The sequence below is a fragment of the Microcoleus sp. N3A4 genome (assembly GCF_036701805.1).
In the GTDB taxonomy this organism is placed as follows: domain Bacteria; phylum Cyanobacteriota; class Cyanobacteriia; order Cyanobacteriales; family Microcoleaceae; genus Microcoleus.
The window spans coordinates 57,672-111,571 of record NZ_JAUBRJ010000022.1; the positions used below are offsets into that span (position 1 = coordinate 57,672).

Here is a 53,900-nt window from a genome sequence, read left to right on the forward strand (position 1 = left end):
TCTTGGCAAATATTGATGTTTTTAACAGTTATATTATCGCTTACGACAGATGATGAAAAATTAGTATAAAATTTAGCCCTTTCTAGTATTGCTCTAATATTTACTTTAGTAACGTCTTCGTCGAAGACCTTTGATAGTATCTTCCATAATTCAGAAGCAGCAACCCTAACATAACCTTCACTACAATCCCGGTCTTGCGCTACTTTTGTTGCATATTTTCGACCTTGGAGCACTTCTTTTAAAATAGCTTCTTGCAGGTCGTCTAAGTGCTTCCCTGTTGTGGAAAAAACTTTTTCATCAGCAAATCTTAAGACTTCCTTAAGCTCCATAGATCGCGTCTGGGGTAATTTTTAGTTATTATAACTTATTTTTTATAACTTTTTAGATAACATTACATAACATTTTCTAACGCGAGTGGGTGGGCGATGGGGAAATGGGGTCGTTGTATGATTTTTGGAGTAGAGGTTGGTTGCACTGAGGGCGATCGTGCTACATCCGGGCTTGTCGATATTTCTGGTATTTGCGGGGTGTCTGGGGTCAGTCCCGACATCTCTGACTTGCTCAACCTCATGAACATACCATATTAAGCGTTACAAAACTCAACCAAATGGAAACTGTCCCTGTAAAAATCTCAGATATTCGAGTCCCAAATAGAAGCGAACTCATTGAAGGAAAAATAAGGTCAATAGAAAATTCTCCTGATTCTATCTCTAGTCTGCTTCACGACGAAACAGATCCTATAACTCTCCATAAAGGTACACCACCTTACGAAGTTTATAGTGGAAGACACAGAGTTTATGTAGCCAACCAAAAGGGGATTAAGATAACTCCGGCGGTTTTCAATTGATCGGATATCACGCTTTTATCAGGAAAATGTTAGAGGCTTAATGAAACGTGATCGCTAGCATTGATAGCAAAGATTAAATGTTAGACGATAACTTCACCAAACCTGTTAGTCAGAGTTCAGTTAATACTGAGATTGAGTTTAAAATTATAAAAATCAAGGGAGTAGTTATGGCTAAAAAGCACATGGGTGAAGTTAAAAATCCAACAGGTTCCTCTTACGATTATTATTGGGACGAGGATACTGGTGAAGTCTATGTTGGTCCTAACTCTGCGGGTAAAGCCTCATCCGCTGAGGAAGCTTGGCGTAAAGCGAATTTCTACGCAACTACGCTTCAGAAATGGAAGGATTGATTGAGAAAAGTTGCGATCGTCCACATTTACAGGAAAAGTTAAAGGTTGGGCGATCGCTCCCTCGAATCTACTACACGGTAGTGGAAAGGATGGGAGAAGGTGTAGAGGGCGATGCTTCATCTCAGTATCATTAGTAATTAAAATCGGAGTATAAACATGATCAATATAATGGAAGCATATGGTATAAATCAATCCGTAATAGCGACAACAGAAGGCAAACAATATCAACAAGCTGGATACTATGATAAGGCTCTCAAACAATATAATTTTGCTTTAGGTATGTTTAGCTCTAATCTTGCTACATACGAGGATTCTGAAGTTTTGCTGGAAGATGAAATTACTCTACTTTTTTTGCTTTTTGACTTAGTAGAACAAATTAAGATTTGTTATGTTGAACTCAAGGAAATTCATAAACACTTCATATTTCTAGAAAATTCAATCGAAATAATAAAAACTCTTGGCAAATACGAAGATAAATTAAAGGTTGATGAATTTATTGCCTATAAAAATATAAGTAAATTAATAGAATTATCTGATGAAGACGCTTCGGTACTAGCTGAATTTAGAGCCGAATTTAAAAATACATCTCAATTCATTGATAATTCAGACGATCTAATATTCAGAGAACTGTGTTCAGAATTTGATAAATGTTGCTCCTATAGAAAATGTCTTTTGCCGTCCAGAGGTGTTAGTATTAGTAGTTCTAGTTCTAGTAGCTCTTGCTTCATCGCCACAGCAGCTTACTCCAATTCCACACACCCAGACATCGACACCTTCCGCAATTTTCGCGACAAAAAACTTTTAACCAATCCTGTTGGTCTAAGGTTAGTCAGCCTATACTACAATATCAGCCCTAGCATCGCTAACTATGTGAAGAGGCAACCAGTCATCAAAAGCTTTTTAAGACAACAGCTAGAGCGTTTAGCTGAGTGGATGCGTAGCCGAGAAGTTAAAAGTTAGTACAGTTTTAAAAAGAACTATTTAACAAGCAGTGGGGAAAAGCGAGCGCCCTTATTTCCCCAAAGTACGATGGCCCTTATTTTCCTATCAGCCGATCGTACTCTGCGTGAGTACCAATCCAAAACCACAAAATACCTGTTTTAATTTCAATACCCAACGCCCGATAAGCTTGTCCGGCCCTTACAGACCAATAATTACCAACCTTCTTAAAATGCAGAGAAGGATGAGACGGATCTGCCTTCAGCAACTCATAACACTGATCTGCTGTAGCTTGTACATTTGATGGCAAAGCATTGTAACAATCCCAAAATTTTCGAGTAGTGTAGTGCATTAAATCTCTCGATAGTTACCACTCTCAAAATCTGCGATCGCCTCGGCTGCTAAAGCATCAAGTTTCCCCTCAGCAATATCTTTATCTAACTGAAGATCCCATCTTTGGTAATCCAAATTTAGAAACCACTCTAACAACTCTCCAATCTTGTTGGGCGGAAGTTGGAGAATCGCATTTTCTATCTGTTCAATAGTCAACATAAGCTATCTTAACTTACACTAAATTTCGTTGATTTTTTTGCTTGTTATTTATTATATCTCAATTCGGGATTCGGGGAAAAGCGATCGCCCTTATCTTCCCAAAGTGCGATCGCCCTTCAGTTAATCATAAATTTCTCTCCGGTGTCCAATCTGGTTAATAGTAATCACCTTTAAATCATCATCAAAAGAATAAATTACCCGATAATCACCCACTCTTAACTTAAAGAAACCTGCCAGATTAGCCGACAACGGCATAGGAGTAATTTGTTCAAAATTTTCAGCCAACCAATTGATTTTATTACCTATACGCTCCTGGACAGCCTGAGTCAATCTTTCTTGGTTAACCAGAGCTTCTGCTGTCAACTCAACGGAATAGCTCATTACGATTTTAGGCCGAGTTTTTGATAAACTTCCCCAGGTTCGACGCTACTTTCTCCTGCTTGTTTGCGCTTCATTGACTCTAACAATTTCTGCTTGACTTCTTCCTTAACTTCTAAACCTGCATCAGGATCGCCCAAATATTCTTCTAAACACTGTTCCACGGTATGCCGAATCAAGTCTCGCAGTTGCTCAACTGTCATATCTTTGACTTGCATCTTAATCTCCTAGTTTGTGGGATTATCAATAAATTATAGCAACTTTAGTACAGTTGTCCCTGTAACTGAGCTATCCATTCCATGAATCTCGTTCCTGATTCACATACTCTTGAGCATCAATTCTATTCCACATTTCCTCACCCAACCCTTCTAATTCTAAAATGCTTCGCTTAGGTTGAGCCTGAACCCGGTGACGAACATATACTAATAATTCAGAGATAAGTCGCAGTTGCTCATCTGGTGCAAGTCTTAGAACCTGAGTCAGTACCGTGCTGTAAGTAGACATAGACTCTGCATTAAGATTTTTTGGCTGATTGTCATTATAGCAATTTAGGAGCGAAGGAAGTACGATCACCCTTTTCTTCCCAACGTGCGATCGCCCCTCTTTCTTAAGCCTCAAACGGGTTAATCAGTGTGAGTTCAGGAATCCACCGAAAATCCCCTATATTTCTTGTTACTAAAGTTCTGTCATATACCAAAGCTGTTGCCGCAATAATAGCATCCCCAAGTGTCATTCTCCTGATCTGCCGCAACAGCACTGCGCGATCGAGTACAGTGTTAGAAATCGGTAGAACCTCCACCACGCCAAAAAAAATCTTCTAAGTACAATCTATACTCTTCAGTTAGCCGATGATAACCCAGCACTTCAACGTAACTTACTGCCGATACAACTATGTCATGTTCGCCAATAAACTGCCTAATCTGCGCGTGTTCTGGTTGAGAAGCGTAGATAATAATATTACTGTCAAGCAGCATTATTCATTCCTACCTGGAAGTGGACGATCTTGACGCAACTCTCGCTGCCATTCCACCGGATCGCTAATATCAGCAAAGACATTATTTGCTGCAATTTTTTCCAATATTTCAACTATTCTCTGACGGCGAAGCTCAGCACTTAAAGTCGATCGCTCTTCTTGTAAAGTAACGTAAACTTTGATAGGTACATCGCCCTGTCTTGGAACCTCATTAGCCCATTCTAAAAGGTTTCCCTTCAATATAGCCTCAAATATTCGCTGCATAGCTAATATCAACCCTTCTCTATTTTTATTATTATAGCTCTTTGATGACTGGCGAGCCCTTATTTTCCCTGCATTGCGATCGCCCTTATTTCCTAAAGTGCGATCGCCCTTATTTGTAAACATCTCCCCTAGAATTAATCGCAGTCACAACATATACTTGGTTTTCCCTGTCTTCTACAAAAAGTATCCGATATTTACCCACTCGCAGCCTTAATTCAGGACGACCTTTAAGTTGCTTAATGTCAAGCCCTCTATCGTCACTTACTAAAGTATCTAAAGCCTTGACAATTCGTACTTGGTCATCCGGTTGCATTCGCGATAAATAGCGTTCTGCTGCTTTCAGGAGAATGTAGTCAGTCAATTTTTTTCTCCAAATAGCTTCAATTTGAGTTCTTGGGAGGATATCCCCCGATCGCGACCAGCTTGGTAATCTTGCCAAGCAGCCTCGCTCTCTGCTATTTCTTCTGCTGAAATTACTTCATCATCTTCGGCAACTTCTTCCCGTAACTGAATCATCTTTTTCAAGTCTTCTAATAACCGCAGTTGGTCTGCAAGCGTGAGGCTTTTAACTTGATTCAGTACCTTGCTATAAGTAAACATAGACTTGGTTGTAAGAGTTTTTGCTTGCTCTCTATTATATCTCAATTTAAAATTTTGGGAAAAGCGATCGCCCTTTTCTTCCTAAAGTACGATCGCCCTTATCTTTCCCAAAGTACGATCGCCCTTTTCTTTGCAACACCAAACTAATTAACACCCTATAAGCTGTTGTGCACTTAAATTGCATATTTCGATCCCATATCAAAACTCGTCAAATCCTCTCCCCCTCTCCCCCTCTCCCCTTCTCCCCCTCTAATACCATAAACAATCTAGGTGAATAACAGCTTAGCCTTTCTCAGGTAGATGAGGTATGAGTATTAATTGGTAATGGAAGTTGATGGCGGTGCTTACCTCATTTAACTACATAAGCACAATTAAGAGGGCTAGAGCATCGACTACGTACCTCACTTACTTGAGAAACGCTATATATAAGCGGTTTTCTAAACCGATATCCATCAGGTTCTACAACCACAAATGCCCCTTTTAGTTCTACTTCAGAGTAATTTTATATAACTCCTGCTAGTTCCTTGTGAACTTCATTCACCATTTTAGGTAAGACTCGAAGGTAAATCACACCTGTTCCGATCGCCCTCACAAAAACAAGATTTCCGTAATCTCTGTCTCGCGTAACCAGGATGCGATTTTTTGCTTGCGCTACTCTCAGTATTTCTTCATCACTTGCTTGCGCTAGACCCATTTGAGCGACAACAATTACATCATGTCCTGCATCAATCAAAAACTTTGTGGTGACAGCATACACATCTCGATCTATCAGAAATTTCAGAATTTAAGCTAATGCCAAATGCACATCTTCAGCCGCCACCAGTGCGATCGCATACCGCAAGCACGCGCGAATATCATCCACTTCCAGATCGGGATAGTAGTCTCGGATAATTTCTCCAAAAGAAAGCCCTTCATTTAGTAATTCGAGAACGCTCTGTACAGTAATGCGCGTACCCATTATGCAAGGCTTGCCGAAGTTAATTTGAGGGTTAACGGAGATTCTGTCCATTTTGACCGCAGAGCTATATGTCTCTTCTATTTTAAGTCATCAGCTAGGCGATCGCAATTTGTCTTTTTTCACGCTTCTGACCGATCGCCCTTATCTTCCCTGGATTGCGATCGCCCTTATCTTTCCCTGCATTGCGATTTAGTTTGGAAGGTTAAACTCTATGGAAGTCATATATTTTTGAATAATAGCGATCGCACTATTTGATTATTTACCAATCAGTTCTCAAAATATGCGTAGGCGACAGCAGAGGCGTTAGCCATCGCCTCTGCTGCTTAGGAACCAGTTAACTGCCTAATTCAAAATCGCTGCTTCGTGCCGAGTACAAATTTGATTTCGCCGGAGTCGCTAACTCCCATATCTAAGCGAATTAATCCAAAGGACGATCGCACCCTCACACCCACCCCAACACCCGCCCCAGTCCCCGGTTTGTCCCTGACTACCGCCGGTTTTCCCAAAACGCTGTCTCCCGTTCCCAAATCCGACGCAAAATCAACAAATATTACGCCGCCAACATCCTGACCCACAGGAAACCGATATTCGCCGGAAGCTAAAAAATAACTCCGGCCGCTGCCAATATCCCCGCTATCGTAACCCCGCACGGAATTGCGACCGCCGAGGCGAAAAGCTTCCGTTGGTGGCAAATCCCCGATTACCGTCCCGCCTTGCAAGTTAAAAGCCAACATTTCTGGTAAGGCTTCGGACTCGCTGATGCCCAGCAAAGTTAGCGGTACATACTGTATATAATTTGCCAACAGGCGGTTGCTCACAATGTTACCTCGTCCCAGAGGTATCGACTGCTCGGTGCTGAGGCTGAGAATCGAGCCGCTGGTTGGGTTGAAGGGATTGTCGCGCCGATCGAGCATCGCGCCAAAAGAAACTGTGTATAACTCGTCAACGCCGCTGCCGCTGAATGTGAGAGGATTGCCGAGTTCGTCGCGGCGGGCGATATTTAAGTTGCGATCGCGCGTGCTGATATTTGTATAATTTAATCCCAAAGTCGATTGCCAGTCGCCCAAAGGTCTGGTAAACCTGAGATTTCCCCCCATCCGAATTTCCCGAACCCGATCCCCGTTGGGCAAATCAATATCTTTGTTGAAAATTTCCGATATTCTGCGATCGCCAAAAGCTCTCACACTGTATCCCAAACGGTCTTCGGCGGCAACGTAAGGGCTGACAAACTGGACATCGTACTGGATACCTCGGAGGCTGGGCTCAAGTTCCACCGCCAGCCGCTGCGGGGTTGTTCCGAAAGTTCGATCGGTATATGAAAGCGGAACAGCAACGCCAACATCATCACTAAGACTGGCACTCACGCTAAAAGAGCGAGCCGATCGCTCTTGAACGTTGTAGATTACATTAACATCCGTGCCAACTTCTTCAGTAGAAACCGTAACCTTGTCAAACAATCCCAATTGCTGCAACTGCTGCAAATCCGATCGTACAACGGACGGGCTGTAGTTATCCCCCGCCTTGAGCTTGAGCTCGCCTCGGATAAAATCTTCCGAAATTCTGCCCTCAACCGGATTCCCTTTTTTATCAACAGCTTCGCCTCTGGAATTGACAAAGCGAATTTTCACCTCAGCAACGTAAAGGCCCTCAGCATTCCCCGCTTGAGTGATTTGTAGAGTACCGCCTAGCTGTCGGGCGTTGCTGTTTACTGGTTCCGGGATTTCGGCGTTGGCCGCGATCGTCGCCGGAGTTTTTAACAGAGATGTAAAATCTTTCTGGTGGCTGGACTTGAGTGATATCAATTCCGGTTGCACCGTCAGGTGATTGTTGACTGTTGACTGTTGGCTGTTGACTGTAGAAGGAGGGGTGGAAAAACTGAATGGTTGAGTGTTAACTGTTGACTCGATTTTATTATTTTGATGCAACCGGAAACGATATGAGGGCGATTCCCTAGGGGATAGCTGCGCCGCGGGTACTTCTACAGCAACTGCGAGCTCATCGGATGCCGGCAAATCCTGCAAAGTTGGACTCACCTGAGAGGTTGCACCATTCTCAATCAGCTTTTTATGAACAGGCATCTTGCCTGTTCCACAAAACAATTCATCTCTTGTGGGACGGGCATCTTGCCCTTTATGAACAGGCAAGATGCCTGTTCCACAAAACAATTCATCTGTTGTGGAACGGGCATCTTGCCCTTTATGAACAGGCAAGATGCCTGTTCCACAAAACAATTCATCTCTTGTGGGACGGGCATCTTGCCCGTTCTTGAGAATGGTGCCAGATGTGAGACTCACTTCATCCTCCTCCCTCTGTGCCCTTGTGGGACAGGCGTCTCGCCTGTCAATTTCTGCGGTTCCCTCTCTAAACTCCGCCTCAGTCGGTGCTGCACTCGGATCGATCGCCCGCGCCGCCAATTCACCGCCAGCCACCGCAGCCAAAGTCAAAAATGCAATAATCGGAATTCGCATAAAAATAAAATTAAAGCACACCCAACGCATATTACCCAAAACCGGGCCTCCTGCCTAATTAGCCGAAAAGAAACCCGGTATTTTTGAAGATACCGGGTTTCTGGATGCTGACATTTAGGAAAGTTTGATCGACCGCGGGCGATCGTAAAATTTGTTTAAAGAGCTTGTCGAGAAACACGTTTCTCAAAATGAGCCTGAGTCTGCTGCAACAGTTGTTCGCGACTATCCTTAGCGGTGGTAATGGTAGGGAGCAAGTTTCGAGCTTGTAAAGTCATGTGAAGCTGTAGGTGTGCTACGTACTCACTGACATCTTCGCGAAGAGAGCAAGCCGGGTACTGTTTTAAAGTAGAGTTCAAAGTGTTCTCCTGCTTTGAGTTTGCAGTATTTTCAAATAATAATAGAGACTATCACGCTATATTTCTCATTCTTTACTCCGTAATGAAGTTTAACCTTTGGACTGCTTTTTTGTTACAATTGTTTACAAATGTATCTTACCTATCAGGAGTCGATCCCCATGCAGTCTCAAGCACTTGTAGGACACAAGCACACATTAAGTACATTTGTCAATAGCACCACCCAAACAGCCGCGTACCTCGACATCGGGTGCGGCCTACCCTTATTGATGCTGCACGGTTTCTTCGGAGAAAAGACTTGCTGGCTGCCATTAATTGAGTTATTGCAATCTCAGTTTCGGTGCATCAGTTTAGATATGTTGGGTTTTGGAGAATCTAGCAAACCAGAAATCCGCTACGACGTAGCTGTAGAAGTTGCTTTTGTGCGGCAAGTTGTAGAACAACTAAATATCGAACCCTGCTGCATTATCGGACATTCTTTTGGCGGTTGGGTAGCATCTGCATATTCCCTAAAATATCCTAATTCAGTCAGCAGTTTAGTATTAGCAGCACCTGCGGGAATTCGGGACGATAGTTTTTGCGGTCAATACGATGCTTTGCGGCCGCTGCTGTGGGAAACAACCGCCGTTGATTGGGCCTTGCAGTTAGCCAAACCTTTTGCTAGTTTAGCGGGAAAAAGTGAGAAATTGCAGCAAATTTCCGGGTGGCGGCGGGAGTTAATGTCTCAACCAGTAGCAAGGTCATTTTTAATGAGCCGGATGCGGCCGGAAGACGCAGTTGATACAGTAGAAAAAGAAATTCACAAATTGCAAATTCCTACCTTAGTCATCGCCGCAGATAGCGACGAAACAATTCCTCTATGGCACTGTGAAACCTATGCCAACGAGATACCGGGTGCCGAGTTAGCAATTATTCCCAATGCCGCTCACGGGTTGCCGCAAACTCAAGCTCAAATCATGGCGAAGTTGATAGGTAAATTTTTGGATAATTAAGAAAAACTGTGCATCGAGCCGAATCCTAAAAATTGTGATATAGCAACTGCACCCGACGGTTATGACGTTCTTAATTGTACAAACCCATGCGGTCGATTCCTTCTTGCTTCTTCCTTCTGCTATGAGCCACCACTTGAAAATAATTGTATTTTACAATACTACTTTAATAGAAAATACAGCATATATTACTTACTGTATTCTACAAAAAATTTTATGGCGCTCAAATCTTGTGTCAGCACGAGCTACAGACATTTAGTTGAGTCGGGGATATTACCAATGGCGGCAATGAGCAACTACTTTAATCTGGAAGAAATTAGGAAAGCCAGAAAAATTAGTGCTGCGGTAATTAACATCAGCGGCCGCCAGCGAATGCTTTCCCAACGAACGGCTTTTTTTTGCATGAGGTTAGTTTGCTCTCAGAATGGGGTAGAAAGAGCAAAACTGCGGGGGAATTTGTTAGAGGCGATCGAGCTTATGGAAAAATCGCACCGCGACTTAATTAATACTGACAGTAGCATTAACTTAGTGAGTCGCCCTTCATCCACCGTTGAGGCAATGTATTTTGAGGCGCCGCTGTATCTAGACAAACAAATCCGCGAATATATCGATCGAATTAAAGCATTGGTGCAAGTTCCAGATGCCGAACTCAGGCTGGAAAATCCCCATCTGCTGTACATTGTCGAAGCTGCGGGCGGCGAATTGCTAGAAGCTTTCGATGCAGTGGTGAGTCAATACCAGCAAGAAAGCGAAATCGAACAAGTTGAAATCGACCTCAAACAGGTTGAACTTTATCAAGAAAGTTGTGCTGCTACCGCGAAAGCGGAAGCTCAAGCGGCCCAGCTCGATCGCGCACTTTGCGAACTCAAACAAACTCAAGCTCAACTCCTCCACAGCGAAAAAATGTCTTCGCTGGGATCGCTAATGGCTAGTATCGTCCACGAAATTAATAACCCAGTTAGTTTTATTTACGGCAACTTGAGCCATGCCGAAATTTATACTCAAGATTTGCTACACCTGCTGCGTCTCTATGGAGAATACTGTCCCAATCCCAGTCCCGAAATTAAAGCTCAAATCGAAGAGATGGATCTTGATTTTCTAGTTGAAGACTTGCCTAAAGTTATGTCTTCCATGCAAATTGGTTCCAGTCGCATTCGCGAAATTGTAAAATCTATGGGCAACTTTTCGCGAACGGATAACAGTAATATGACGCTGTGCGATTTGCAAGACAGCATTGACAGCACCGTGTTAATTTTGCGAAACCGTCTCAATTCTCAAATAGGTCGTCGCGAAATTCAAGTAGTTAAAAATTATGGAAAATTGCCTGCTGTAGAGTGTTATGGCGGACAGCTAAATCAAGTATTTATGAATCTAATTAGCAACGCGATCGATGCTTTGGACGAGGCCGCAGAAAATGAGCCCAATACTGCGCTAAAAATTTCTATCAGCACAGAATTAGCTGGGCCAGAGCGCGTGAGAGTGCGGATTGCTGACACGGGACTGGGAATGACAGCAAAGATAAAAGAACGAATGTTCGAGCAGTTTTTCACCACCAAGGAAATCGGTAAAGGTACCGGTTTAGGATTGTCTATTGTCTACAAAATCTTAGTAGACAATCACCGAGGAACGCTCAGGTGCGAGTCTGAACCGTCCAAGGGAACTGAGTTTATCATTGAACTGCCGGTGCAGCAAACTTAAGCAATTTACAAACATCCAAATTTATTTGTGTTAATTGTGGCATGGGCGTCCCGCCTGTGTTAATTGTGGTTAAAATTTACACATATCCTACTCTAATTCGAGCTTCAAGGTTGGCAACAGCTTTTCTAAATTTTTGAGAGATTTCTGTTGCCAAGGAACATCATTTGAACCCAATACCAAAAGTTGAATCGTTTTCTTTTTCCGCACGCTAATGACAAACTTAGACAGCATATTGATACCAGAACTGTTAACAAATTCCAATTTTTTTAGGTTCAAGGTAATAGCAGGCGGTTCGGGATTGGCGACCTCATCTAACAACTCAATTATTGGTGCATACTCTGCCGGCCCGCCCAGGCTGAGTTCGCCTTGGAAAGTGACTGTCACCGATTCGCGATCGTACTGAATGCAGTAATCTTCACCTTTAATTTCTTGAATGCCCATAGTTCTTTGGTTTCCTGACTAAAATACTGCGATGCAAAAGAGAGTAAATATTGAAATGGTTGAAACTAGACCGTAATTTGAACCACAGTCGTAACAGCGATCGTATCACTGTCTGGCCTTGGCTCGAATTTCCAACCTATCTTAGCTGAATAGTCATTAATCATCGTCAGCAATCCCAATCCCGAGGTGTCGCTTTCAGATTCAGCATTCTTTTCAAGCTGCTGCAAATAAAGTTCATTGGGATCGGAAGCCAAAATTTCTTTAATAAACTCCTTCAACTTATTTGCGCCTTCTGGATTGACACTATTACTGGCAAAAATTACGGCCGTCACTTCTGTTTCACCAATAAAGTGGATGCCAAATTTGACTTTGTAATTGGTATCATCCTTATTAAATTTTATCGCATTTTCTAACAGTTCGTTGGCGACGTAGCTCACAGCTCCCTTGCTTTGTTTAACCCGTTTCTCGCTGCTAGCATCCTCTGCATCCACCGGTAGAAAGCTGGACAAATAATCGGCTACAAAATGAGCTGACAGCCGGTTGTTGCGCCAACGCTGCTGGATGGGGCGAGAACTCGGCGTAAAAGTAAGTTCTAGGGAGTCGTGTTCCGGTGGAAATTGGTCGATAAATTCTCCACAAATTTGTGTCACAGTTTGTAAGCTTCCAGATGTCATTATTTTTATCCCTCCAATTGATGTGTTAATGTCACTTTTCGGTAAATTTCCACACGCCATTCCAGTTAGCGCGAATACTATTTTCTAACAGTTCTTGGATGCGTTATAGGTAAAGTTGGCTGGGTTTGTCATCGGGATTTAGAGGCACTATCTGTTCAAAGCAAACTTTGGCATTAGCAAAATTTCCCTGACAATATTGTTCGAGTCCTTCCTTAAAAATAGGCACAGTTTGAATTTTGAACGATCGCACTGGTTCTACTTCAACATCTGGTAGTCCTGCATAGCAAGGAAAATCCAGGGTTTTAATTGATAGATCGACTGGCGTTATACTCATGAATAAAATACCAAATAGCCCCAATATGATTGGAGAGTTTTTTGGAGAATGAAAGAGTTTTTCTTGCCCTACTAGATATGCTTTGTCTCATCGTATTATTAAATCTTTCTATGGAGTTTGTCAGACCAGTCTCCTTTCCTACTGCCTTGTGTCTTTTTTGAGGAAAAACTGTGACCTACGAAAAGACAAAAGTCTGTATAACTTACGGCACATTGACTCTGGAACAGGTGGCACAAGAATCCCATAATCCTCGATCGCCAGCTCGATCTCTTTTGCCAATATACACTCCTACAATTTATGAAAGTTGATACATCAATTGCGAGCTCTTTCCACTGCTTGTTATCCTTATTGCCTACAAATGAATGACCGCAGTTCATCACATTGAATTGTGAGCTTCCCTTTCTTTTTTGACAATCAAGCATCCAGGATACAAGCCCCCGGATTCATCCGTGGATAAATAAAAAACCTGTATCCGATAAAGGAGCCCCCGAATTTATTCGTGGGGTGAATGCTTCAATTCTTTAATCTAAAATCTAAAATCTCAAATCTCAAATCGATTGACTCATTGTCTTCCAGAATCTCGACGACATTTAAAATTTTGCTAATCGCTAGCGAGTGCGACCATTTTTCAACCTGGTATTCAGAGTTACACTTGGGACAGTTCATAAGCTGAAATATAAAGAATAAAATTCTAACACATTTTCATTGCTATGCAGGACTACCTGATAATCATGGCTTTAACTACCAAGCCGGGGCTGACAATTTCACCTGGTTGTTCGCCTACTAATTCATTGATTTTTTGGACGATACCTAGGTCATCAACTAGACCAGCTACTAAGCCCAAATGGTCTAAGTTTTCTACTGCCATCTCAGATGCTTTCTGCATGGGCTGCTGAATCCTGATTTGAACATTCATAGCGATCGCCAGTTTAGACTATTTTTGGTGATGATTGACTACTGCTCGCGATCGCAATTAACGCATTTTCCTCATGAATCATGTTACCGCTGGGTAATAAACTTGGTTTGGGATTTGGAGCGATGCCTACGGCAAGCAACGCTTACGCATTTTTAACAGAATCAGATTTAACTCATGCCCGAACCTGAATTTTCAAGAATGGACAACTAGGTGATGCTGAGCGACACCTAGTTTTGGGTATTTCTACTCACTATGCTCTCGACTGACTCACTTTGACCCGCTCAACCCGTGTACGATGCCCTTTGGGGGTGCGGAATGTGGGTTAGAACGGCGGAATGTCAACCGTCAAGCGGTAATTGAAAAACTCAACGACTGGCCAGACTAACACCGGGCGCGATCGCGCGTCGGATGTTCATCGCCGGCCCCGGGCCTGGCAATCGAGCTTTCAGCAGTTCTGGGCAATCCATCGCCCGTCCCCGATCGAACCGGCCTTACCTGTTGCGCCCGAGGGTACTGTCCAACCGTCCAATTAAAATTTGGATGCCTGAAAACAGTCTGCAGTGATTTTCCCCCGTCGGCTCGATATTGGGCTGCGATACTGTGCAAAGAGCGATCGAGACCTTCAAAACCTCGATTGAGCTGATAGACCGGTTTCCACAAAGTACATCCCTAGCTAAGATTAACAGATGGAGGCTCGGGCTTGCGGTGAAACACCGCAGTAATTGGCTGGTCAAAGGTCTGCAGGAGGTACAAAAAATGCCGCGCTGGGGGGAAAAGTGCAAGTCTAACTCAAATGGTACAGTAATTGCGTCACCGCACTCAAAGCCTCTGCGGTCTGTCAGCCACCCCCGAAGATCGGTCAAGGTCTTTATGCCGGTTCGCGAGCCGTATCCTTGGCTGACTGTTAAAATGGCTGTCACCTCTGGGGAAAAATACAGGTGAAGAGGTTGGTTGTCTATTGTATGGTGGTGCGGGCAGTTTTCACATACCAAATAAAACAGGCAGAGGATCGACAATAACACATAAATTTGGCAAATCAATTCACAATCAGGACGGTTATTCCTATGTATTATGAGATATCCAGACGGCAATTTCAAGTGCCGGATTCATGTTTTATCTGCTGCAGAGAGGTGAGGGAGCGAGGGTATTTGCGGCGAAACGAGTTTATGTGAATATCATTAAATAATAAAATTGGGGTGCACGACAGACAACTGTGGCTTAGAAGAATTCCGAATAGAAAGCTCAGACACTAAAAATCAAGGTTAATTTTTGCTTCGGCTTGCCTCACAACAACTTCAAATTCACGAATTATTGTGACTTCAGCAACAGAAACCGGCGAATTCTTCCTTTCATCAGACTTATTAAATCGAACAGCCCCGGGGCACAGGAGAACGGTGCATGAATTCCCAAGAAAATCCTAAGTTAAAAATTCTGATCGTCGATGACGAACCGGATAACCTCGATTTGCTTTACCGCACCTTCCATCGAGACTACAAAGTGCTCAGAGCTGAATCTGGCCCCGCCGCCCTCGAAATTTTGGCAAAACAGGGAGAAGTTGCCGTGATTATCTCCGACCAGCGAATGCCAAAAATGAGCGGTACGGAGTTTCTCAGCCTGACGGCGGCTCAATACCCCGACGTGATCCGAATTATTTTAACTGGCTATACAGATGTTGAAGATTTAGTAGAAGCTATTAACGCTGGCAAAGTATTCAAATACGTTACCAAGCCTTGGGATGCTGAAGAACTCAAAACTCTTGTCAGTCAAGCTGTTGATACTCACAATATCCTGAAAGCGCGCACCAATGAACTGCGCCGGGCTCTCTCGCAAGAATCGCTGCTTTATGCCGTTACAAATACTATCCGATCGGCTCCCAATTACCAGCAAATGCTGCAAAGAATTGTCGAAACCGTCGGGCAGATGTTTGAGGTGAGTTGGTGTCTGCTGCGGCCGTTCCAAGACGGTCAGGTGGCCGATGAGTGGTTCGTTTACCAGAAGGAGGATGCTGAAGCCAGACCCGGAGATGATGCAGCAGCCGAACTGTCCCCGGATTTGCTGCGGGATTTGGTTTGGGAAACTCGGGATGTGGAGGTGATTCAAGATGCCCAAACTGACGATCGAGTTTTAAACTGGAACAATCGGCAGCGACAGCAAGCTTATCAAGCTGCGAATATTCGATCGAGCTTGATCGTACCCCTGTTTTATAAAATGGAACTGATGGCTGTCTTGGCGCTGCACCAGTTCGATCTACCGCGCCAGTGGCAAGACCACGAGGTACAGTTGGTAATTACGGTAGCCGACCAAGCGGCTTTGGCGCTTTCTCAAGCCCGGGCTTACGAAAAGGTGCGGGCGCTGGCAAAGCGCGAGGCATTAGTCAATACTATTACTACGGCAATTCGATCGAGCCTCGACCCCCAAAATATTTTTGCAGCCATTACTCAACAGCTCGGCCAAGCTTTGCAAGTTGACGGCTGCGCCCTATCTCTGTGGACAGAAGATGATGAGTACGTCCAGTGCGTGGGGCTCTACGACACCGCTAGGGATACCGTGGCTGTAGAACAAGGTTTTAACCATCCAGAGGTAGTTGGGAACCCTCCAAGCCCTGATATAGCTTCTGCTATTGCTGCTGGGAACGCTCGCGGCTGGGTTTTTGCCCATCCTTCCCTACCGCAGTCTTTGGTACCGATTCGCGGCAATCCGGTGTTGCTGCAAGTAATGGTATCAAAAGAGCCGGTGGCGATCGAAGACCTCCACGAACACCCCGAGTTAAATGTTACAGAACTGCAAGTTCGATCGCCCGCCCGCGCCCTATTAGTCGTTCCCTTGCTCTCAGAAGGCAAAATCATCGGCAGCATTTCCCTGCGCCAAAATCGGATCGTCCGCCGCTGGAACCTCTCAGACATTGACCTAGCTCAAATAGTGGCAACTCAAGCTGCTCTGGCGGTGCAGCAGTCGCGCCTGTACCAGACTACCAGACAGCAGGCAGAACGGCTTCTAGAAGCCGATCGGCTCAAAACCGAGTTTTTCCAAAATATCTCCCACGAATTCCGCACCCCTCTAACACTAACTATCGGCCCTCTAGAATCAGCTTGCGGCCGCAAAGAAGACTTGCCCTACGAACAAGCCGTAATCGCTTTGCGAAATTCCCGCCGCCTCCTGCGCTTGGTAAATCAACTGCTGGACTTGCAGCGGCTCGATGCCGGACGGATGCAGCCTAGTTTTCGCCCCTGCGATTTGGTCGGTTTCTGTTACTCCACCGCAGAGTCGTTCCGCGCCTACTGCGAAAAAAAAGGACTCCACTTAATTACCCAACTGCAAGAATGTCCTTTACTTTATTTGGATATTGAAAGATTTGACAAAGTTATTTACAACCTGCTATCAAATGCTGTCAAATTCACCCCAGAAGGGGGAAATATCACCCTGACAGTTGCATCGGCCGGCGCTCACTGCTTGTTGCAAGTAAAAGACACCGGCATCGGCATTCGCACCGAACAAATTCCCTATTTGTTCGAGCGCTTTCACCAAGCCGAAGGTTCTGCCAGCCGTTCCTACGAAGGCAGCGGTTTAGGTTTGGCACTTGTCAAAGAATTAGTCGAACTCCACGGCGGTCAAATTTCCGTCGAGTCAGTTTACGGCGAAGGTACTACTTTTAGCGTTTGGCTGCACTTCGGTTCGACTCACTTGCCCCCAGAACAGGTACTAGAAATACCTGCAGAGTTTCACTCATCCAAAGCTTCGGTGGAACTGGCAGATGTTGAGTCTGATTTGTCGGAAAATGAGGCAGAAAATCATAACTTTGAGGCGCTAGGAGCGGTAAGTTCAGAAACAGCAGCGGCGACGGTTTTGGTAGTTGACGACAATCCAGATTTGCGCTTTTATGTGTCGGGAATTTTGCGAAATTCCGGCTTTGCAGTTTTGCTGGCCCGCAACGGAGAAGAAGGATTTGCCGTGGCAAAAAACCGCCGTCCAGATTTAATTGTAACGGATTTGATGATGCCTTTGCTCTCGGGTTTGGATTTGATTCGGATGATTAGAGAGGATGAGGAATTGCAGGGAACTCCGGCAATTTTGCTGACTGCTAAAGCCGATGAAGATACTCGAATTGAAGGAGTAGAACGGGGTGCTGACGCTTATTTGTCCAAGCCTTTTAACGATCGCGAATTGTTGGCGGAAGTGCGGAATTTGATCGCCCTCAAACAAAACGAGCGCCGAGTGCAGCAGTTGAACAGTTATTTAACTGAGTCGGTGCTGCGCCGATTTTTGCCGCCGTCGATGGTGAAGGCCGCAGCGGCTGGAGATTTGGCCCTAGATTTGCGCCCGGAACCGCGATTGATTACTATTTTGTTTAGCGATATTGTCGGTTTTACGGAAATGGCAAATACGCTGCGCTCGCGTCGGGTGGCTGAACTGTTGAATGAATATTTGGCGGCAATGACTAAGGCTATTTTTGACAGCGGCGGTACGGTTGACAAGTTTGTCGGAGATGCGGTAATGGCTTTCTTTGGCGCCCCGGAGGAACTAACGCCTAACGAGCAAGTACGCCGCGCTATAGCTGCTGCAAGGCAAATGCTGCAAGCTCTGAAGGAGCTTAACAAGGGCTGGTTGGAGCAGGGAATTGTGGGAGAAAATGGGGTGCATCCGGTGCGGTTTCGCTGCGGAATTCACCAGGGTACTGCGGTGGTGGGGATGTTTGGTGGCCCCGACCGATCGGATTATACTGCGATCGGGCCGAGCGTAAATATTGCCGCCCGCTTGCAAGAGGTGGCGCAACCAAACACCGTGCTAATTTCGGCTGCGGTTGCAGATTATGTTGAGGAAGGTCGAATTATTAAATATAAGCCGCTGAAACTAAAGGGAATTGATGAAACGGTATTGACTTTTTTACTTAATTGTGATTAGTTGTTGGTTGTTTGTGATTGGTTATTTGTGGTTGGTGATTGGTTAAATGGAGTCAGAGCGATCGCTTATATTTATTGTTTAATACGAGTGATTGTTGAGTGCGAGCTTCTAGCTCGCGAGCTAGAAGCTCGCACTCAAATGATAACTGATTAACCGGACATGATATTATTGGTTACTTGCTACCAATGCTTTTCGACCCAATCCTCCATACTTCGACTACGCGCTACTACTTCCAATTCCCAATTCCCAATACTTCGGCTACGCGATCCTACTTCCAATTCCCAATTCCCAATATTTTTAAAGTGACAAAAACTACTCAAAAAAAATCCTCTAACTATCCCTTTGACGGTTTATCTTTGGACGATCGCAATCCCGACTTCATTAAACTTTTGCTGCCAGTCTGGGAATGGCTGTACCGCTACTATTTTCGCGTACAAAGCGACGGCTGGCACCACGTCCCCGCGAGCGGAAAAATGCTCGTTGTCGGTTCTCACAACGGGGGAATTGCGACTCCAGATATGTTTATGTTCCTATACGAATGGTTCCGCAGGTACGGTACGGAACGCTTGGCATACGGATTGATGCACCCGACGGTTTGGAAGGTTTCTCCTGATGTTGCTAGCATGGCGGTTCAGTGCGGCGCCCTGAAGGCGCATCCGAAAATGGCGATCGCAGCTTTGCGAAAAAATGCCCCGGTTCTCGTCTATCCGGGCGGCGCAGAAGATACTTTCCGCCCCTATCACTTGCGAAATAAAATCTACTTTGCCGGACGCAAGGGATTTATTAAATTAGCCTTGCGAGAAGAAGTGCCAATTGTACCAATTATATCGCACGGTGCCCACGATACTCTGATAGTTTTGGCGGATTTTTACGAACAAGTTAAGCAATTGCACGAATGGGGGATGCCGTGGTTGTTGGGCATCGATCCGGTGGTATTTCCGGTGTATTTGGGATTGCCTTGGGGATTGGCTATTGGGCCTTTGCCACATTTGCCTTTTCCCGTGCAAATTCGGACTCGCGTCTGCGAACCGATTGTATTTGAGAGGTACGGTAAGGAGGCGGCGGGCGATCGCGATTATGTCGATGCTTGTTTCGATTTAGTTACCGCCCAAATGCAAGAACAATTAGATTGTTTGGTTGGAAATTGAGAATTGCACAAATCTATATAGATGCAGAAACCGATTTTTTTTACGACAATTATAGCGTGAAGTACAAGAGATATGGGTAAAAAACCAGGTTTATTGAGTTTTTTGGGGCAAGTCCTGACTGCAAACAATTTTTGAAATAAATCTAATAATAATTTATTTCAAAAATCGACAATTGGGGTACAAAATCGGATTTTACCCATCTTATTACCTCAAATATCTGAAAACCTCAGTCGCCCAAGTTATGTTTTTTATCATGCAGTTTCGAGCAGACATAATATGGGAGCATCTCAGTTTTGCATTTATAGTGCGAGCTTAAGAGCTCGCGATTTGTAGAATACGCGAGCTCTTAAGCTCGCACTATAATAAAAAAAATGCTTTTTGCAAAACTGAGATGCTCCCCATAATATTAGGTTAAATAAACGCAGATGAATTTATATTCATCTGCGTTTATCTCCCTTTATCGGCGGTGAGCAAATAGAATTGGCAAAAATAACCTGATTCTGTATAAACTCTTTATATTAATTCTGCCTTCTGCCTTCTGGTGACTAATTGCCCGATCGCCTTAACCGCAATACTGGGATGAAAAAGTACAGCCGGCGACTCAATCATGTGCAGAACTTCCAAAAATGCTTGACAAACTTTAGCATCTGAGACCAGCACTTGTAACACCAGATCCATGTAATCAATTGTCAGCCGCGTAGCAAGGTTTAGTTTTGCACCCGTACTTCCCCGATAGCGGGAATCCTGACTGATGGCAAACGTCCAAGGAATAGTGTGTAATTTTGCTAGGTTTTGTTGAAATTGTCGCGCCAAGCCTGTTAAATCGCCTTCTGGATACCGCTCTCTTTGCTTTTGCAGGCATCCATCTAGCATCTGAGCATCCAGTGCAGCAACGGTCATTCCCTGACCGTAAACCGGGTTGAAAGCGCAAACTGCATGACCGATAATTATTAAGTTTTCAGGGTAACGACGGAGGCGATCGTAGTGGCGCAAACGGTTTTCCGTACCTCGATAACTATAAATAGGTGTGATGGCTTCTGCGTCTTTAATCGCATCATAAATTGTCGGGGTTGGCAGAGTGCGGGCAAATTCTAGAAAACCTGCTTCCTCGGCGGGGGGATAATCGCGATCGCCCCCGCCGAGAGTCACCAGCCAGCGATTGCCTTCGATCGGGAAAATTGCACCGCCGCGAGTGCGAAATGGGGGTGCTGTTGACACAAATACTGGCGCTGTGTCTGACAATTTACCGCTGCATTTATAGATGCGGGTGGCATAGCCGACAAAAGCATTGATTACGGTTTCTTGCGGAGGTTCATAGCCCAAACTTTTCAACCATTGAGGTGTTTTGGAAACTTTGCCACCAGCATCGACTACTAAATCTGCATTCAAATTTTGTTCGTGAATATTGGCTGGGTTTTGGCGATCGCGAAAACGCACCGACACGCCAGTAACCTCCGCGCGCGAGGCATTCGCCAGGAACCCAGTTACTGTGCCTCCTTGGAGGAAATGCACGTTCGTATTTTCAGCCAAGCGGCGGCGAATTTGCCAATCAAGTAAATCCCGACTGAACATAATTAAATCATTGAGATCCGGGCTAAATTGCGGGGCAAAACCCGCCGGACTAAACCACGCGATCGACCTCGGATCTAAACTAGGAGCACCAGCAGCTACCAGTTCGTTTTCCAAACCGGGAAAAAACTCTTCTAGGATGATTTTCCCCCGATTTAAAAGGATGTGAAGGTGACAAGATTGAGGAATTCCGGGGCGAGGTGCGGGTTTTTCTGGAAAAAAATCTCGTTCAACAATACTTACTCGGTCAAAGTGTTTTGCTAATACTCTAGAGGCAAACAGTCCTGCTAAACTGCCGCCAATAATAATTGCATGACTTTCTCGCTGCACTATCGAATTCCTTAAAAGCGAATTTCCTATGGCATTGGTTGATGAATTGCGAACAATTTGTCTGGGCTTCTGTGCCGACTGCTTCGTAAAACTTACCTAAACTTATCTAAAGCCATCTTTAGATACAATTCATGTTTACTTCCTACGCTGTTGGGTAGACGGCTAATCCCAAGATAAGTAGGCTATCCCCCTGGCTGCCGAGGGTTCCCAGTTTAAAATGTTCAGACTTGCATTCAAATCGCGATCTAAAGATATGCCACAAACAGGACAGTCGAAAGTCCGAATGCCTAGTGGCATATCTTTTTTAGTGCCACAATTCGAGCAAGTTTTAGTGCTGGGGAACCATTTGTCTACCAGCACTAAATGTGCCCCATACATTTTGCACTTATAATCGAGTTGGCGTTTGAATTCGTAAAACCCTAGATCCGATATTGCCCCGGCTAACTTGTGATTCGCCATCATTCCTTGAACGTTCAAGTTTTCAATCTTGATTAGCTTAAAAGTTTTGGCTAAATAAGTTGTTAACTTGTGAAGGAAATCTAAACGAATACGAGCTATCCGTGCGTGAAGTCTGCTGATTTTATGGTAGGTTTTGCGCTGACTTTGGGAGCCTCTTATCTGTTTTGAGGCTTTGCGTTGCAAGGTAGCAAGCTTGGTTTTCGCTTGTTTTAACGGCTTTGGTGCATCAAAGACCTGTTGGTTTGACAGGGTGGCCGCATATTTAATGCCCACATCGATTCCTACAGAGTTCTCAGGCTGTCGAACTGGCAAACGTTCTGCATCAATGCAGAAGGACACAAACCAGCGACTTCCTTCTTTTGAAATCGTAAAAGTTTGAGATACGAATCCGCATTCTAAGGGTTCATAAAGTCGAAAACTTCCCAAGGTAGGAATCTTGATTGTACTGCCAGCAGCCAATAAAACTTTGCCGTTAGACGAATCGACCGTAAAAGATTGACCGGATCGGCGACGAGCAAATTTCGGATGACCTGCTTTCCCCGAACGATACCTACTAAAAGCATCTTTCAAGTCAATCAAAGCGTTTTGATAAACTCGACTAGATAACTGGTTCATCCAACCAAATTTAGGCTGTTTCTTGACGTAGTTGGTGAGAACTTTTTTAACTTCGTTGAGCACTTTCGAGTCTGTGAATTGCCCCTCGCTATACATTTGAGTCCGCAAGGTTAACCCAAAGTTAAATACTACGCGCCGGAATCCTGCGTGTCTTGCCATCAAAGTCGCTTCGTTGTTATTCAGTTTGAGCGCTCGTTTGAGGGCAAACACAAAACTTCCTCTCAATCATTAACTATGGAGAATTTTAGCAAACTATTTGGCACTTAAGTATTGCTCTTAATATCGATCGACCACAGATTCTCCTCTGCGATTATTTTAATCAGACTTACATACCACAAATATTCCTAAATTGATAGCCGGCCGCAGACATATTTATACACTTCCAACTGTAGGGGGATGCTTTAGCTCGTCAATCAGGTGATGCTTGCCATTGGGGGCATGAGTCTAAAACTATATAATTAGTCAACTCGCGCCAACGATCGGGCGCACCCACCCTTTAACGAGGAATATACTATGTATCAAAATTTCCCAATAAATCCACAACTGTATAACATCGGGTTCTGGCTGGCCCAAGTGCCAGTAGAGCAGACTACTACAACAAGCAGAGTAGAGGACGCAGCACTCCTCTATTCGGGGCCGCAATTTTTTATCGCCCTAATCGCTGGAGTCGTACTCGCCTGCGCTTTCCAACTTTTGCTAACAAATTTATCAGTAGCCGCGGGCCTTTCCTACATGGGACAATCCCACGACGACGGCCACAACTCGGATAGCGGGGGCTCCCCAGTCCGCCACATCGGCCGAAAGGTAGGCACTTGGACGCTAATCACTGTCACCGTCGCCCTATTCTTCGCTTGCTTGCTTGCAGTTAAGCTCAGCTTGATTAGCAGTCCCGGTTTAGGTGCGATCGTCGGTTTAGTCGTGTGGGCTGCCTATTTCTCGCTACTCGTCTGGGTGAGCTCCACCACCGTCGGTTCCCTGATCGGTTCCGTCGTCAATACCGCGACATCAGGCGTTCAAGCCATTTTCGGCACCGCAGCGGCGGCACTCGGCGCGAAAGCAGCCAGCAACCAAGTCGTCGCTACAGCGAAAGCAGCAGCAGCAGCAATGGGCCAGGAACTCGGTAGCGCGATCGACCCTACAAGCTTGCGAGAAAACGTCGAAGACTACATCCAAAGCCTCAAACCGCCTGAATTAGACATCAAAGGGATGCGTAGCGAATTTGAAAAATTGCTCAACGATCCCCAACTCAAAGCAATTGCTGGTGAAAATTTGCCGAATCTCGATCGGCAAACTCTCGTAGATTTAGTAAGTTCGCGATCGGACTTGTCAAAACGCGACGTAAACCGGATTGTAGACCAACTCCAAGATGCTTGGAAACAAGTAGGAAAACAAGGGCAGCCATCAGACGGGATCGCCCAATTGGTAGACTATCTCAAATCTGCCAAATCGGGAGATTTGGTCTCAGATACGCTGACAAGTAGGGTAGAAAAAGTCCTCGGAAATCTGGGCGGTCAAAATCCCGGACAAAGCCCCACAATGATGTCCCAAGCAACGACAATGGCAGTCAATGCTTTAATGGGAGTAGTTTTGGGTCGCACGGATATTTCCGACTTGGATGTTGAAAAAGTAATGGGTCAGCTCAAAGTAGCTAAAGACAAAGTTAGCCAGCAAGCTGATAAAATTACCGCTCAAGTCAAAGGCGAACCCGAAACTTACAGCCCCATTCGCGCCGACGTAGAAAACTACTTGCTCAACACTTATTCGTGGCAGATGAACCCGCAAGCGATCGAGCGCGAATTTCGTGACGTACTCTACGATCCTACCGCAGATCCGGGAACTGTGCGCCGCGAATTAGAAAAACTCAAACAGTCTAATTTTGCCGAAATCTTAGCCAGTCGAGGCGTTTTTACCCAAGACAAAATTAAAGAAATTTCCCAGGAATTAGAAGCAATTAGACAGCGAGTTTTACAAACCGCGATCTTTGCCGAGGAGCAAGAAAAAGCTCGCGATTTGCAGTGGCGGGTGGAAACTTATTTGAAGCTGACGCCGAAAGAGGAACTGACAGCAGCAGGTATCGGGAGCGATTTCAAAAAAATCTTAGAGGATTCCGATGCAACTTACGAACAGTTGCGCGATCGGCTTTCTCCTTACACCCGCGACAGTTTCGTGCAAATTCTTAGAGGTCGCGAAAACTTCGGCTTCCAGGAAGTAGAACAGATTGTTAAAGAGTTGGAAAGGACGCGAGATGTAGTCTTAGCAGATGCCAAAGGTCTGCAAGAAGCAGCGCAAGTCCGACTAGACAACCAGTGGCAAAAATTGCAAGAATACTTGAATTCTACGGGCAAAGAAGAACTCAATCCCGAAGGCATCAAGCGCGATTTGAAAACGCTGCTGGACAACCCGGAAGCGGGAATGTGGGCGCTGAGAGCTAGAGCTTCTCGCTTCGATCGCGAAACTTTGGTAAAATTGCTATCTCAGCGGAAAGACCTCAGCGAAGACCAAGTAAATCAGCTTCTCGATAGCGCCGAACAAAATTGGCACAGTGCGCTGCAGGCGCCGCAAAAGTTGGCCGAAAAAGCTAAGGATCAGTACGACAATACCACCACCGCGCTTGCAGATTACCTTCGCAATACTGGCAAATCAGAACTCAATCCAGAAGGGATTAAGCGGGATTTGACCAAACTGCTGGAAAATCCAAAAGAAGGAGCTTTAGCGCTGCGGGGCCGCCTGTCTCAAGTCGATCGCGATACTTTGGTAAAACTGCTTTCTCAGAGAGAAGATTTGACCGAGGAACAAGTCAATCAAATTATCGACCAAGTGCAGGATACTCTCGGCTCGATCGTGAAAGCGCCGCGCCGTTTGGCAAAGCGGATGCAAAGCCAAGTGCAGGATTTTCAGAGTGTTTTAGAAGATTATTTACGCAATACGGGCAAGGATGAATTAAATCCCGAAGCCATCAAGCGCGACTTGCAACTGCTGCTGCACGACCCAAAAGTCGGCGCTTACAGTTTGGGCGAGCGGCTGTCGCACATCGATCGAGATACAGTTGTTTCTCTGTTGTCTCAGCGGCAGGATATTTCTGAAGCAGAAGCCAGTCGCATTGTCGATGGAGTTTTGTCGGTGCGCGACGAGTTCGCACTGCAAATTCAGAAAATACAGGAGCGCATTCAGTCGGTAATTGACGGGATTCTCGGCAAAGTTCGGGATTACCTCAATTCGCTCGATCGCCCTGAACTCAACTACGAAGGCATTACGCGGGACGTGCGGAAGTTATTTGACGATCCGCAAGCCGGATTTGACGCTTTGCGCGATCGGCTGGGTCACTTCAACCGCGATACTTTAGTAGCACTAATTAGTTCCCGCGAGGACATTTCCGAAGCAGATGCCAACCGCTTGATCGACCAAATTGAGAGAAGCCGCAACAGCGTCTTGCAAAGAGCAGAACGCTTGCAGCAAGAAGCGCAGCTTCGCCTCGAAAGCATCAAATTACAAGCCGAAAAACAAGCAGAAGAAACCCGGAAAGCAGCAGAAGTTGCTTCTTGGTGGCTGTTTTTCACCGCTCTTTCTTCAGCCGTCGCAGCAGCAGGCGCCGGTGCTTTAGCCGTCATCCGGTAAACAAGACTAAAGTTGCGATCATCGGATTGCAGATAGTGCCTGATGTGAGTTTATACTGACATCAGGCACTATTTTTATTAAAGGATTTTATCGTGGGGTGGGGGCGGGTTTAGGAATGAGAATTAAATAACTTACACTCTTGAAAGTGGGGAGTAGCGGTTGGGCTCTTATAGCCCGCCCTTTTTGGACGGGCGGGACGCCCATCCCACCATAACAATTAAAATTGTAAGTTATTTAATTCGCGATCCTTAGTTAATTTGTTGGCAGTAAGCTGTCGCGCAGTTAAATTGCATATTCTCCGCGGGCGGGACGCCCACCCCACAAGAGTTGGATTGTTTTTTGACATACAATTTAAATGCCGCAACAGCTTATTGAAGGTTATTAGTAAACCCGCTCCTCTAGGTTTTTTGAAGAGAGTAAAACCTATGAATTTATACATCTTACAGCATATTCCATGTATGTGCGGTACACACAATCTTGTCGCAAGTAAGGTGCGTCGCCACGCATCAATCTGCAAGTTCCATTAAACACGAGCAGCGACGCACCCTACATAACACGTACCGCACAATATAGCTTTATAGTGTACTTCACGAACCACCGAATATGCTGTATCTTTTTCTCTTGAGGTAAACGAAAAGTCTGCGGATATTAATTACTTCTGCTATAGCAATTTTTTCGTCAGTTATGAACGTGGTTCAGGCTTCGACGCTGGATTAGCTTTTCGACCCATTCCACATCTCCTGCAAGGATTGCTGTAGAAGGACAAAAATCAAAAAAAGCTTCTGAAATGAAAACTTTTTTGCGGGTTCAACTAAAAGCCCCAGTCCGCTCTCTGCCCAATATTTTTTAGCTATAGTAATAGTTAGGGCGATCGACCCAGCACCAAGTTCTTCCAACGGCCCGCCGCCCTGTACACAGGCCCTATTAAACGCTAACTGTTTTGAGTTCGATCGCCCGTTTCTTTTGAAAATGCCGATCGTCAGGTCATAACTGGTAGGTAATAGGTTGTGCATAATAGGGAAGTACCCACACTCTCCCGCTCACGCGGTACAGCCTGGGCTTCGCATTTCATCCGCCGTTACCAGAGATCGGGACTTCCGAAGAAGTTCGTACCCAGTACGATCGCGGTCTTACACAGCGTTGGGAGGTTTGACAACTCGTGTCCTCACTCCCACAGTGCCGAAACACGCGATTTGTACTATAGCCTTTGTCAGTAACATGAGGTGCACGCTTGATAAGCGGGCATAGGGCAGGGCATAGGGCATAGGGCATAGGGCATACCTCACCAAGATTGAGAACTGCTATAGATCCGATTTCCTTAGCGAGGAATCTGCGGGGCGTGCTCGTTTCGCCGCTCCTTTCCAGGAGTGCGAACCACCCCCAAGAACACTCCTGGAGGGACTCGCTCGACTTTCATCCACGCGCTAACTAAATAGTGTGGGGATTCTCGTCTGCCTAGCTAAAGGTGTGGAAATACTATACTGACTGTGGGGGGCGACATACGCGATACCTTGGAAATACCAAGGGTTTTTCCTACTCAGCCCACAACAGTCAAAACACGCAGGCTCTGCGATCGCTAATGCTAAACAACCTACGTCTCAAACCTCCCCAGGCTAGTTGCCTAGTAGCACCGTGAGGAGGGCGACGCCATGCAACTCCGAAAAAAAACACTATTAATCATCGGTGCAGCACTGATCAGCCTGATTCTGGTTCTCTATGCCACTGCATCAACCATTTTGCTGCACGATTTTCACAACCTGGAGGCACAGTACGTCCGCCAGGATGTCGCGCGGGCTTTGGACGCATTGGATGACGACTTGTCGAATTTAAACACCAGCGCCCAAGATTACGCCGAGTGGGACGATATATACTCTTTCGTTGATACACGGAACGAAAATTTTGTCAAGTCAAATTTTGTCGATTCGACATTTGTTTACTTGAGACTAAACTTATTGGTGCTGCTGGACTCCAGCGGTAAGACTATATTCAGCAAAGGTTTCGACCTGAAATCCCAAACAGAATTCCCGATTCCCGAAAGCTTAAAACAGCACTTGACCGACGCGCTGCTAGACTCCTCGACAGTAGCAGGCGATCGCTCCCCCGCCAAAACAGGCGTCCTCACCCTGCCAGAAGCCACGCTGCTGATTGCTTCAAAGCCGATTTTCAACAGCAACGCCCAAGGCCCGCCGCGCGGGACGCTGATCCTGGGACGCTACCTCGACAGCAGCGAAATCGGTTTGCTTTCAGAACTGACTCACCTGTCAGTGGATTTTAGATTGCCGAGTTTAGATTTTAAAGTGGGAGCCACGAACTACTCCGGGCACGGCGCCAAGGCGATGGCTCGATCTAGGCAAGAGTTGGAAAATCTCAAACTAAAAATTTCCCACCTCAAATCAGTAGAAATTTTAGTCGAGCCGCTCAGTGACAGCTTAGTCGCAGGATACGCCCTGATTCGCGACATCCACGGCAACCTAGCGCTGCTGCTGCGAGTAGAGGCAGAGCGCATCATCTATCGCCAAGGTCAGGCTACCTTGGAGCTGTTTACCTTATCAATACTGGCAGTAGGTTTAATATTTAGCGCGATCGCTCTGCTGTTGCTAGAAAAATTAGTGTTGGCGAGATTGGCTTCCTTGAGCACCAGCGTCAGCAACATCGCAGCCAACGGCGACCCAGACTTGCGCGTTGAAATGGCCGGAGCAGATGAACTCGCAAGTTTGGCCGACACCATCAACCGAATGCTAGAAGCATTGAGCAATTCTCAAGTCGAACGCTTAGAGAGCGAAGACCGCTATCGGTTGATGGCAGAGAACTCAACCGACATGATCACCAGACACAACCCCAAAGGCGTGTTTCTTTACGTCTCGCCAGCCAGCCGCGCTTTGCTGGGATACGAACCTTCGGAACTCATCGGCCGCGTCCCCAACGATTATTTTCACCCCGACGATTTAGAAACCATCGCCAAAGCTCACTGGAAAGTCCTGGCACTCCCAGTTACTTACACCGTCAGCTACCGCATCCGCCGCAAAGACGGCAAATACATTTGGTTTGAAACCACCGGCCGCACGATCGGCGATCCCGAAACCGGCGAAGTGCAAGAAATTATCGGCATTTCCCGCGACATCAGCGTCCGCAAGCAAACAGAACAAGAACTGCGAGAAAGCGAAGCTGCAATTAAAGCTTTGTACCAAGTGACTTCGGCTCCCCGTACAGACCCGCTCAACCGCCTCTCTACCTTTGATTTGCGCCTCCAAGAACTGCTGGCAATGGGATGCCGGCAGTTAGGCCTGTCGGTGGGAATTTTGTCGTGCATTCAAGGCGACAACTATCAAATAATGGCTGTTGAGTGTCCCGACGGGTCGATCGTCAAAGAACAAATCTATGATTTGGAAAACACCTTCTGCGTGGCTACGGCTATGGCAAAAGAACCGATCTACTTTGAGTCGGTGAGATTTTCGGGTTTATCCTTCAAGACGGACGATCCTGCCTTCAAAATCGAAGCTTACATGGGCATTCCCGTCACGGTGGCAGGTGAAGTTTACGGCACTCTGTGCTTCTTTTCTCCGACTCCTGTGACAGAACCGTTCCGAGTTGTAGACAGAGAGTTGGTGAAACTGATGGCTCAGTGGGTGGGAAGCGAACTCGAACGCCAGCAAACAGGCGTAGATTTGGCAAAAGCTCGCGACCAAGCACTGGCGGCTACTAGAGCCAAAAGTGAATTTTTAGCCACGATGAGCCACGAAATTCGCACTCCGATGAATGGAGTCATCGGCATGACCGGTTTGCTGCTGGATACCCGCTTAACTCGCGAACAGCGCGATTTTGTAGAAACTATCCGCAGCAGCGGCGATGCCTTGCTGACGCTGATCAACGATATTCTAGATTTCTCGAAAATTGAGTCGGGCAAATTGGACTTGGAGGAACATCCGTTTGACATCCGCACTTGCATTGAGGAATCTCTAGACTTGGTAGCTGCCAAGGCGGCACAAAAAAAACTGGAAGTGGGTTACTTGATCGATCGTACAGTACCGACAACGGCGATCGGCGACAGCACCCGCTTGAGGCAAATTTTAATCAACTTGCTCAGCAATGCTGTTAAATTTACCGAAGCTGGAGAAGTGGTGGTTTCGGTGACGGCAAAAAAGATTTCACTGTCGGCGGCCAACGCTAAAGAACCGCCAGCAATTAATGGCGAACCACTAGCAATTAACCAAGCATACGAAATACAATTTGCGGTCAAAGATACCGGTATCGGCATTCCAAGCGATCGCATGGATCGGCTATTTAAATCTTTCAGCCAGGTTGATTCTTCAACGAACCGACACTACGGCGGTACCGGATTGGGTTTGGCAATTAGCAAGCGTTTGGCCGAAATGATGGGCGGCAGGATGTGGGTGGAAAGTATGGGTAGTCTGGCGGGCAATCCTCCCGCAGATTTTATAGCCACAGTTTTTGATGTGGAATGGGGAGAATCTTGCGAAATTGCCGAAAAATATTGCTCTGGGAAATCTTTACTCAGCAGCAAGCCGATCGGCCAAAATCTCACATCCGTTGGCTCTACTTTTTATTTCAGCACGATCGTTTCTGGCTCCAACAGTTCCTTGCCCGTTAACTTGAGCAATTCTCAACCTGAATTAGCTGGCAAGCGAGTCTTAATTGTCGATGACAATGCTACCAACCGCCAAATTTTGACTCTCCAAGCTCAGTCTTGGGGAATGGTGGCTAAGGCTTCAGCTTCGGCTCGTTTGGCTTTAGATTGGCTCGCTGCTAAAGAGGTATTTGACTTGGCAGTTTTGGATATGCAAATGCCAGAAATGGACGGGTTGGCTTTAGCAGCGCAAATTCGCCAGTATCCTGATTGCGAAAAGTTGCCGTTAGTCATGCTAACTTCGATCGGCAGGCAAGAAATGAACACCCCTGCTGAGGTGGATTTTGCTGCTTTTTTAAACACGCCGATTAAACAATCTCAGCTTTACAATGTTTTAATCAATATTTTTGGAAAACAGCCAACTGAAATTAGAGTGCAGCGCACCAGCGGGCCTTTCTTGCAAAGCATACCCGTGCTGGCTTTGCACTTACCCCTGCGGATTCTGTTGGCTGACGATCATTTGGTGAATCAGAAGGTGGCTTTGCAAATTTTGCAGCGGATGGGGTATCGCGCTGATGTTGCGGGAAACGGTATAGAAGTGCTCGAAGCTTTGCGCCGCCAGCCTTACGATGTGGTGCTGATGGACGTGCAAATGCCGGAAATGGACGGTTTGGAAACTACCCGCCACATCCGCGAGCAATTTTCAGAAGATTTCACCTTAGAAAATCCCAGGGGAGAATCAGAAGTTTCAACAACAGACGAGCAATCTAATAATTTAAACTCGACAAACAATCCCACGGGAGAATCAGAAGTTTCTGCAACTGAGGATGAGCAATCTAACAATCCAAAATCCAAAATCCAAAATCAAACATTGACGGATGAGCAATCTAACAATCCAAAATCCAAAATCCAAAATCTAAAATCAACTAGGCCTTGGATTGTAGCGATGACGGCAAATGCGATGCAGGGCGATCGCGAAGAGTGCATGGCTGCAGGGATGGACGATTATTTGAGCAAGCCGATCGAAATTGAGGAGTTGGTTCGAGCTTTGAGCGCGTGTAAATCTCGATTGAATGGGGAGTTCGATCGCGCGCAGCCGATTTTTTGTTTGAACTCGCAGGCCGAACAGATAGGAGGAACGAGTGAATTAGAAGTGCGATCGAATGGGGCTTTTGCGGGAAATCAACAACTGACAATTCCCAATTCGCACGCAGTCGTCGGGTGCGGTGAATCAAATCTCGTCGATCCGGCTTTGTCAGATAGCCGCGATTCCCTGAGTGCCAAGATTATAGAGGGACTGCGAGAAGTGGAAGCTTTGGACGAGGCGATCGAGATTTACCTCGAAACAGCTCCCGAACTGCTGCGAGGCATCTCTATAGCCCTGGGCAACGCCGATCCGCTGGCTTTGCGGCGATCGGCTCACTCTTTGAAGTCGATTAGCGGTACTCTCGGTGCTTTTCGCTTGTTTGAGCTGTGCGAGGAACTCGAAATCCTCGGCCGCATCGGAACAGAGGCGAATCAGCCTTTACCTGCTCGGGCCTGCCCGCTTTTAGAACAGGTTGAGGCCGAGTATCAAAGAGTTGAGGTGGCGTTGAAAATAGAAAGGCAGTATGTTAACTAAGCTGTTGCGGCATTTAAATTGTATGTCAAAAAACAATCCAACTCTTGTGGGGTGTCCCGCCCGCCCTGAATATGCAATTTAACTGCGCGACAGCTTATTAACTTGCTTTTTAGTTACCAAAACCCAATCGTCCGCTGTTTTGACAACCTCAGCATTCTGCAAATCTAGATGTTTGAGAACTGGTTTTTCTAACAGAAAATAAGGTTGAGCAAGAGTTTGCCATTTCTGTTTGAGTGTCTGCCCGTCGGCGACAATAACTTGGCGGTTGCTGTAAAAATTCAGCGAGGGACGGGGCAAACGGTGAGAAGTAAAAACCTCTTGACCGGCTGGGGTTCCTGTGCGGACAATTTCGGCGATCGGCTTCACAGGATAATCCTCCGCCAGTTCCCAAACCCAGCGATCGGAGGCGACAAATACCAATAGCGAAACGTAAGTTCCCCAAATTAAAACTAATAAAAACTGACGGTCTTTGCGGTGCAGCAGCACGGCTGAAATTGTCATTGTCAAAGCTACAAACATCAGCATTAACTGCAAATCTCGCTCGATCGGCGCAATTTGTCCTCCGAGGCGCACCCAACCGCCGAAGTAGACACAACCAGCGGCAGCAACTACAGCCAGCAGCCCCAAAATCGCCGGATGAGGCAAAAAAGATAAAGCATCAAAAGATTCCTCAGCTCGCTCTTTAGCTGCATCTTTTACGGGATCTTCCGGCACTTCCATTTGCTCCCAAACTTCAGCGAAATAACTGCCAACTGCTAGGGCAAAAGCTGGATAAATCGGCAAAACATACCAAGGCAATTTAGTATTCATCACCGAAATAGCCAGCAAATAAAATCCGCTCCAAACTAAAATTAATTTGGGCCCAGCAAAACTGCGATTTTCCCAACTCAAACGCAGTCCTTGCAGACAAAATAACTGCCACGGCCAAGCTGATTCTAAAATTTCTAAAAGATAATACCAAGGCGGGCCTTTGTGATTCCCTACAGGTTCCGAAATGCGCCGGAAAGATTGGCTAACTAAATTTGTATCGATAAAGTCTTTACCGTAGTGCAGCCATTGGGCAAAATACCAAGCAGCTACTGGGAAAGTGCCGATCGCCAATCCGCCCCAAAGATACCCAGAAGTCAGGAGTCGCGGGGTATCCCAAACCAGGAACAAAAACCCGATCGCCCCCAGTAGCAGCCCCAACATCACGCCCTTAGTCAGGCAAATCAGCCCGAATCCAATGCCCGCAGCCAAAGCGTAGCGCAAATCGCGGCGCGATCGCAGCAAACACCACATCGCCACCAGCAAAAAACACAAAACCGCCCCATCCAACATTGCCAAACGCCCGTGTCGCACCACCGGCATCAGCGTCAGGTAAACTAAAGCTGAAAAAATCGCGATCGCCCGTTTGGGAAACAATTCCCTCCCAATGGCGTAAAGCATGGGCACTGAAGCGGCCGTCAGCATCGCCGGTATCAACCTCGCCGTAAATTCGCTGACACCACCGGCGGCAAAACACAGCCCCATCAGCCAGTGTACCAGCGGCGGCTTGTTCAAATAAGGCATTGTGCCGATCGTCGGATACAGCCAATTTAATTTGCCGCCCCAGATTTCGCGGCCCACTTGGGCCACAATGCCTTCATCCCAATCCCGCAAGGGTACACCACCGAGATTCAGCCCGAAGATTAGTACAGCAGCGAACAGAAAAGCCAGCATCCACAGTTTGTCTGTAAAGCTGTCATTCCAGCGACTTTTCGGTTTGCTGGCCAGGGATGGAAAGATTTCTGACATAAGTTAAGAGAGTTTTTAGCGTCCCAAACTGAAGGTAAACTTAGATAGCAGTTATTTGCGACTAGGAAAATACCATGAACTTGCCTGTAATTATAGATATTATCATTGGCTTAGTATTTATCTACCTGACTTTAAGCTTGCTAGCTTCGGAAATTCAGGAACTGATTGCTACTGTTTTGCAGTGGCGGGCGCAACATTTAAAGAAGTCGATCGAAGTCCTGATTTCTGGCGGCAGCGAAGGCGTGAAAGATCCGGTGCAATTTCAGCGAGTCGGACAGTTGGCTAATTCGATTTACACCAATCCGATTATCAAGGATTTAAATCAGGGAGCGAAAGGGCTTTTCTCAGAGGGAGTCCGCTCTGTTACGCACCGCTTGGGGGATTTTTACCGCCTAGTTACTGGCACTAAGAATGTTTTCGGCAATAAATCAAGTGGGCCTTCTTATATTCCAGCAGAGTGTTTTTCTGCTAGCCTTTTGGATACTTTAAAATTTTCTAGTGTGATGGGTTCCATTTCTAAAATTCGCTTGGAAAATTTTAAAAACTTACTGTTAGCACAAATTAAAATGATTGGAGATGGTTTGAATCTGCCGGAGTCTACTAAACCGATTATCGAGCAAGAATTTGGCTGGCTGACGGCGGAGTTTAATCGAGTGGTTGAAGATTATAAAAACGATTTAGGAAGTTTGAACAACAGCTTGGATCGGATGTCAGAAAAGCTAGGATTTTATATTAAAGATTCTCAAGTTTATCTACCAGAAACCGAGCTGGGAGGTAGAGAATTTCAGAGGCAGATGGCATTTGTCAAGGCTAGTTTTGACAGCGAATTTGAGCGGGCGGCGCTGCGATCGCAACTGCAACCGAATTTGAGCAATCTGTTAAATACTGTTAGGAAAAGTCAGGATACGCTAGCAGAAATTATGGAGGAGAAAGAGGACAGGCAGATTTACAAACAAATTCAAGAAACTTTGGACAGTATGCCAGAATCATTGAAACGCAGCCTTTATATTTTAGCGCAGCGCGCTGAAAAAGGCGGCGGAGATACTCAAGAGCAGTTGCAGCGGTTTCAGCAAGAAATAGAAATTTGGTTTGACCAATCGATGCAGCGTGCTTCTGGCGTTTACAAGCGGAATTCCCGAGGGGTGGCGATTTTGCTCGGAACTGCGATCGCTGTCGCTGCTAATGCTGATAGCATTAATATTATTAATCGGTTGTCGAAGGATTCGATGCTGCGATCGACTGTTAATTTGTACGCTCAGCAGTTGGTGGAAAAAAATGCTCAGGCTAAATTAGATAATTTAACAAGTCTGAGAAAAGTTCAAAAAGATGTAGATATAGCTTTGGATAATGTAGCTCTGCCTTTTGGATGGAGCGAACCGAACAGGTTAAAAATAGATGCGCGGGGCAATTTATTGTTGCCGGCTTTTATGGCAAAATTGTTTGGTTGGATATTGAGCGGCGTAGCTATTTCTATGGGAGCTGGTTTTTGGTTCGATGCGCTCAACAAGGTTATTAATATTCGCAATGCAGGGAAGAAACCGCCATCTTCCACAGAATCTTGAGCTGTGCAGTTTCCCCGCCACTAGACTAACTGTCATATAGCAATCCTACATCAGTTGCGAACACATCGGGCTTCACCAATCGTGAGTAGGTTGGTATTAATTCAGATGTGAGTTATAAATTTTTGTGAATCATTTAGGATTGCGATAAGAGCGCTAAACAGAACTAGATCGGACATAATTCCGAATTAAAAGGTATGTAGTTGCGCTTCAGCGCTCTTTCCTAAGCTATAGCAATCATACATCAGTTGCGAACACATCGGGCTTCACCAATCGTGAGTAGGTTGGTATTAATTCAGATGTGAGTTATAAATTTTTGTGAATCATTTAGGATTGCTATAAGAGCGCTAAACAGAACTAGATCGGACATAATTCCGAATTAAAAGGTATGTAGTTGCGCTTCAGCGCTCTTTCCTAAGCTATAGCGATCCTACATTAGTTGCGAACACATCGGGCTTCACTAATCGTGAGTAGGTTGGTATTAATTCAGATGTGAGTTATAAATTTTTGTGAATCATTTAGGATTGCGATAAGAGCGCTAAACAGAACTAGATCGGACATAATTCCGAATTAAAAGGTATGTAGTTGCGCTTCAGCGCTCTTTCCTAAGCTATAGCGATCCTACATTAGTTGCGAACACATCGGGCTTCACCAATCGTGAGTAGGTTGGTATTAATTCAGATGTGAGTTATAAATTTTTGTGAATCATTTAGGATTGCTATACCATTTGAGATTTTATATTTTAGATTCAAGAATAGGCAATGACTGATAAATATCGAGGTTTGAAGCACGGGCCTGCAGTTGGATGCTTTTTTGAAAGTGGTGTCACGGATAGGATACAGGATCGATCGGTAATTGCGGGTGTGCCGGTAGTAGGGGAAAACACGCAGAATATAAATTCCGTGCGATCGCGGATGGCAGTGCAGCCAAAATAGGCCAAACTGATAGATAGGTGAAATAAGAATTAGCGAAATAAACAAGGTCAACGGCAGTTTATGAGGATCTGACTCCAGGGGTATATCTACCGCTAAACACCTTTTTGGAGGACAGAATATGTTCACTTCTATGACGAAAACCAATCCCGCCTCGGAATACCGAAATCCCCCATCCAAAAGCTTTGTATTCAATGACCAAGAATTTCAAAGGTGGTACCCGCCACGCGATCGAACCGTGGAATCAATCCTTGCATCTCAAATCTAAAATCCTCAAGCCCCCGAATTTGTCTCGCGCAAGTCAATCCAAAATCCAAAATCTAAAATCTAAAATCGAATGACTCCAGCCTCCATGACGGTGGATATTTTGTCTCGGAGATTTTGGCTGGTGAAGAAGTAATTTTACTCAAGTCCAACTCTGAAGGCATCCAGCAAATTACCTCGGCAATTCAAAAATATGCCTCTATCTTTAGAGAGATTGACAAAGTTCGCACAATTTCTGGCGGCAGTTCGGGCAAACGGCAATTAGGCTCTGTTATCCTCAGTTCAGATTACCTCGAACCAGACAAAAGTCAATTGCCACAATGGCAAAGTTCCCTGAGTGAAAAAAGCGGACTTGGTTGGTGTTATGCCGATCGAGATAGTGACACACTAGGCAACGGCGACGGGCGCGATCGACTGTTTGCTAATTAAGGAGAGTGAGCCAATTGAGGATGTGGAGCGTACCGAGGGCGACTGGCCCGAATGCAATTGTAATTAGGGGACGCAGGCGCGATCGAAATTAACGATTCGATCAGACTCAATCTGCAATTATATCAACTCCTGCGGAATAATTATAATCACGTTTGTAGTAACTAGAGCAGTCCCCAAAGTGCCTGCGCCAACCCACAAAGAACGTGATTGCCAGCGATCGACCGACTCTTAATATCAGACAGTTTTGAGTCTTAGTAAATGCGACAAAACCACTTGGAATCAGTATTTTGCTCTATCAAAAATCGAGCAACTTCAAAGCATATATAATTATTCAAAATGTACATTATTCTGGTTTTTATTGGATGAAATACAGGTATGGACACGGTAGTAACCAAGGCGTGTAAACTTAAGCCTGAAATCCCTGATAAATATCGTTTTTACCTGAGTCTAGATCCCCCTAAATCCCCCTTAATAAGGGGGACTTGAAGACGTTTCCAGTCCCCCCCTTATTAAGGGGGGCTAGGGGGGATCTAGATTTAATAGTCAAACAGCCGTCTGTGACTGGGTTTAACGTTAAGTTGTCACGCCTTGGGTAGTAACGTGTCCCTATACCTAAAATTTCACATTCAAATGAAAACGACTAAATATAATTCTGAATGGTTACTCAGGGGGGAATTACCTCCAGCATTTCCTAAGTTGAAATTAGCGCTCCCGTTAGCTAAATAAGGCTGAAAAACGGCGGAGAGTAGAAGCTGGATTTATTAGAATATTTTCGATAAATTTTGTGCTATATTCCCCAGCGTTAGCGGTCAAAAAATCCAGTATGTACCAGCGGCAACAGGTAAATCAGGATAAAATTAAAATAAAATAAATATTTTTTAATATTGCACTTTATCCAAATTGAGTGGTAAGATGTAATCAAATAAGCCTGATGAGATTACTCCGGGGTGTATCTACCAGTAATGCCCTTAATGGAGTATCCAATATGACTTCTACGTTCGCTCAAGTTAACTCACAATCTTCTTTGGAAAAACTGCCACCGCGCTCCTTAGTCTTCATTGACTCCGGCGTGGAAGATTACGAGTCAATTGCAGCGGGAGTGCTGCCGGGACAGCAGGTAGTAATACTCGATCGCACCAAAAACGGCATCGAACAAATCACCTCTGAAATTGAAAAATACGCCTCTACTAACGGGGCGATAGACTCGGTTCACATTATTTCTCACGGCAATTCTGGCAGCCTACAACTCGGCAATACCGCTCTGGGTTCAGATAACATAGAGCAATACAAAAGCCAGTTGGAAAAGTGGCAAACTTCACTAGCTCCACAAGCAGATATCATGCTGTACGGCTGTGATGTAGCCGCCGGTACAGGTGTTAATTTCGTCGATCGCTTCAGTCAATTAACCGGGGCTGACGTTGCCGCCTCCACCAACATAACCGGCCGCGACGGCGACTGGAATTTAGAATTTGCTAAGGGCCAAATTGAATCTCCCTTAGCCTTGCAGGCCGAGGCTATGGCCAGTTACCAAGGTGATTTAGCTACTATCGTAGTAGCCAACAATAGCGATAGCGGGCCCGGTTCATTAAGGGCTGCGATCGCCAGCGCTGTTGCAGGCGATACAATTACCTTCGCTCCAGGTTTAGCCAGCCAAACTATTACCCTCACCAGCGGTCAACTCGATATTCCCGTTGGCAAAAACATCACCATTGACGGCGCTGCCGCACCCGGTTTAACCATCAGCGGCAACAACGCATCCCGCGCCTTTTTTGTCAATGCAAACGTTGCGACTGCTACGAGTTTTGCTATCAAAAATCTCACTATTACCAACGGCAAAACCACCGATACAGGTGGCGCGATCGGTACAACGGACGAAGTAAACCTCACAGTAGACAATGTTCAGTTTAATAACAACGTTGCCGATAAGGGTGGTGGGGCGATTTTCGGGAATAACAACGATACCCTGACAGTAACGAACAGTAAATTCAACGGCAACATCGCCACGGCAGGTAATGACGAACGCGGTGCAGGTGCGATCGGCTTTTTGAGCTCCAAAGCTTTTACTGTCACCAACAGCGACTTCACCAACAACAAGGGAATTAACGGTGGGGCAATTAACAGCCTTCAGGGCAAGTTAACGATTGACAACTCGCGATTCATCGGCAACGACACCACCGCAGCCTCTTTCGACACAGGTAAAGATAATCCTGGTTTAAGGGGTAACGGTGGTGCTATTTACACAGACAGAGCCAGCAATCCGAGCGAAGCTTCCGGCACAATCAAGATTACCAATAGCGTATTTCAAGACAATAAAGGTCGAGGTGAAGGAGGCGCAGCTTATCTGTTCACGGGCAGCCAAGACAAGGTAATTTTGGAAAACACCACCTTCCAAAATAACGAAATTATGGCGCTAACAGGCGCCCCGCAGGATCAAAATCTTGGAAATGGTGGTGGGGTAACGATTTTGAGCGACCAAACCAACCAGGGATTGACTATTACCAACACTAGCTTTGCTGGCAACAAAGCCAACAATCAAGGTGGTGGCCTGTGGATGCGAAATGCCCCTGCTACGATTACTAACAGTACGTTTTCTGGCAACTCCACCGCGTTTGCTGCTGGTGATTTCAACAAACTCGGCGGTGCCATGACTCTTGGTGCACCCACGACTATTGTCAACACGACGATCGCCGATAATTCTGCCGGCTGGGTTGGTGGAGGTATCTTCGCCGATGCCGGTAATGTCACCCTCAAAAACACGATTCTTGCCAACAATACAGCGGCTAACGGAGGAAACCCTTGGGGAATTAACCAACACGTCACCGACGAATACGCCGATGGAGGAGGGAATTTTCAGTGGCCCGTGATTAGCACCGATATTAAGGCGACAGCAAGTGCGACGGTGGCAGACCCCTTACTCGGCCCTTTGCAAAACATCAACGGCGCTTTAGTCAGGCCCCTGCTGACAGGAAGTCCGGCAATTGATACAGGGATTGCCGCCGGCGCACCCGCTACGGATCAGCGCGGCCAGACTCGCCCTCAAGATGGCGACAGCATTCCAGGTGCGATCGTGGACAGCGGATCTTTTGAATTCGGAGGTACTGTCCTCCCGACTCCGACGCCGACTCCGACGCCCGCGCCGACACCGACTCCAACTCCAACTCCAACTCCAACTCCGACGCCTGCGCCGACTCCAACTCCAACACCGACGCCCGCGCCGACACCGACGCCCGCGCCAACTCCGACGCCTGCGCCAACTCCGACTGAGACTCCGACTCCGACTCCGGCGCCGACTCCAACTCCAACTCCAACGCCCGCGCCGACTCCGACGCCCGCGCCGACACCAACTCCGACACCGACGCCCGCGCCGACTCCGACGCCCGCGCCGACTCCAACTCCAACTCCGACGCCCGCGCCAACTCCGACTCCGGCGCCGACACCAACTCCGACACCGACTGAGACTCCAACTCCGACTCCGGCGCCGACACCAACTCCAACTCCGGCCTCGGATGCTTGCCTGCTGGATAGCCTCAACGCCCCGCAACTCGACCCTGCCACCATCACCCCGAACCCCGTCCAACAAACTCTCAATGGCAGTAACAATGCCGATTTCATCATGGGCGACGGCATCAACGAGTCAATTGACGGACTTGCCGGCAACGATACTCTTTACGGCATGGGCGGCAATGACAACATTGACGGCGGTGCAGATAACGACTCGCTTTTCGGCAATCAAGGGAGCGATTTCATCTCTGGTGGCGCTGGCGACGATACCATCTACGGCGGCAAAGATAATGACACTGTTGTTGGCGCTGATGGCAGCGATTTTTTAAGAGGAGATGTCGGCAAAGATACAGTTGCCGGCGGCCTGGGCAATGATACTATTTTTGGCGGCAAAGATGACGATATCTTGCTGGGTGAAGATGGCGACGACTACATTTTTGGCAACTTAGGAAATGACACAATTAATGCTGGAAATGGCAATGATACTGTGTTTGGCAATGAAGGTGCAGACCTAATTTTTGGTCAACTGGGAAATGACACGCTTTACGGCGGCAAAGAAAACGACAGTCTCGATGGCGGTGAGGGCAACGACTTGCTGTTCGGCGGCAATGAAAACGATGTACTCTGCGGCGACATCGGCAACGATACGCTTTACGGCGGAAAAGGCAACGATATTCTCAGTGGCGGTGCTGGTAGCGATTTCCTTTCCGGCGATGTTGGGGACGATACTTTGACAGGCGGTTCAGGAAATGATGTATTTTTCCTAACTCAAAGTTTGGGTAGCGACATCATTACCGATTTCCGCAAGGGAGAGGATTTAATTGGGTTGAATCCTGGTTTGAGTTTCAATCAACTCAGTATTACTTCCAGCAACAATCAGACTTTGATTAGCGTCACTGGCACCAATCAATTGTTAGCGAAGCTTAACGGTGCGCCCGGTACTCTCACCGCTAGCGATTTCACTCAGGTAACAATTTAATTGCTGTTTGTGCTGCATTTTGAATTGTAATAAGTTGTGCGCGGGCAGGCTTGCATCCTGCCCCGCCCGATCGAAGCAAAGCATGATTGATAGCAATTTTGGTTAATTGTTAGCAGTCAAAAGTGTTTGTAGTAAGGACTAAAGTCCTTAGTGAATATCAGCTTAGAGAGAGGACGGAAGTTTTTACTACAAACTTAATTAGGGCCAGATCGATGATTTTATATAAACAGCGATCGCACTTAATTCGATTGCTGCAGAGGTGTATCTGCCACTAAACAGCAAACATTCTCATAGGGTATGCAAAATGAACTCAACTTTTGCCAGTATTGATTCACAATCTGTTCTCCGCAATTCTCGTCCTAAATCTATTGTTTTCATTTATTCTGATTTAGATGACTATCAAACTATTGCTGACGGCGTGCTTCCCGGTACTGAGACGATCGTTTTAGATAAAAATGGCAACGGAGTCGAGCAAATTACTGCCGAACTGCAAAAAATCGCTGCGGCTGGGGAAACTGTAGACCAAGTTCACATTTTTTCTCACGGCAATTCTGGCAGCTTGCAGCTAGGTTCTGCGACGTTGAATTCGGATAATTTGCCGCAATATGAAAGCCAGTTGCAAGGGTGGCGAAATGCGCTGAGCGACCAAGCTGATATCGTGCTTTACGGTTGCGATGTGGCTGCGGGTTCTGGGAGCGATTTTGTCGATCGCCTGGGCGAGTTAACCGGGGCTGATATTGCGGCATCTACCGATCGCACTGGCCGCGGTGGTAACTGGAATTTGGAGTTTGCCAAGGGTGATATTGAAGCACCGCTAGCCTTGACTCCAGAGGCAATGGCGGATTACCGAGGGACTTTAGCGACTGTTACCGTTACTAACAGTAATGATAGCGGGCCTGGTTCATTGAGAGATGCGATCGCCTCCGCAGCGGCCGGCGATACTATTCAATTTGCCTCCACTCTTGCAAGTCAAACAATTACTCTCACTTCCGGTCAACTGGTCATCAACAAAAACTTGACAATTGATGCAGTTGGTGCAGCAAATTTAACCATCAGCGGCAACAATGCTTCGCGGGTTATCCTCACCGAAGGTTCAACCAATGTTACTCTAAAAAACCTGATTGTTGCCAGCGGCAAAGTTTCTGGAACCGACCCGAATAATGATGAAACTAGCGCCGGTGGTGGCATTCAAACTGGGGGTAACAGCACTTTAACTTTAGAAAATTGCCAAGTCAATAATAATGTTGCCGGTTTTGGTGGCGGCATTTATACAGGTTTTCGCAGCACCACTACTGTAATTAACAGCAAGTTTAGCGGCAATGACGGTTCTTTAGCGGATAATACCGAACGCGGCGGCGGGGCGATCGCCACTAAAAGCGGGGGTTCTCTGACGATCCGAGATAGCGAATTTACCAACAACAAAGGCAGCTACGGCGGAGCTGTTAATAACCTGTTGGGCAGCATGACGGTCGAAAACTCAAAATTCACCGGCAACCGCACAGAAAAAGGCGTTGGTGGGGCAGTTTACGTCGATGGAGCGAGCGAATTAACTAACGATGCGATCGGTGGCAATGTCATCATCCGCAACAGCGTTTTTGATGGCAATATCGGAGCGAGAGAAGGAGGAGCGGCATTTTTATTTGGCTATCTTCAAGATAAAGTGATTTTGGAAAATAGCACTTTTATCAACAATAAAGTTGTTAAGGATGCAGCAGGAGTTGGAGGTTCTGGAGGCGCAATTCGTCACGGAAATGCAGATATTACTATAACAAACAGCACTTTTGCTAACAACCAAGCTGAAGATAATGGTGGCGGTTTGTGGTTGGGAGAAAAGGGAAACATCAGCATTGTCAACAGTACATTTTCCGGTAACAGCGCTGCTAAGCAGGGTGGTGCAATACTTGTCGCCAACAGCGATTCTTTTTCGACTAACATCGTCAATTCGACTTTTGCTAAGAATAGCGCTGAATATTCGGGAGGTATTGCTACTTTTAACGATCCTGTGCAATCTCCAATTACTGTCAAGAATTCGATTTTTGATAGCAATACGGCAAGTAATCCTTTTAAAACTAGGCAGCACACTGGACGGGAGCTAATCGATGGGGGAAACAATCTTCAATTTCCCGCTAAACTCACGACGGGCGATCCTAATGATAGTAATGTTACGGCAAATGTGACGATCGCAGACCCCTTACTCGGCCCTTTGCAAAATATTAACGGCGCTTTCGTGCTGCCGCTGCTAGCAGGAAGTCCTGCCATTGATACCGGTACTGGTACGGGCGCGCCGGCTGCCGATCAGCGCGGTGTGAGTCGCCCTCAAGATGGTGATAGCAACGGAAGTGCGATCGTTGATATCGGCGCTTTTGAATTCACTACACTCACACCGACTCCAACTCCGACACCGACACCAACTCCAACTCCAACTCCAACTCCGACTCCAACTCCGACTCCGACTCCGATTCCAACTCCGACTCCGACTCCAACTCCGACTCCAACTCCGATTCCAACTCCGACTCCAACTCCCACACCGGTTGCAGATGATTGCTTGTTCGATGCAGTCAGCGCCCCGGAATTAAACTCTGCCACCATTACTCCCAACCCCGTCGAGCAAACTCTCAACGGCGGTGAAGATACCGATTTCATCATGGGCGGCGGCATCAACGAGTCAATTAACGGACTTGCCGGTAACGATACTCTTTACGGCATGGGCGGCAATGACAACATTGACGGCGGTGCAGATAACGACTCGCTTTTCGGGAATGAAGGCAGCGATTTCATCTCTGGTGGCGCTGGCAACGATACCATCTACGGCGGCAAAGATAATGACACTGTTGTTGGCGCTGATGGCAGCGATTTTGTCAGGGGAGATATTGGCAAAGATACTGTTGCCGGCGGCCTGGGCAATGATACTATTTTTGGCGGCAAAGATGACGATATCTTGCTGGGCGAAGATGGCGACGACTACATTTTTGGCAACTTAGGAAATGACACAATTAATGCTGGAAATGGCAACGATACTGTGTTTGGCAATGAAGGTGCAGACCTAATTTTTGGTCAACTGGGAAATGACACGCTTTACGGCGGCAAAGAAAACGACAGTCTCGATGGCGGTGAGGGCAACGACTTGCTGTTCGGCGGCAATGAAAACGATGTGCTCTGCGGCGACATCGGCAACGATACGCTTTACGGCGGAAAAGGCAACGATATTCTCAGTGGCGGCAGCGGTGCTGATTTCCTCAGTGGCGATGTTGGGGACGATACTTTGACAGGCGGTTCGGGAAATGATCTGTTTTTCCTAACTCAAAGTTTGGGTAGCGACATCATTACCGATTTCCGCAGGGGAGAGGATTTAATTGGGTTGAATTCTGATTTGAGTTTCAATCAACTCAGTATTACTTCTAGCAACAATCAAACTTTGATTAGCGTGACGGCTAGCAATCAAGTGCTGGCGAAGCTGAACAATATTACACCGGGTATTCTGACTGCTAGCGATTTTATCACTCAGTAGTTACTATACTAAATCCGGTTTGGCTGTACCCTCGATCGTTCTGCGTATCATTCGGCGGTTGAAACCGCTACTAAACAAACGAATTCCGCCTCCGCAGACTGAGAGATAAAGGGAGTAGTTAAGCCGGATTTAGTATTGTAGCATATTTCAATAAAAAGTAGCCAAACATGATAAATATCATCTAATCTTCGGATGCTCTAGCCCACACATATTAATATATAATTCCTAATAAAGCGGACTTGATATTATTCCGTTTTAATACGATCGCACAAATGTCTGTCCTCCTCCTTCACATCGGCATTCGTTCGCAAATAATCCCGCACCCAGTCGCAACCAAAAGCCAGGGGGTCTGTATTGAGAATTCGCTTCACATTCCACAAAATCGCCGTTTGGTCAATGCTGGTGGAGACAAGGAAAGTGCCGTCGGGACTAAAGGAAACTCCTATCACCGCACCTCTATGCCCCGCGAGCGTCGTCAGCAAGATGCCGTTAGAGTTCCAGAGTTTCACCGTGTTATCCAGACTTGCCGTAGCGACGATTTCACCATCCGGGCTAAAGGAAACTCCCAGCACTCCCTGTGTGTGACCTTTAAGCGTTCTCCGTAGCAGTGCTTTCTGAGGAACTGAGGTGTCTGAGGGATCTAATTTCCAGAGTTTGACGGTGCCATCTGTACTGGCTGAGGCGAGTGTCTTGCCATCGGGACTGAAACTGACCTCTAGAGTCAAAGCCTGATGAGCATCAATCGCCTGCAACAAAGTGCCATCGGGCTTCCAGATAGCGAGAGTACCGCTGCTACCGACGGCGGCTAAAGCTTTTCCATCAGGGCTAAAGGCCACACTCCAGAAGGCGCTGCCATCAAGCTTCAGAGTTCGCACTAACACGCCGTTTGGCTGCCAGAGTTTTACCGTGCCGTCTGTACTTGCGGAGGCAATAATTTTACCGTCAGGACTCCAAGCAATTCCGTAAACTATACCTTTGTGGGCGTTGATTTCTCCCAGGAATCTGCCACCCTTGTGCCAGAGTTTAACTGTTTTTTCGCCCCCCACGGCCATGACTTTACCGTCAGGACTGAATGCCACAGACCAAAGCCCTCCTTGGCCCTCCTGAAGCGTTTTCAGCAATGTGCCATCTGGCCGCCAAAGTTTCACCGTGCCGTCTGTACTTGCAGTGGCGACGATTTTTCCGTCATCCGCGAAAGCAGCAGCATAAACAGCAGCGTCGTGACCTTGCAGGGGCAACAGAAAAATGTTTTTCGGCTGCCAAAGTTTGACAGCATTTCCTACACCCAGCGAAGCAATGAAAGTGCCGTCAGGACTGAAATCGAGATCCCACACGCTATCGCGATGCCCTGTAAAAGTTCTGAGCTCTTTGCCGTCTTTACTCCAAAATTTGATGGTTCGATCGTCGCTGGCTGAGGCGATAATCTGACCGTCGGGACTGAAATCTAGACCCTCAACGCCAGATGCGTGACCCTTAAGGGTTCGCAGGGGCTGTAACTCTTCGTCTGACGGGACATGGGAGCGCCAAAGTTTAACAGTTTTATCCATGCTGGCGGAGGCAAATATCTTGCCGTCAGGACTGAACTCGACCTCCCATATTGCAGCGCTATGGCCTTGAAACCTTCGCAGTAACTTTACCGAGGCCCAGAATGCGCCGTTTTTTTTCCACAATCGGATCGTGCCCTCCCCGCTTCCGCTAACGAGCATTTCCCCGTCGGGGCTAAAGCTAAGACTCCGAACCGCATCGGTGCGATCGAGAATGGTTAATAAATTGCCGTTTTTGTCCCAGAGTTTAACGGTGTTATTCTCACCGGATGCAGCTAAAATCTCGCCATCTGGGCTGAACGCCAGACCCTGAAACTCGGTACTGTGTCCCTCAAGGGTGTGTAGGAGTTTGGGGCTCTGCCAAGAAGTTCCCTGTTGCTGCCAAAGTTTAACTGTGCCATCTTCACGGGCGCAAGCGAGGAGTTTACTGTCGGGGCTAAAAGCCAACCTCCATACCGTACCGTTGTGGGGAAGAGTGGCAACAAGGGTGCCATCTCGCTGCCAGAGTTTAACCGTTCTATCCACACTTGAGGAGGCAATGGTCCCAGCGTCGGGACTGATTGCTAATCTATACAGTGTCGCCTGATGTCCTGACAAGCGGTTGAACTCGGAAGCTCCATAAACGGCCTGCTCTAGTAATAATTGCACGCGATTTTCTAGTTCGGGATTTGCCCCACCGAATTGTTGCAGTTTGCGCTTGGCTTTGATGGCGGCGATGAGGGCGTCTAATTTTTGCTCTAAGGTGAAGAGGGCGGAGGAGGAGGTGGCGATCGCTTCTATTTCGCTTAAGGTGGCACGGCGATATTGCCAAAAAGCTGCTGTTCCGAGAAAGAGGGCGATCGCTAATGCGAAAGAGAGTGCAGCAATAAACCACTTTTGCCGTCTGGCATTTTTTTCGACTTCTTTTAACCTTTCTGCTTCTAAGGTCAGTTGCATTTCTTGCTTGTCGAGTTCGGCGCTAGCTGCTAAAAACTGATAGTCTAAATCGCTCAAACTTTTTCCCTGCATCCAGATTTGAGCATCTTTTAACGCTTGTCCCCTCAAAAGGCGCGAATCATCTGTTTGTTTGGCAGCGATCCAAGTATCGAAAGATTGGGAGTAAGGACGCAGTTGCCCTAATTGTTTCTCTACCCATTCTATATTAAATACTTCTTGATAAATTATGTTTTTTATCTGCAAATAGCCTGCGTTTTTCACCACTAAACCCGATAGCAATAGTTCGATTTGTTCTCGGGTGTCATCGGTTGGTACTTCCACACTTTGCAAGATTTGCTGGTAAATGCCTAGCAATCTTCCGGCGCGTTGTTCGTCACGGAGGAGGCGATCGCGTATCGTTTTCAGATGCTCTGGCTCGTCTAGGGATTCCCAGTTATTGACGATGCGCGATCGCACCAAACTATCGACCCAAAATGCCTCTGTTCCCGGGGGAATATTTACTAATCCGTCCGCCGTTTCCCGGCTGGCTCTATACGCCAAATAGCAAACTTTCTGGGTGAGAAATGGCTGTCCACAAGTCCAAGCTAATATTTGTTTGAGAACGGCATGAGGATTGCTGACGGCACTCTCTAATCCTTTAACTAATAGTTGGGCTTCGGAGAGTTCAAAACCCTGCAAATCTATAGCCTGACCGATATTAAAAGGAGTTCGATTTTTGTCAGCAATTAAATCGCTCGGCGTAGCTACTCCAAAAATTGCAAAAGTAATGCGGTTATACTCGGGATTAATCGCTCGCTGATTGTAGCAAAACCGAATCAGGGCAAAAAAATCATCGACAGCGAAATCCAAACTGAGAATGCTATCGATTTCATCAATGAATATAAAAATGCGCTCTTGGGGAAAATTAACCAGTAGGATATCTTCTATAAAATGACTCAATCTTTGCAGAAACGAGACATCTTCTGAGTCGCGCCACCAGGTTTTTAAATTAACTTGCCCTAAAAGATTGAAGCCGCGCCACAGTTCCCCTATCATACCTTTATACCACTGTAAAGGAGTGATATTTTCACTGCCGATGCGCGTCATGTCGATCGTACTGCATTGAAATCCTTCAGCTTGCAATCGGTGCAGGGTGCGGACTAATAGGGAAGATTTACCCATTTGCCGCGAGTTGAGGACGTAACAAAACTCCCCGTTTTTTAAGGCTTGGTAGATTTGGTCATCAGCTTTTCGCTTGACATAAGTGAGTGCATCTGTATTGAGACTGCCGCCAATTTGATAGGTGATTTCGGTCATAGGTAATAGTAAGTTGGGAGCGGGCGAATATTTAATTATTTAGTAAAAAAATCACTGTTTTGGAGTATTGTTGGTAATTCGATCGCACAAATGTCTGTCCTCCTCCTTCACATCGGCATTTGTCCGCAGATAATCCCGCACGCGATCGCACGCATAAGCGAGTTCATCGAGTTTGAGAATGCGCTCCACATCCCACAAAATCACCGTGCGATCGTCACCGGCGGAGGCAATTTGCTTGCCATCGGGACTAAACGCCACCCCCCAAACGTTCCCTTCATGTCCGGTTAGCGTCGTTATTTCTGTACCGTCTATCTTCCAAAGTTTGAGTGCGCCAGTTGAGCCTCCAGCCACCAGCATTTGACCGTCGGGACTGAAATCAACTGCCATCAAGCCTCTAGTATTTCCCTTGAGGGTTTTGAGCAACGTGCCATCGATCGTCCAGAGTTTAATCGTGTCATCCCTGCTGGCAGTTGCCAAAGTGCGATCGTCTGGACTGATGGCAACTTTCCAAATCGGGCTGCGATGACCCTCTAGAGTCTTGGAAAACCTACCGTCAAGGCTCCACAACCGAGCAGTGCTGTCGCTACTGGCTGAAACCAGCCTCTGTCCGTCAGGGGTAAAGTCCACATCGTAAACCCTAGCCCGATGCCCTGTGAACGTTTTCAGCAAAGTGCCGTCCTTGTTCCACAGTTTCACGGTTTTATCGTTGCTAGCAGAAGCCAGTAGCCGACCATCTGGACTGGCGGAGACATCCCACACTCCCGCCCCATGTCCTGTAATGGTTTTCAGCAGCGTCCCGTCGAACTGCCAGAATTTAATCGTTTTATCTTCACTAGCGGTAGCAAGGATGGGCGCGATCGCAGGATTGGCAAAGCTGGCACCAGAGAGGAAAGCAACCGATCGAACGGCAGTCTTATTTCCGGCAAAAGACTTCAGCAACGTGCCGTCTCGCGCCCACAGTTTGAAGCTGCCATCCGTACTGGCTGAAGCTAGCATCTGACCGTCCGGGCTGTAATCCACATCCCAAATCGTGCCGCCATGTCCGTAAAGGACTTTCGAGAAGGGGTTTATCGGGTTCCACAGTCGGGCGGTATTGTCGTCGCTAGCGGAGACAACCATTTGACTGTTGGGAACAAAGGTCACGCCTCGAATTCCAGATTGATGCCCTTTGAGGACTTTCAAAAGTGTCCCGTCCGGCTTCCAGAGGTTTATGGTTTGGTCGGCGCTGGCGGAAGCAATGAGATCGCCTGCTGTGCTGACGGCGACTTCAAACACTTCCGCACTGTGACCGCTAAGAGTTCGCAGCAGGGTTCCGTCGGGTTGCCAGAGTTTGACAGTGTTGTCAGCGCTGGCAGAGATGATGGCGGGACGCTTGGTGCCGCTATTGTCTGCAAGTAAAGCAAACTCAACGTCCCAAACGGTGGCGCTGTGGCCTTCCAGAGTGCTCACCAGTTCACCGTCTAGAGTCCAGACCTTGACCGTATTATCTGTGCTGCTAGAGGCGAGGAGGTTTCCATCGGGGCTAAAGGCAACACCCCAAACTGCACCTTGATGTCCGCTTAGGGTTTTGAGCAGTTTGCCACCGGCACTCCACAGCCGAATGGTGCTGTCTTCACTGGCGGAGGCGATGCGATCGCCGTCTGGACTCAGGGCGATCGCCCAGATCGCAGCGCTGTGTCCCTGAAAGGTTTTGAGCAGTTTGCCTTCCCGACTCCACAGATAAATGTTGCCGTCCACGCTGGATGTTACCAGGCGCTGGCTGTCGGGAGTAAAACGGAGGGCGTAGACGCTGCTGATCGTGTGTTGGAGAGTGTGCAGCAAGGTGCCATCCCGCTGCCAAACCTTGGCTGTTTGGTCGCCGCCCCCGGTGGCGATGAGTTGACCGTCTGGGCTGACATCAACTGCCAGAACCGGGCTGGAATGCCCCAAGAGGCGATTGAATTCTGCCGTTCCGTAGATCGCTTGTTGCAGCACTTGTTGAACTTGAAATTGCAACTGGGGGCTGGAATGAGGGAGACTCTCGAGCCTGCGTCTGGCTTTGATGGCGCTCGCGAGGGCGTCTAATCGCTGTTGGGAGGCGAATTGCCCGGAGGATGAGGAGGTGAGGGCTTGAATTTCGCTGGTGCGGGCTTTGTGCTCGCTGGTGACGGCGTAATGGTATTGCCAGAGGGCGAGAATGCCAAAGGCGATCGCAACTATCAGCGCTGCACTCAACGCCCCAATAAACCTCCTCTGTCGCTTCGCTGTTTCTCGCTCTAAATCTAACCGCTTGCGTTCCTCTACCAGTCGGGCTTCTACTTCTCTAACTCGTGCTGCTTCTAGTGCTTGTTGCACTTCGATTCGGTCTAATTCTTCACTTTGGGATAAAAACTGATAATCTAGGTCGCTTAAACTTTTGCCTCGCGCCGAATTTTGAGCGTCTTTCAACGCTTGTCCCCGCAATAGGCGCGATTTATCTTGTTGTTTTGCCGCCAACCACGCATCGAAGTTTTGCGAGTAAAGACGCAGTAATCCTAATTTTTTTTCGATCCATTCGCTGTCAAAAACTTTTTGATAAATTCGATTTTTTACTTTCAGCAAACCTTGTTCTTTTTCTACCAATCCACTGAGCATTAATTCTATTTGTTCTCGACTGTCATCGGTTGGCACTGCCGCGCCTTGCCAGATTTGCTGGTAAATTCCCAGCAATCTACCAGCGCGCTGTTCGTTTCGCAAGATGCGATCGCGAATCGTTTTCAAATGTTCCGGTTCGTCTTGAGATTCCCAGTTGTCGATGATGTGCGATCGAACTAAATTCTCAACCCAAAATTCTTCGCTTCCCGGTGGAAGTTTCAGCAATTCACTGGTAGAGTTTTCAGCGGCTTTGACTGCCAACTGACACAATTTTTGAGTCAGAAACGGTTGTCCTGCTGTCCACTTTAAGATTTCTTGTAAAACTCTCTGATAATTTTCGATTTGGACGGACAATCCTTTGGCTAAAGGTTGGGCTTCGTTTAAGGTAAAGCCATCTAACGCGATCGCACTGCCAATATTAAAAGGGGTTCGTTTTTTATCTGCAATTAAATCGCTGGGTGTGGCTACTCCAAATATTGCAAAACTAATTCGATTGTATTCTGGATTTATTGCTCGTTGATTATAAAAAAAGCGAATTAGGGCAAAAAAATCATCTACGGGAAAATCTAGGCTGAGAATGCTGTCAATTTCATCAATAAATATAATGATTCTATCTTCAGGAAATTTGCTCAGTAGAATATCTTCAATAAAATGACTCAATCTTTGCAGAAATGAGATATCTTCTCGCTCTTGCCACCAGGTTTTTAAATTAACTTTTCCTAAAAGATTGAAGCCGCGCCACAGTTCCCCAACCATGCCTTTATACCACTGTAAAGGGGTAATATTTTCGCTACCGATGCGGGTCATGTCGAGCGTGCTGCATTGAAAACCTTCTGCTTGCAGTCGGTGCAGCGTGCGGACTAATAGGGAAGATTTACCCATTTGCCGCGAGTTGAGGACGTAACAAAATTCGCTCGATTTTAAAGCTTCATAGAGTTCGGAATCTGCTTGTCTTACTACGTAGGTAGGTGCATCATTGGCGAGACTACCGCCAATTTGGTATGTTACCTGGGTCATGCCGTTTATGGGTTGGTTTTAAATTTAAGTTTTAGTAGAAAAAATGCAGTCTGAGCGTTACTTTTGTCGCCATCCCTAATTCATTATATAGCAATCCTCGCATCAGTCGCCTCTCTCGATCGAGACCAGAATCCTTGCAGTGCGAGCCAGAAAGCTCGCGTATAATGCCAGCAAATCATTTAGGATTGCTATAATAAAATATAGCCCCTAAAAATGTTTAATTATATTAACATTTAAATTAACAGCAAACAAGGAGAATCAATATGCTCATTCAAGAACAACCTGCCAAGTCTAAACAAATGACCCTAGATGAGTTTCTGGACTGGTATCCAGAGGGTCACGGTCGCTTTGAACTACATGATGGAGTCGTTATCGAAATGCAAGCAACTGGAACTCACGAACAAGTAGGGGGCTTCCTCGCCCTCAAAGTAGGTGTTCAGATTGAACGTTTGGCTTTGCCCTATTTCATTCCGCGCCAAGGAATTATTAAGGCTGTTGATTCTGATAAATCGGGCTACAGCCCCGATGTGATGGTGTTAGATTGGCACGGAATCGAAACGGAACCGATGTGGAAAAAGCGATCGACTATTACCAAAGGTGAAACAATCCGTTTAGTCATCGAAATCGTGAGTACCAATTGGCAAGATGACTACTTGATGAAGCTAGGGGAATATGAAAAGTTAGCAATTCCTGAATACTGGATTGTCGATTATTTGGGGTTGGGGGGAAGAAGATATATTGGCAACCCCAAGCAAGCAACTATTTCTGTTTATCAGTTAGTTGACGGTGAGTATGTAGTGAATCAATTTAGAGGGGATGATGTGCTGCAATCGCTTGCCTTCCCCGATTTAAACTTAACAGCAGCACAGATTTTTCAGGTGGGCAATAACTAATACCAAATCCGGGTTACTCATCCCCTTTATCGTATGGTAAGGTGCGTCGCTCGATCGCTTTCTGGGCAGCAAGAATTG

The 53,900-nt window shown here is 46.6% G+C and carries 42 protein-coding genes and 3 pseudogenes (1 of these 45 only partly in view); 17 read left to right on the plus strand and 28 right to left on the minus strand.

The features are described from left to right. Nucleotides 1–329 carry the start of an ATP-binding protein gene (locus QUA56_RS15130; RefSeq protein ID WP_333358903.1) on the minus strand. It extends 1,048 nt beyond the left edge of the window, so 329 of the gene's 1,377 nt are visible here — the first part of the coding sequence; the start codon lies at nucleotides 327–329; its stop codon lies beyond the left edge, outside the window. Between the two features lie 117 nt (nucleotides 330–446). Here QUA56_RS15130 and QUA56_RS15135 point away from each other — a divergent pair, with 117 nt between their 5' ends. The 4 genes from QUA56_RS15135 to QUA56_RS15150 all read left to right on the plus strand — a co-directional run bounded on the left by QUA56_RS15135 (nucleotide 447) and on the right by QUA56_RS15150 (nucleotide 2,157). Next, nucleotides 447–587 (plus strand): hypothetical protein, encoded by a 141-nt coding sequence (locus QUA56_RS15135; RefSeq protein WP_333358905.1) that lies wholly within the window; start codon nucleotides 447–449, stop codon nucleotides 585–587. A 337-nt stretch (nucleotides 588–924) separates the two neighbouring features. Next, nucleotides 925–1,197 carry a hypothetical protein gene (locus tag QUA56_RS15140; protein ID WP_333358907.1) on the plus strand — a complete coding sequence of 91 codons (273 nt, stop codon included), beginning with the start codon at nucleotides 925–927 and terminating at the stop codon, nucleotides 1,195–1,197. After that, nucleotides 1,185–1,331: a hypothetical protein gene (locus QUA56_RS15145; RefSeq protein WP_333358908.1), complete on the plus strand. Its 147-nt coding sequence runs from the start codon at nucleotides 1,185–1,187 to the stop codon at nucleotides 1,329–1,331. Before QUA56_RS15140 ends, QUA56_RS15145 begins: the two co-directional genes overlap by 13 nt. Before the next feature lie 22 nt (nucleotides 1,332–1,353). After that, nucleotides 1,354–2,157, plus strand: a complete 804-nt coding sequence (locus QUA56_RS15150; protein ID WP_333358910.1) for a CFI-box-CTERM domain-containing protein — start codon at nucleotides 1,354–1,356, stop codon at nucleotides 2,155–2,157. Nucleotides 2,158–2,233: 76 nt separating this feature from the next. On the opposite strand, the gene QUA56_RS15155 is transcribed toward QUA56_RS15150, so the two are convergent. The 13 genes from QUA56_RS15155 to QUA56_RS15210 form a co-directional block, all read right to left on the minus strand. Next, nucleotides 2,234–2,488, minus strand: coding sequence for a ParE family toxin-like protein (locus tag QUA56_RS15155; protein WP_333199747.1), 255 nt, complete (start codon nucleotides 2,486–2,488; stop codon nucleotides 2,234–2,236). After that, nucleotides 2,488–2,688: a hypothetical protein gene (locus QUA56_RS15160; RefSeq protein ID WP_333358912.1), complete on the minus strand. Its 201-nt coding sequence runs from the start codon at nucleotides 2,686–2,688 to the stop codon at nucleotides 2,488–2,490. The genes QUA56_RS15155 and QUA56_RS15160 overlap by 1 nt, the downstream gene beginning before the upstream one ends. 120 nt (nucleotides 2,689–2,808) lie before the next feature. After that, nucleotides 2,809–3,069 (minus strand): type II toxin-antitoxin system RelE/ParE family toxin, encoded by a 261-nt coding sequence (locus tag QUA56_RS15165; RefSeq protein WP_333358914.1) that lies wholly within the window; start codon nucleotides 3,067–3,069, stop codon nucleotides 2,809–2,811. Next, nucleotides 3,069–3,284, minus strand: coding sequence for a hypothetical protein (locus QUA56_RS15170; protein WP_333358915.1), 216 nt, complete (start codon nucleotides 3,282–3,284; stop codon nucleotides 3,069–3,071). Before QUA56_RS15170 ends, QUA56_RS15165 begins: the two co-directional genes overlap by 1 nt. Before the next feature lie 70 nt (nucleotides 3,285–3,354). Then, entirely contained in the window at nucleotides 3,355–3,639 is a 285-nt protein-coding gene (locus QUA56_RS15175) for a hypothetical protein (protein WP_333358917.1), read from the minus strand. A gap of 34 nt (nucleotides 3,640–3,673) precedes the next feature. After that, the gene (locus QUA56_RS36840) at nucleotides 3,674–3,868 is read right to left on the minus strand and encodes a PIN domain-containing protein (RefSeq protein ID WP_445242912.1); all 195 of its coding nucleotides are present in this window, start codon (nucleotides 3,866–3,868) and stop codon (nucleotides 3,674–3,676) included. Continuing rightward, nucleotides 3,843–4,040: a hypothetical protein gene (locus tag QUA56_RS15180; RefSeq protein WP_333358919.1), complete on the minus strand. Its 198-nt coding sequence runs from the start codon at nucleotides 4,038–4,040 to the stop codon at nucleotides 3,843–3,845. The genes QUA56_RS36840 and QUA56_RS15180 overlap by 26 nt, the downstream gene beginning before the upstream one ends. Further along, nucleotides 4,040–4,426, minus strand: a complete 387-nt coding sequence (locus tag QUA56_RS15185; protein ID WP_333358921.1) for a hypothetical protein — start codon at nucleotides 4,424–4,426, stop codon at nucleotides 4,040–4,042. Before QUA56_RS15185 ends, QUA56_RS15180 begins: the two co-directional genes overlap by 1 nt. Next, nucleotides 4,413–4,664, minus strand: coding sequence for a type II toxin-antitoxin system RelE family toxin (locus tag QUA56_RS15190; RefSeq protein WP_015178207.1), 252 nt, complete (start codon nucleotides 4,662–4,664; stop codon nucleotides 4,413–4,415). The genes QUA56_RS15185 and QUA56_RS15190 overlap by 14 nt, the downstream gene beginning before the upstream one ends. After that, complete coding sequence (locus QUA56_RS15195) at nucleotides 4,661–4,903, minus strand: hypothetical protein (protein ID WP_333234004.1); 243 nt, start codon at nucleotides 4,901–4,903, stop codon at nucleotides 4,661–4,663. The genes QUA56_RS15190 and QUA56_RS15195 overlap by 4 nt, the downstream gene beginning before the upstream one ends. A gap of 46 nt (nucleotides 4,904–4,949) precedes the next feature. Then, entirely contained in the window at nucleotides 4,950–5,087 is a 138-nt protein-coding gene (locus tag QUA56_RS15200; RefSeq protein WP_333358924.1) for a hypothetical protein, read from the minus strand. Nucleotides 5,088–5,405: 318 nt separating this feature from the next. Further along, nucleotides 5,406–5,687 carry a DUF5615 family PIN-like protein gene (locus QUA56_RS15205; RefSeq protein WP_333358982.1) on the minus strand — a complete coding sequence of 94 codons (282 nt, stop codon included), beginning with the start codon at nucleotides 5,685–5,687 and terminating at the stop codon, nucleotides 5,406–5,408. Next, nucleotides 5,688–5,912 carry a DUF433 domain-containing protein gene (locus tag QUA56_RS15210; RefSeq protein WP_333358926.1) on the minus strand — a complete coding sequence of 75 codons (225 nt, stop codon included), beginning with the start codon at nucleotides 5,910–5,912 and terminating at the stop codon, nucleotides 5,688–5,690. Between the two features lies 1 nt (nucleotide 5,913). On the opposite strand from QUA56_RS15210, the gene QUA56_RS15215 reads away from it, so the two are divergent. Further along, entirely contained in the window at nucleotides 5,914–6,054 is a 141-nt protein-coding gene (locus QUA56_RS15215) for a hypothetical protein (protein WP_333358928.1), read from the plus strand. A 154-nt stretch (nucleotides 6,055–6,208) separates the two neighbouring features. Here QUA56_RS15215 and QUA56_RS15220 read toward each other — a convergent pair whose 3' ends face one another. Beyond that, nucleotides 6,209–8,329 (minus strand): BamA/TamA family outer membrane protein, encoded by a 2,121-nt coding sequence (locus QUA56_RS15220; RefSeq protein ID WP_333358930.1) that lies wholly within the window; start codon nucleotides 8,327–8,329, stop codon nucleotides 6,209–6,211. Between the two features lie 155 nt (nucleotides 8,330–8,484). After that, nucleotides 8,485–8,685: a hypothetical protein gene (locus tag QUA56_RS15225; protein ID WP_332959381.1), complete on the minus strand. Its 201-nt coding sequence runs from the start codon at nucleotides 8,683–8,685 to the stop codon at nucleotides 8,485–8,487. A 158-nt stretch (nucleotides 8,686–8,843) separates the two neighbouring features. Between QUA56_RS15225 and QUA56_RS15230 the strand changes: the two genes are divergently transcribed. Together QUA56_RS15230 and QUA56_RS15235 are read left to right on the plus strand one after the other, a co-directional pair. Beyond that, on the plus strand, nucleotides 8,844–9,674 hold the full coding sequence (locus QUA56_RS15230; RefSeq protein ID WP_333358933.1) for an alpha/beta hydrolase: 831 nt from the start codon (nucleotides 8,844–8,846) through the stop codon (nucleotides 9,672–9,674). A 213-nt stretch (nucleotides 9,675–9,887) separates the two neighbouring features. Then, on the plus strand, nucleotides 9,888–11,369 hold the full coding sequence (locus QUA56_RS15235) for an ATP-binding protein (protein WP_333358935.1): 1,482 nt from the start codon (nucleotides 9,888–9,890) through the stop codon (nucleotides 11,367–11,369). Nucleotides 11,370–11,456: 87 nt separating this feature from the next. On the opposite strand, the gene QUA56_RS15240 is transcribed toward QUA56_RS15235, so the two are convergent. From QUA56_RS15240 to QUA56_RS15265, 6 genes and pseudogenes are all read right to left on the minus strand, one after another. Continuing rightward, nucleotides 11,457–11,810, minus strand: coding sequence for a slr1659 superfamily regulator (locus tag QUA56_RS15240; RefSeq protein ID WP_333358939.1), 354 nt, complete (start codon nucleotides 11,808–11,810; stop codon nucleotides 11,457–11,459). 65 nt (nucleotides 11,811–11,875) lie between these two features. Further along, the gene (locus QUA56_RS15245) at nucleotides 11,876–12,484 is read right to left on the minus strand and encodes a DUF6272 family protein (RefSeq protein ID WP_333358941.1); all 609 of its coding nucleotides are present in this window, start codon (nucleotides 12,482–12,484) and stop codon (nucleotides 11,876–11,878) included. 103 nt (nucleotides 12,485–12,587) lie between these two features. Next, the gene (locus tag QUA56_RS15250; RefSeq protein WP_333358943.1) at nucleotides 12,588–12,818 is read right to left on the minus strand and encodes a hypothetical protein; all 231 of its coding nucleotides are present in this window, start codon (nucleotides 12,816–12,818) and stop codon (nucleotides 12,588–12,590) included. After that, a pseudogene (locus QUA56_RS15255) lies at nucleotides 12,787–13,226 on the minus strand (IS1 family transposase); the annotation flags it as partial. The gene QUA56_RS15250 and the pseudogene QUA56_RS15255, both read right to left, overlap by 32 nt. Before the next feature lie 316 nt (nucleotides 13,227–13,542). Then, nucleotides 13,543–13,704 (minus strand): annotated as a pseudogene (locus QUA56_RS15260) (DUF4277 domain-containing protein); the annotation flags it as partial. A 411-nt stretch (nucleotides 13,705–14,115) separates the two neighbouring features. Next, nucleotides 14,116–14,394, minus strand: coding sequence for a hypothetical protein (locus tag QUA56_RS15265; protein WP_333358947.1), 279 nt, complete (start codon nucleotides 14,392–14,394; stop codon nucleotides 14,116–14,118). Between the two features lie 738 nt (nucleotides 14,395–15,132). Between QUA56_RS15265 and QUA56_RS15270 the strand changes: the two genes are divergently transcribed. Beyond that, entirely contained in the window at nucleotides 15,133–18,633 is a 3,501-nt protein-coding gene (locus QUA56_RS15270; protein WP_333358948.1) for a response regulator, read from the plus strand. Nucleotides 18,634–18,935: 302 nt separating this feature from the next. After that, a complete protein-coding gene (locus QUA56_RS15275; protein WP_333358950.1) occupies nucleotides 18,936–19,781 on the plus strand; it encodes a glycerol acyltransferase in 846 nt (281 codons plus the stop codon). A gap of 513 nt (nucleotides 19,782–20,294) precedes the next feature. Here the strand turns inward: QUA56_RS15275 and QUA56_RS15280 are convergent. Continuing rightward, entirely contained in the window at nucleotides 20,295–21,680 is a 1,386-nt protein-coding gene (locus QUA56_RS15280; RefSeq protein WP_333358952.1) for an FAD-dependent monooxygenase, read from the minus strand. A 162-nt stretch (nucleotides 21,681–21,842) separates the two neighbouring features. After that, nucleotides 21,843–22,964, minus strand: coding sequence for an RNA-guided endonuclease TnpB family protein (locus QUA56_RS15285; RefSeq protein WP_333358954.1), 1,122 nt, complete (start codon nucleotides 22,962–22,964; stop codon nucleotides 21,843–21,845). A gap of 303 nt (nucleotides 22,965–23,267) precedes the next feature. Here QUA56_RS15285 and QUA56_RS15290 point away from each other — a divergent pair, with 303 nt between their 5' ends. Further along, on the plus strand, nucleotides 23,268–26,369 hold the full coding sequence (locus QUA56_RS15290) for an MFS transporter (RefSeq protein WP_333358956.1): 3,102 nt from the start codon (nucleotides 23,268–23,270) through the stop codon (nucleotides 26,367–26,369). A gap of 713 nt (nucleotides 26,370–27,082) precedes the next feature. On the opposite strand, the gene QUA56_RS15295 is transcribed toward QUA56_RS15290, so the two are convergent. After that, on the minus strand, nucleotides 27,083–27,382 hold the full coding sequence (locus tag QUA56_RS15295) for a hypothetical protein (RefSeq protein WP_333358958.1): 300 nt from the start codon (nucleotides 27,380–27,382) through the stop codon (nucleotides 27,083–27,085). Between the two features lie 636 nt (nucleotides 27,383–28,018). Between QUA56_RS15295 and QUA56_RS15300 the strand changes: the two genes are divergently transcribed. Beyond that, nucleotides 28,019–32,575: a response regulator gene (locus QUA56_RS15300; RefSeq protein WP_333358960.1), complete on the plus strand. Its 4,557-nt coding sequence runs from the start codon at nucleotides 28,019–28,021 to the stop codon at nucleotides 32,573–32,575. Between the two features lie 78 nt (nucleotides 32,576–32,653). Here QUA56_RS15300 and QUA56_RS15305 read toward each other — a convergent pair whose 3' ends face one another. Then, complete coding sequence (locus QUA56_RS15305) at nucleotides 32,654–34,351, minus strand: glycosyltransferase family 39 protein (RefSeq protein WP_333358962.1); 1,698 nt, start codon at nucleotides 34,349–34,351, stop codon at nucleotides 32,654–32,656. A 74-nt stretch (nucleotides 34,352–34,425) separates the two neighbouring features. Between QUA56_RS15305 and QUA56_RS15310 the strand changes: the two genes are divergently transcribed. From QUA56_RS15310 to QUA56_RS15330, 5 genes and pseudogenes are all read left to right on the plus strand, one after another. Beyond that, nucleotides 34,426–35,913: a hypothetical protein gene (locus QUA56_RS15310; RefSeq protein WP_333358964.1), complete on the plus strand. Its 1,488-nt coding sequence runs from the start codon at nucleotides 34,426–34,428 to the stop codon at nucleotides 35,911–35,913. A gap of 758 nt (nucleotides 35,914–36,671) precedes the next feature. Continuing rightward, nucleotides 36,672–36,845 carry a hypothetical protein gene (locus QUA56_RS15315; RefSeq protein ID WP_333358966.1) on the plus strand — a complete coding sequence of 58 codons (174 nt, stop codon included), beginning with the start codon at nucleotides 36,672–36,674 and terminating at the stop codon, nucleotides 36,843–36,845. A gap of 348 nt (nucleotides 36,846–37,193) precedes the next feature. Next, nucleotides 37,194–37,535: pseudogene (locus tag QUA56_RS15320) on the plus strand (DUF4347 domain-containing protein); the annotation flags it as partial. 985 nt (nucleotides 37,536–38,520) lie between these two features. Then, nucleotides 38,521–42,015, plus strand: coding sequence for a DUF4347 domain-containing protein (locus QUA56_RS15325; RefSeq protein ID WP_333358968.1), 3,495 nt, complete (start codon nucleotides 38,521–38,523; stop codon nucleotides 42,013–42,015). A gap of 304 nt (nucleotides 42,016–42,319) precedes the next feature. Then, nucleotides 42,320–45,523, plus strand: a complete 3,204-nt coding sequence (locus QUA56_RS15330) for a DUF4347 domain-containing protein (protein WP_333358970.1) — start codon at nucleotides 42,320–42,322, stop codon at nucleotides 45,521–45,523. 245 nt (nucleotides 45,524–45,768) lie between these two features. Here QUA56_RS15330 and QUA56_RS15335 read toward each other — a convergent pair whose 3' ends face one another. Together QUA56_RS15335 and QUA56_RS15340 are read right to left on the minus strand one after the other, a co-directional pair. Continuing rightward, nucleotides 45,769–49,299, minus strand: a complete 3,531-nt coding sequence (locus tag QUA56_RS15335; RefSeq protein ID WP_333358972.1) for an AAA-like domain-containing protein — start codon at nucleotides 49,297–49,299, stop codon at nucleotides 45,769–45,771. Between the two features lie 51 nt (nucleotides 49,300–49,350). After that, nucleotides 49,351–52,929 carry an AAA-like domain-containing protein gene (locus tag QUA56_RS15340; protein WP_333358974.1) on the minus strand — a complete coding sequence of 1,193 codons (3,579 nt, stop codon included), beginning with the start codon at nucleotides 52,927–52,929 and terminating at the stop codon, nucleotides 49,351–49,353. Between the two features lie 263 nt (nucleotides 52,930–53,192). Between QUA56_RS15340 and QUA56_RS15345 the strand changes: the two genes are divergently transcribed. Then, nucleotides 53,193–53,822, plus strand: coding sequence for a Uma2 family endonuclease (locus QUA56_RS15345; protein ID WP_333358976.1), 630 nt, complete (start codon nucleotides 53,193–53,195; stop codon nucleotides 53,820–53,822). The last annotated feature ends 78 nt before the right edge of the window (nucleotides 53,823–53,900 follow it).

Coding starts and splice junctions, on each gene's coding strand:
- QUA56_RS15220 (WP_333358930.1), bottom strand. CDS start 8,329: ATGCGAATTCCGATTATTGCATTTTTGACTTTGGCTGCGGTGGCTGGC.
- QUA56_RS15290 (WP_333358956.1), top strand. CDS start 23,268: ATGTATCAAAATTTCCCAATAAATCCACAACTGTATAACATCGGGTTC.
- QUA56_RS15180 (WP_333358919.1), bottom strand. CDS start 4,040: ATGCTGCTTGACAGTAATATTATTATCTACGCTTCTCAACCAGAACAC.
- QUA56_RS15330 (WP_333358970.1), top strand. CDS start 42,320: ATGAACTCAACTTTTGCCAGTATTGATTCACAATCTGTTCTCCGCAAT.
- QUA56_RS15345 (WP_333358976.1), top strand. CDS start 53,193: ATGCTCATTCAAGAACAACCTGCCAAGTCTAAACAAATGACCCTAGAT.
- QUA56_RS15270 (WP_333358948.1), top strand. CDS start 15,133: ATGAATTCCCAAGAAAATCCTAAGTTAAAAATTCTGATCGTCGATGAC.
- QUA56_RS15335 (WP_333358972.1), bottom strand. CDS start 49,299: ATGACCGAAATCACCTATCAAATTGGCGGCAGTCTCAATACAGATGCA.
- QUA56_RS15210 (WP_333358926.1), bottom strand. CDS start 5,912: ATGGACAGAATCTCCGTTAACCCTCAAATTAACTTCGGCAAGCCTTGC.
- QUA56_RS15155 (WP_333199747.1), bottom strand. CDS start 2,488: ATGCACTACACTACTCGAAAATTTTGGGATTGTTACAATGCTTTGCCA.
- QUA56_RS15165 (WP_333358914.1), bottom strand. CDS start 3,069: ATGAGCTATTCCGTTGAGTTGACAGCAGAAGCTCTGGTTAACCAAGAA.
- QUA56_RS15195 (WP_333234004.1), bottom strand. CDS start 4,903: ATGTTTACTTATAGCAAGGTACTGAATCAAGTTAAAAGCCTCACGCTT.
- QUA56_RS15140 (WP_333358907.1), top strand. CDS start 925: ATGTTAGACGATAACTTCACCAAACCTGTTAGTCAGAGTTCAGTTAAT.
- QUA56_RS15300 (WP_333358960.1), top strand. CDS start 28,019: ATGCAACTCCGAAAAAAAACACTATTAATCATCGGTGCAGCACTGATC.
- QUA56_RS15145 (WP_333358908.1), top strand. CDS start 1,185: ATGGAAGGATTGATTGAGAAAAGTTGCGATCGTCCACATTTACAGGAA.
- QUA56_RS15230 (WP_333358933.1), top strand. CDS start 8,844: ATGCAGTCTCAAGCACTTGTAGGACACAAGCACACATTAAGTACATTT.
- QUA56_RS15150 (WP_333358910.1), top strand. CDS start 1,354: ATGATCAATATAATGGAAGCATATGGTATAAATCAATCCGTAATAGCG.
- QUA56_RS15250 (WP_333358943.1), bottom strand. CDS start 12,818: ATGAGTATAACGCCAGTCGATCTATCAATTAAAACCCTGGATTTTCCT.
- QUA56_RS15310 (WP_333358964.1), top strand. CDS start 34,426: ATGAACTTGCCTGTAATTATAGATATTATCATTGGCTTAGTATTTATC.
- QUA56_RS15305 (WP_333358962.1), bottom strand. CDS start 34,351: ATGTCAGAAATCTTTCCATCCCTGGCCAGCAAACCGAAAAGTCGCTGG.
- QUA56_RS15245 (WP_333358941.1), bottom strand. CDS start 12,484: ATGACATCTGGAAGCTTACAAACTGTGACACAAATTTGTGGAGAATTT.
- QUA56_RS15240 (WP_333358939.1), bottom strand. CDS start 11,810: ATGGGCATTCAAGAAATTAAAGGTGAAGATTACTGCATTCAGTACGAT.
- QUA56_RS15160 (WP_333358912.1), bottom strand. CDS start 2,688: ATGTTGACTATTGAACAGATAGAAAATGCGATTCTCCAACTTCCGCCC.
- QUA56_RS15235 (WP_333358935.1), top strand. CDS start 9,888: ATGGCGCTCAAATCTTGTGTCAGCACGAGCTACAGACATTTAGTTGAG.
- QUA56_RS15295 (WP_333358958.1), bottom strand. CDS start 27,382: ATGCACAACCTATTACCTACCAGTTATGACCTGACGATCGGCATTTTC.
- QUA56_RS15200 (WP_333358924.1), bottom strand. CDS start 5,087: ATGCAATTTAAGTGCACAACAGCTTATAGGGTGTTAATTAGTTTGGTG.
- QUA56_RS15185 (WP_333358921.1), bottom strand. CDS start 4,426: ATGTTTACAAATAAGGGCGATCGCACTTTAGGAAATAAGGGCGATCGC.
- QUA56_RS15170 (WP_333358915.1), bottom strand. CDS start 3,284: ATGCAAGTCAAAGATATGACAGTTGAGCAACTGCGAGACTTGATTCGG.
- QUA56_RS15315 (WP_333358966.1), top strand. CDS start 36,672: ATGACTGATAAATATCGAGGTTTGAAGCACGGGCCTGCAGTTGGATGC.
- QUA56_RS15325 (WP_333358968.1), top strand. CDS start 38,521: ATGACTTCTACGTTCGCTCAAGTTAACTCACAATCTTCTTTGGAAAAA.
- QUA56_RS15135 (WP_333358905.1), top strand. CDS start 447: ATGATTTTTGGAGTAGAGGTTGGTTGCACTGAGGGCGATCGTGCTACA.
- QUA56_RS15340 (WP_333358974.1), bottom strand. CDS start 52,929: ATGACCCAGGTAACATACCAAATTGGCGGTAGTCTCGCCAATGATGCA.